We start from the raw sequence: 57,671 nt of genomic DNA on the forward strand, positions 1-57,671 counted from the left end.
TGATCATATTAAAGAAGATGTTGTTTTTTGAAGTGAGAGGAGAATGCTCATAATCCTTACTCATACGTCTAAAATTGGAGAGCCAAGCAAAGGTTCTCTCAACAATCCAACGTTTGGGAATAACCTGAAATCCTGTATCAACTATTTTCTTGGTAATCGTCAATAAACATCCAGTTTCCAATAAGCAGAGGTTTTGCAATTTACCTGTGTATCCTTGATCAGCAAAAAACTTATGTAATGTTGGAGCTTTGCATTTGGCTTGAACAAAAAGATTTGGTGCACCATCACGATCCTGAATGCTTGCACTTTGTACTTCAGCAGCAATTACAAGACCTACAGTATCTACAACGATGTGGCGCTTTCTACCCTTTACTTTCTTGCCAGCATCATATCCTCTGGATCCCCTTTTTGAGTAGTTTTTACTGATTGGCTATCTATTATTCCCACTGATGGAGTTTCATTCTTACCAATTATCTCTCTTACTTTTTTAACTAGAAAATCATGAATCTCTTGCCATATTCCACTTTTTTTCAATCGCGAATTACAACTATACACTGTTTTCCATGGTGGAAAATCTTTAGGCAGTTGTCTCCATTGACATCCTGTTCTCATCATATAGCGGATTGCGTTAATAATTGTTCTAATACTATGTTTTCTTGGTCTGCCGGTCTTTTTAGGTTCAAAATATAGCTCTATTATCTTCCATTCTTTGTCACTTATATCGCTTGGATACATTTAAAATATATCTTATAACACACTTCTTAACTCCTTTCTACTTAGTTTGAAGACAGGCTCTTAGGCTAGCTATAGAACGTTCCCTACTAGCTTATTCATGAATTGACGTAGTATTGATATATCGCTCATTTTAGTAGCTGGATTTTCTGTATATTCTGATTGATTTTGTTGTCTTTTTGCTGCTAGGTCTTCAGAATCATTTCCTAAATTCTGTTGATCATTTTCAATAGGGTTCTTCGAAGCTTGATTCTGCTCTGTTGTTGAATTAGAGCGATTTTTGTCGTTAAATGTGTCCTGTGCTTTGTTGGTTGATTTTTCAAAAAGTTTCTTAATACCACTAAATCCTAAAGTTAAAGTAAGACATATAACTCCAGCAGTAGCTATGATAGGAATGGCTGCTCCAATTGCCATTTGACCCTGAAAGAAAGCAAATGTTACCATTGCAATAACAGTAATTGTTATCGTGATTGCTAACAGTTCGCGGGTTCTTTTTGCTGGATCTATGAATCCTGCTACAGCAGATGCTGTTTTTTCTATAAAAGAACCTGCTTTTTCAATGCCAGACTGACATTTTTTTGAAGCAGTTTTACAGTGGTATTTTTCCTCAAGCTTCTCTTTTAGTTCTTTAGCTTTCTCCTGTGCTTTCTGTGGAGTCCCTGAATAATCTTTTAGATCTCGTAAAGTTAAATAGTACTTTTTAGTATGGAATTTTGGATCTTTCAGCTCCAGAGAACAGGGATCAGCGCCTATTTCTAGCAGCATTGTACAAAATTTTGTTGTATTGTCATAAGCAGTTGCTGTATCAAAAATTGTTCCTTGCGATAGGTATTTGATACTTCTTTTTTCTGCTTTTTTCTTTAATGCCAATTCTAGGGGTGTGTTCTCTTCTCCATTAGGTGCATTCACAGCCTCTCTTAATTGATCTTCAGATATTTCTCTTTCTTTTACTAAACCTAAAATCAATTCCAAACATGCAACTTTTTGTCTTCCTTTGAATGAAGCAATATAGTGAAGAGCATTTTTTCCATCTTTATCTTGCACAGTAATATCTGCACCATTTTTTAGCAATAGTTCTAGGGTTCCATACCTTTTAGTTTTTTCAAATTTTCTATCTGTACATGATCGATCCTCATTCTTTTCTTTTATATGCTGAAGCAACTGATGAAGAGGTGTTTGTTCTTCCTTGTTAGTAGTATTTACAGCATTACTAAATCTATCTTTATCTGAAATCAACTTCAAACATGCAACTTTTTGTTCTCCTTTGAATGAAGCAATATAGTGCAGAACATTTTTTTCATCTTTATCTTGCACAGTAATATCTGCACCGTTTTGTAGTAATAGCTCTAGGGTTTTATATCTCTTAGTTTTCTCAAATTTCTTAAGTGATCGGTTCTCACTCTTCTCTTGTATGCGCTGGAGTACCTGGTGGAGCGGTGTTTGTCCTTCTTTTTTATCATTTACAGCTTTTATAAATTGTTCTTTTTGGCTTGCTTCTAGCAAAAGTTTAAGTTTTTGTTTTGTTTCAAGTTTAACAATCAAGTGTAAAGCATTATTACCATCTGTGTCTTTAAGGCTAATATCTGCCCCTTTTTGCAATAACTCTTCAAAACGTTCTTTATCATTATCTTTAATTGCTAAATGTAATTGATAATTATCATTACTATCTGGAGTATTTATGGTACGTGGTATAATTTCTTTAATTTTTGCTTCTGTATTGATTTTTATTTCTGGCTTTAATTTAGATTTCTTTCCTTGCTCTGCTAATTTTTCTAAGAAATTACGATAGTATGTCTTTTGCTCTTCTTTTAAGTTTTGTAATTCTTTTGTAGATAATCCTAAATTATCAGAGCTGGCTCCATGCTCTAACAATTTTGTAAGAAACTTAAGTGTGTTATCGTTACTTCGAATTGTATGAGACTCATGTTTTTCTTTTGTTATCTTGTTAATTAGTCCCACCTGAAGAGCGTCCTGATTTTCACTATTAATGAGTTGTGCTAAATCTTTCTCGGTGACCGTTTTTATTAGGGTACCCAGAAACTTGCATTTCTGTTTCTTTTCGAGCGATGCAATGAGGTGTAAAATATTATTTCCTCCTTTTTCATCTTTTATGCTGCTAATATCCGTGCAATCTTTGAGATATTTTTTAAATTTCCTGTTATTTCCATTTTTGATCGCTTTTAGTAATAGAGCATTGCTATTTGTTATTTCGTTGCTTTTCTCTACTTCTTGATCTTCATTTACTGTATTAGGGTTACTGATTGAATGTTTCTCATAATCATCACCAGCATCTCTACTGTAGTCACTTTCAATTCCACTGTCTTCACTATTTCTACGATCATTTTGGTTGTGGGTAAAACAATATTTGCTATTATAAGTAATTTCTGAAATTACTTGTCCTATTTCCTCTTTTTCTATAGGGTCTAGTCCTTTCGATATTTTTCTATTCAATACCGGAAGAAAGCACTGGACATAGTGCCTATAATATTTTTCTTGTTCTCTAAGTGATTCTTCTAATTTAGTTAATACTTCAGGACTAGCACCTTCCTTGAATAACCTTTTACACTTCTTGAGGGTTCCATCTCGACTTCTTGGTTTTTCACGCTTATGCTCTTCTTTTTTTACCTTTCTCTCTATAATGCCATACAATTGCTCGTCTTTTCTATCCTGCTCTCGCTTTTCATTTTTATCTATGTATTCATCTAATTTTTTTGCATTAGTAGCTAGTGCACTTAGATCTGTACTCATACTAAAACCTCAATATTAAAAGCTATTTAAGTTGTCAGCACTAAACTAACAACCAAGAAGTTTGACTTTTAATTTGAGCTAAACGTTGTATATGTGATCGAAATATAGGTGGAAAGGCAGAAAATTAATTTCTGTAAGAAAGTTTGCCGTCATAGTTAAACCTCACTTGAACAGTTGTCTACTATTTTAACCATTTTGTCTTAAAAAATAATAAATATAGCTAAACTGCAAAACGTGCTATTGGCTAAAATAGGATAAGAAATTATAGCTGCAAATTGATGTTTTTACAGACTTGGTTTTTCTTTTAGTTTTTTAAGTCTTTCTTTATTTAGTATGGAGCTTATCTCTTCTACACTTTTATCAATATCATCATTGATTATTACATAATCATATTTATCACGTTTGCTTATCTCTTTTTGAGCTTCGGCTAATCTGCGCTCTATTTCGTTTGCATCATCACTATTACGCTTTTGCAAACGCAACCTAAGCTCTTCCATTGAAGGGGGAAGTATAAAAACACTCACAACTTTTTTTCTCATGAGCTTGAATAAGTGAAATGCTCCTTGCCAATCTATGCTTAGTAAAACGCTTATTCCACTGCTTAAGTTTTGCTCTATAAAATCTCTTGGTATACCATAAAAATTCTCAAAAACTTTGGCGTATTCAAGCATCTGACCAGCTTCGCATAACTCGTGAAATTTTTCTTCGGTAACGAAAAAATAGTCTTTTCCATTTATTTCGCCAGAGCGAGGCTTGCGCGTAGTCGTAGAAACAGACCTAACTAAATTAGTTGATCGCTCAAGTAATTTTTCTGATATAGTAGTTTTTCCAGCTCCAGAAGGAGAGGATAGAACCAATAATACGCCCTCACTTTTTACGGTCATTTTTCTTTGCATTTTTTAACATGGCACTTTTTGGATCAGAGTTTAAAAAGCTAGAACCTTTTAAATTAGAATTTGATAAGTTGGTGCCAATGAGAGAAGAGTTATCAAAGACAGTATAGCGCAAATCGGTTTTTTCAAGATTTGCCTTATTCAAATTAACGTTTACAAACTTTGCTCTACTCAATGTTGAATTAGAAAAATCAGCATTTTCTAAATTCATATTCTTAAATTCAAAGTAAGAATAATTTACATTAAATTTTTCACCCTGTGATATTTTCTCTTGCAAATCTCCAATTGAAGTTATAGCATTTTCTAACCCTGCAAGTTTTTTCTGCCCTTGATTGTCAATCAAAATTGAATTATCAAACTTGCAATCTGTTAAATGAGCATCAGCAACTGAACTTTTATATATGCTTGAAGAGTGAAAAGACATATCACTAATTGTTGAATTGCTCAAATTGCTAAGAAAAAAGCTAGTTTTCCTAAAGGCATTAGCGTGAAGCAAAGAAGATCTGAAATCGCTTTCAATAAAATTTGAATTAGTTACTTTTAAATTGGACCAGCTCGAATTATCAGCTAATAAATTAAAGAATGTTGAATTTTCTATTTCACTGGAATCAATATTATGGTGAAAAAGTGTACTGTTATAAACTTGAGAGTCTTGGATTTTTATCTTATACATTGAAGTTGTAGAAAGGTCTGAATCTTCTATCTTCGCAGAGGTGAATAGTGAATGGTCAAAAAATGAGCCATTCATGTTAGAATTCGCAACTTTAGTATTATGAAACTTTCCGTGACGAATGTCAGCATTAGAGACATTAACTTGATGCAGTTCACTAAAACTAAAATCAATATTGGATAAATCAGCATCCTGAAGACTTGCTCCAGAAACATATACATGTTTTATCTTGGAACCATTTAGTATAGATTGAACAAAACTTGAATTATCGTCATTCACATAGGAAATTTGTGTGTTGCTTAAATTAGCTTCGTCGAAGTTACTGTTAATTATGATAGAAGAATTAAGGCAGGCATCAGAAAAATTGCTACCTGTAAAGTCTGATTCTTTTAACTCTGCACCATATATGTTAGCATTTTTTAATGAAGAAAATTGTATCTTTAATTTATATGCATCCAATCCAAAGAAACTTGCATTATCAAGGTTATTTTTCTGCATAACAGTATCGTTTATTTCACTATCATTAAAATTTACGTAGCTAACATTCGAGTTTGATAAGTTGGAGAGATTCATTTTCACATTCGAGAAATTAGTATGCAAACCAATTACGTTGTGCATACTTACTTTTTTGAGATCGGAACTGATAAAATCAGTATAACTAACATTAGACTGATCAAATACGATATCTGTTAAGTTTGCAGAAACAAATTTTGTAAAACTCAAATTTGTACCTTTTATTTTAATGCCATGTAAATTAGCATTGGAGAAATTAGCACCACGTAAATCAACATCAATGAAAGACACATCGGATAAATCAGTATTAGAAAAATCAGCACCAATCAGACTTACTCCATCAAAAACAGATCCACTTAGGTACAATTGGCTAAAATTAGCTCCATTTAAGTTAGAGCCAAAACCTTTCTTAAAATCTTCTGGCACGCCATTTTTGTGGCACTGCACCAAAAATTCAGCAAAGTCTTTTTTGCTGTAAGATACATATTTTACATCATGCAGAGCGTTTAAAAAATCACTAATCTGATTTTTTTCATCATTTGTTTCGTTTCCATAACATAAATGACCAACTAAAATTAATATCAAAAATCTAATCATCTTGCTTATCGCACTGCGACTCATTGTTTTCTTTCGTTTTCACAGCCCAATCGTACATTGCTGAGCTTTCTTTATTGTCTATTTTTCTATCCTCCAAAAGGTGTGGCATCATTTCGGCAATCGCATTTATTATATTGATCTGCTTTTTTTCGATTGCTATATCAATTGGGGATTGAAAATTATTATTAACTACTCTAAGATCAGCGCCTTGTAATAAGAGAAAGCGCACTATGTCTACCTCACCTTGTTTAACTGAATAAATGAGAGGAGTATCACCCAATTTATTTCTAAACCTTAGTATCTCTTGAGTTGTTAATCCAATTTTTTCTAGCTTACTCATTATTCCTCTTAAGCAAGGTAAGTTATTTTTCTTAATACAGTAAAAAAATTGCTTACTGTAATCATCAATAAATACAGTTGTAGGAAGATGCTCATTAAGGCTATCATATTGTCGTTTATATATTGACTTGCTTTGTATATCTTTACGACCCCATTCTTTTATTGGTTCTCTGTTTAGCTTTGTCCATTTTTGTAAATTTTTCTTTTCACTTTGCTCTTCTTCATCTTTTTTAGTTATAGGTTTTACTCTATTGCGGTACTTAGAATTATTGTTTGTTTCTTTCACTTTTTTTTCTTCGAACTGATTCTCTACTTTTTCTTTTTTTCCCTCTAATAATTGACTCGCATCACTTTTTGAAAGTTCATTATCTTTTATATCAATCTTCTGATCAGCTTGTAGATTTTTTTGCGGGTCAGTTGTATTCTCATTTAAATCAGCACTTAAAGGCAAAGGCTCTGGTTTCAAATCTTTATTCACTTCTTTATTGGCCACATTTGGTAAATTTCGAGCAAATTCGCCTGTACTTTCTTCTAGCTGGTCATTTGGCAAATCTTTATCAATCCTTTCACCTTCACTTTGTGTTTGTTTAGCATCGACGTTGCTTTTCAACTCATCTTTTTGATTTGTGCTATCTTGCTTCCTTACACCTACATTTTCGTTTTTATGAACTGATTCAATTTTCTTTTCTTCAAATTGCTCTACAGCAAATAGGCTCAGTGATCCAAATACAACAACTAATAATACAAAGTATAAAATACTCTTCATAAATATTCCAAGCATAAGCTTAATTAAGATGATACTATAATCAAATGATTAATCTACAGTAAAAAATGCCTTAGGATTTTATTTATAAAAAACCAACAGATTTTTTGCATTACTTTTTCTGGGTAAGGTCAATTGTTTCTTAAACCTCTCCCCTAAACGAATACACTGTAGAAGGAGGAGTTTCTTCTCCCCAGAAAGCTACACATTAAACCTAAAGTGCATTATATCACCATCTTGTACGATATAATCTCTGCCTTCAAAGCGAATTTTTCCTGCGTCTTTGCAAGCTGATTCACTTCCATACTTTATGTAGTCTGCAAAGCTTATAGTTTCTGCTTTTATGAAGCCTTTCTCAAAATCAGTGTGGATTACACCTGCTGCCTTATCAGCTGTTGATCCTATTTTTACTGGCCATGCCCGTGCTTCTTTGGGGCCCACAGTAAAGAAAGTTATCATACTCAGCACTTCATACATAATACGCGCTACTCCATCAAGGCCTGATTCTTGTAAGCCAAATTCTGACAAGAAACTCTGTTTTTCCTCTTCACTATCAAGATTTGCAATATCTGCTTCAAGTTTTGCTGAAATGCAATAAAATTTGCTTTTATTTTCCTCCGCCATTCTCTCTACCTTTTGAGATAATTCATTGCCAGTTATAACATTTGTATCTTCAACATTGCAAACGTACATAACGGGCTTTGTTGTCAGCAATTGAAGTGACTTCATTTCAGCTTCGTCCATGTTTTCCAAACTTCTTGCAGGTTTACCGAGTTTTAAAGTAGCTAATACCTCTTGCATTAATTCAAGTTGTCTCTTTAGCTCTTTATCACCTTGTTTTGCTTTCTTTTCCAATTGAGGAAGCCTTTTTTCTATGCTGTCAATATCAGCTAGAATTAACTCCATTTCCACCACTTCAGCATCTGATATTGGATCTATTTCATTGTGTACATGGTTAATATCATCATTTATAAAGCACCTGAGCAGATGCACGATGGCATCAACTTCTCTGATATGGCTTAAAAATTTATTGCCGAGTCCTTCACCTTTGCTTGCGCCCTTTACAAGACCTGCAATATCCACAACTTCTAATTGATTATAAATTATCTTCTCTGAACCGGCAATTGCTGCGATTTGTTTCAAACGCTGATCTTTTATCGAAATCTTGCCTATATTTGGCTCGATTGTGCAAAAAGGATAATTTGCAGCTTCGGCTGCACTTGACTCTGTAAGTGCATTAAATAAAGTTGATTTTCCTATGTTTGGTAACCCAACTATACCACAGTTAAAGCTCATATTTGCTATTTAAAGCCATAATTATTGCACAATTTAATAATTTCTGCTATACTTAATTAGTTACTTATTGACAGTTTTGTTGGTATAGTAATATATAGCTTAAATTAAGGTAAAAACTATGCTTCAATCTAGGGAACGGAAATTACCAATTAATAGCCAAGTAGTTAAGTATAATACTGCGGGCGATGGCAATTGTTTTTTTCATGCTGTGTTTGGTGATAATAGCTCTGGTCCATATAAAGCTGAAAGAGCGCAAGATATGAGAATGGAATGGCACAAATTTTTAAGTCAATTTACATCTTTAGATGATGTAAGTATGCCAGCTCCTTTAAGAGCTCAGCTAGAAAAGGTTTTTAATATGTTTTTAAACAAGCCAGGGGATTTAACTGGTAAGTCTGATAGAATAAAGGAGTTGGTTGAGCAAACAAATAGGAAAATTAAAAATGCTGAAGGTAATGTGAAGAGGTTAGTAAGTAAAGCTGTTAGCAAATTTAATATATCGCATGATCAAGCTATGCGTGATTTAAGAGAATATGCAGAGGCCCTTGGTGAAAATGAGTACGATGTCCAATATAACAGTGAATTTATTACACGCTCATTTCTTGATAAACCTGAACTCTATCAAGCCTATCTAGGAGCAATAGAAAATAAAAGGTATTTTCCTTTCATTGAAGAAGTTCAGATATTAGCTTCTTTAGCTAATATTGAAATTAATGTCCATTGTGAAGTTAGCGGTAGAGAGAAGCAACAAAAGTTTGAGCCAGATCCACAAATGATAAATAATGATGATCAGTTAAATCAGGTATTTAATCGTGAGAGTTATAAATTAAATGACGAGTTATGGGGTAGTAAAGAGCGAGAAACAATATATCTTGGAGGGAATCATTACTCTAGAGCTGAAATTGTAACTCAAGAATTAATAAGGCAGCAGCAAGAAGACTTTCTATTAGCAAAAAAACTGCAGCTAGATGAGATCTTGGAATATTGTAACCTTTCAAAGGATATCTCTGAGAGAGCAGAGGTTGAAAAGAGATTTGATGAGTTATTGGCAGAAAATGCTAATGGAAAAATTTGTGATGTTGTAGAGCAGTGCGTTAGTGATATAAAGCAGCGCATAGAGCGCTCTGAAGAGCAAAACCCTTCAAGTTTACTAAGTTCAAGATGTGGTACGGGATCGATGGCAGAACAACCATTTCATCAGCAGCAACCAATACTTGCACAGTAAATTTTCATAGCCCTGTATATTTTTATATAGGGCTTTTGCAAGCATTTCATATAATATGCACTTGCAGTACGTACTAACCTAAATGCAAGTTGACCATGAAACTAGTTTAATCATCGATGCCATAGAGAAATTTGGTGGTAAGGCTAGGCTTGTCGGCGGGTGTGTGAGAGACTCAATTTTGCAGCGTGATGTCCATGATATTGATCTCGCTACCAATTTGCTTCCTGATCAGGTGATGAAAGCGCTAAAACTCCGTAATATAAAAACTATTCCAACTGGCTTAAAACATGGGACTATAACTGCGGTTCTAAATCAAAGATCTTTTGAGATCACAACACTAAGGCATGATGTGAAATGTGATGGCAGGCATGCGAAAGTAGAATTTACTAATAATTGGCAAGCTGATGCTTCAAGGCGTGACTTTACATTTAACGCTCTATATGCAGATAAGCATGGCCATATATATGATTACTTTGGTGGTATAGAGGACTTAAAGGTGCGAAGGTTAAACTTTATAGGCAACGCTGAAGATAGAATTAAAGAGGATTATCTACGTATTTTAAGAGCATTTCGTTTTCATGCAAAAATATGTGTCGGAGATTTGAGTGATGAAATACTAAGCGTATGCAAAAAGCATTCGCATATGATTCAAAACCTCTCTGGAGAGAGAATAAGAGATGAAATACTTAAATTGCTGGAGTGCAATGATCCTTTTCCAACACTTAAGAGCATGCAAGAATCTGATGTTTTGCAAAAGATTATCCCAAAAGAAGTAAAATGCGAAATTCTGTCTTCGTCACTTCTTTTCGGCACTGATGCACTAGTAAAATTAGCGTTACTCCTTAGGACCACCAAAAATGACAGGCTAAGTCTTGGAGAATATGTAAGTAAGTTTCTACGTCTTTCAAACAAGCAAAAGAAAAAGCTGTTATTTTTATTATCCAACGATATCAAAACAGAACTCTCAGAAAAAGAGCAAAAAAAATACATATCTTTATTTGGTAGAGAATTATATTGTGATTTAGTAAAAATTTGTGGTGTTGAGTCTGGAGAAAATGTTGATAAATACATTTCTTTTGCTAACACATTCAATATTCCAAAATTTCCTTTATCTGGCGATGATTTAATAAGTATAGGTCACCAGCCAGGAAAAAGTTTAGGTAGGAGCTTGGAGTTGCTAAAACAACATTGGGAAGACAGCTCCTACACTTTAACAAAAGAGGAGCTGGTGCTTTATGCTAAGGGTCTACTTTAGGCTACTCTCTGAACGTGAATTATGGATTAAAGGAGAATAGAAGAGGCAAGAAAACAGGGTAAACTCAGCAGTGATAAAAAAATAGATGAGGTTACCCATGGAAGATATAACAAAACTGTTTTGTTTGGTCGATGATTTTTGCAGAGATATAGAGAAAAATTTTGCAGATAAACTACTGCCAAATGGTAAAAACCCCACAAGAACAACGGAAATTGAGCACTCCGAAATCATGACAATAATCCTGCTATATCAACAATCTCCGTGTAAAACTTTCTATCTACATTACCTAACGTTGCTCTACAAATCAGAGTTTCCAAAGTTACCTTCATATACCAGGTTTGTTGCTCTAAAGCCTAGGGTTTTGTGGCATTTAGCAATGTTGTTGCATTGGCTTTGTGGACAGTCAGAAAACACTGGAATTTCATATATAGACACAACTCCCATTGCAGTTTGTCATGCAAAAAGAATATCCAAAAACAAAGTTTTTGCTGGAATTGCAAAATTAAGCAAGAGCACTTACGGCTGGTTTTTTGGTTTCAAATTACATATGGTAATCAATGAAAATGTTGAAATTCATGCACTTACGCTAACAAAAGGCAATGTTGATGATAGGATACCTGTGCCAAATCTGACGGAAAAATTAATCGGTCTTTTGTTTGGTGACAAAGGTTATATTGCAAAAGAGCTTTTTCAGAAGCTGTTTGACCGAGGTTTGAAACTTGTTACCAAGGTGAAAAAAGGTATGAAAAATACATTGATTTCGCTAAATGAGAAGATTTTACTGAGAAAAAGGTCTATCATTGAGACTGTTTTTGGTTACCTAAAAAATAGACTAGAAATTGAACACACTCGCCATAGATCCCCTGTTAATTTTTTGGTTCATATCTTTTCTACTCTCATTTCCTATTCCATCAAATCCACAAAGCCTTCTATTTCCTATACTTTCTTCCTTCCTTAATCCAGAATTCGCGTTTTTAGATTTATGGGTAATAGTAAGCATGATAAGGGGGCTGGCGGAGTTTGTAAAGCAATTTTTTAGCCCTGTCTCCTTGCTATAATGTTCATATCGATAGAAAAGCAAAAGAATAGAATGAAATATCAAGTGATATCCTCTATAATTAAATTTTTTGAATGAAGAGATGACGATTCGTGTAGGAATTAATGGTCTGGGTAGAATAGGCAGAGGCGTATTGCGTGCTATTTTCGAAATAGAAGAATATAGCAAACAAATAGAAGTTGTAGCTGTGAATGGATTGCTCAGTGCAAAGCAGCATGCACATTTGATTAAATATGATTCTGTTCATGGCAAATTCAGTGGTGATATTGACTTTAATGAGTCTCAAAATTGGCTATCTATAAATGGCAGAAAATTTTCTTTATATAGAGAACGGAGCCCTGAAAATATTCCTTGGAATGTTGATGTAATACTTGAATGTACTGGTGCATTTAACAAGCGTGAAGAAGCAATAAGGCACAATGCAGAGAAAGTGATTGTCTCTGCTCCAGTTCCAGATGCTGATGTAACTATAGTTTATGGTGTGAATAATGATATGCTCAAAAAAGAGCATAAAGTAATATCAGCAGGTTCTTGCACTACAAATTGCCTTGCTCCGATTGTGAAAGTCCTACACTCTAATCTAGGTATAAAAAGTGGCTTTATGACTACTATACACGCCTATACGAATGATCAAAATGTTCTTGATGGCAATCATAGAGACTTATGCAGAGCAAGGGCTTGCGGATTATCTATGGTGCCAACTACAACCGGGGCAGCAAAAACAATTGGTTCTATAATTCCTGAATTAAAGGGAAAGCTAGATGGCACTGCCGTCAGAGTTCCAGTTAGCAATGTTTCTATGGTTGATTTTAAATTTACGACTGATAAGAAAGCGACCGTTAAAGAAATAAATGAAATGTTTAAGGATGCAGCAAGCAATGTGCTTTCTGTATGCACGGAACCTTTAGTTTCAATAGACTTTGTGCATAACCCTTATAGCGCAATTGTGGATTCAACTGGCACATATGTTACAGGCGACATCTGTAGAGTTGCAGCGTGGTATGACAATGAGTGGGCTTTTTCGCTGAGAATGTTAGACATAGCATTATTGAGCCATAGTAAAGTATGAATGGAAACCCAAACAAATATGCTTCATTTTGTGAGCACTTTGCGGAACTCAGAAAAAGAGTTATCTTTTGCTTTCTATTTTTTTGCGTTGCTTTTGGTTTTTGTTACTACTTTAAGGAAAATATATACCGTTTTTTACTTGCACCTTTAATAGAAGCAACAAAAGATAGCGAAGGTTTTTCTTTAATTTACACAGACTTAACAGAGGCATTTTTTGTGTATCTTAGAGTTGCAATGATGAGTGCACTTTTGCTCTCTTTTCCTGTGTTTGCATGGCAATTCTATATGTTCTTAGCACCTGGGTTATATAAAAGTGAAAGGGCAGTGTTGTTGCCATACTTAATTGCAACCCCGGTTTTATTTGTAATGGGAGCTACTGTAGTCTATTACTATATATTTCCTTTAGCCTGGAAGTTTTTTATCAACTTCGAACACAGTGGTAAATCCTTCGATATACCGATAGAGTTTATGCCATCAGTTAGCGAATATTTAGACCTCGTTCTCCAATTTATGTTTGCATTTGGCACTGCATTTCAAATTCCAGTAATACTCACATTGATGGTGAGGGTAGGGTTACTCACTACACAAAGTTTGTCAAATAAACGCAGAATCGCGATAGTGGTAATTTTTATTATCGCTGCAATCTTAACTCCACCTGATGTATTAAGCCAAGTAGGGCTTGCAATACCTATGCTGATTCTATATGAATTGTCCATTTTGATATGTAGGTATATTGAGAAGAAGGCAAAGGTTTGAATAAATATGTATTTGTAACGTTCTTTTTCGAGCAAGAGCACCTTTTTCTTGCTTAAGCGTGTGTGATCATTACTAATAAGACTTTGTGTATTTGACTCTTTACATAAAATATAGAATAATTAAACTTAAGTTTTTATGGAGGTAGCTATATGTCAGGTTTAACAAAGGAACAACGGGTATTATATAATCAATTACAGAACGCAATTGGGGATTTTGTCGAGAGTTTTGCCAAAGGTTTTAATGATAAAATGAAATAGAAACATGAGATAGAAACTAAACAAGTAACTAATAAAGCAATAGGAATTGGTATCACTTGTGGTGTTATAGCTGCATTGGCAGTCGGTGTTGGATGTGGTGTTGCCGGTGCTCAATTATCAATATTGGCTATAGCTGGTATAGCTGTAGCTGCTGCGCTGGCAGTTGGACTTGTTGCTGGTGGTATTACATATGCAGTATAAAACCTAGTGGTAGACTAGAAGAAGCTCACGCACAAGAACAAGAAGAAAAAGAAAAGGTACCTGCTTAGAGCCTGTCTTCAAACTCAAGAATGAGCTAATTTGTGAAGCATAATAGTGATCATATTAAAGAAGATGTTGTTTTTTGAAGTGAGAGGAGAATGCTCATAATCCTTACTCATACGTCTAAAATTGGAGAGCCAAGCAAAGGTTCTCTCAACAATCCAACGTTTGGGAATAACCTGAAATCCTGTATCAACTATTTTCTTGGTAATCGTCAATAAACATCCAGTTTCCAATAAGCAGAGGTTTTGCAATTTACCTGTGTATCCTTGATCAGCAAAAAACTTATGTAATGTTGGAGCTTTGCATTTGGCTTGAACAAAAAGATTTAGTGCACCATCAAGATCCTGAATGCTTGCACTTTGTACTTCAGCAGCAATTACAAGACCTACAGTATCTACAACGATGTGGCGCTTTCTACCCTTTACTTTCTTGCCAGCATCATATCCTCTGGATCCCCTTTTTGAGTAGTTTTTACTGATTGGCTATCTATTATTCCCACTGATGGAGTTTCATTCTTACCAATTATCTCTCTTACTTTTTTAACTAGAAAATCATGAATCTCTTGCCATATTCCACTTTTTTTCAATCGCTAATTACAACTATACACTGTTTTCCATGGTGGAAAATCTTTAGGCAGTTGTCTCCATTGACATCCTGTTCTCATCATATAGCGGATTGCGTTAATAATTGTTCTAATACTATGTTTTCTTGGTCTGCCGGTCTTTTTAGGTTCAAAATATAGCTCTATTATCTTCCATTCTTTGTCACTTATATCGCTTGGGTACATTTAAAATATATCTTATAACACACTTCTTAACTCCTTTCTACTTAGTTTGAAGACAGGCTCTTAGAAATTCGCCATATAGTTAAGTTAAAAACAGTAGAAGGAAGAAGCCTTCTTCCTTGTCTTTTACCGAAATACCAATTTTCTTATTTAAGCATATATTGAGGTTATTCACGGCATTGTGAATAACTTGGTTGATAACCCAGTGGAATACATGGTTTACGCGTTATGAGTACTTTGGAGATCTATAATAAGTATGATCTCCAAATACTAATATATAATACTTAAAGAGATACTTTAACACTTTCTCTTAAGTACTAATCTGGAGGTTCGACAAGTTGCTGTTTAAAAGGTTAGGAAGTAGTTTTATTAGCATTGAAAATTACATAATGTATATTATGGAAAATAAAATCACATAATACAGCAAACTATAGCTAACCCAAGAAAGGTTTTCCTACGTCATACCGCCGCGGTATCTCTCAGCCGCTAACAAGTAGCGGGATGACGAGCTTATCGTCATCCCGCCGCGAACCGTCATACCGCGATTCATTCGCGGTATCTCGGCATAGATTCCGCTACTAGTAGCGGAATGACGAATTTGTCGTTTTTCAAATTGTCGGTAAGTCTAAGTCAGTTTAGCTATATAAACATAGTATAAAAAGAGCTATTTTAGCAAAATTTTAAACAAATAAAATTCATTAGCTTCACAATTGGCGCTTTATGAGAAAAGTACACTTGATATACAGATTTAAAATACAAGTTAACGAATTATTATGATTTTTACCAAGATAATAATATAGTAAGGTTTAGTAGTAAGGTATCAAAATGGAAAAATACACCAACGCATGGTTTCATAAGAAGAATGACCCAAATCATCACGATTGTGCAAATGATAGCACTTGCGGGCAATCTATAACGGATTTTAGGATTGGTAATTCTGATATTTTCTTCTATGATAGTAATGGAACAGCGATTGCGCAGATACCTAAGTTGCCTAACGGAAACTCTATTACATACCGTAATAATTTATATAAAACTGCACAATCAAAAAACTTTGGTGAGAGTACAAAATACGTAGGATTACAAGATGTGCTGCCTAATCAATTTAATTTTGAACACGGAAAGTTGAATTGCGTAATACATTATGACAATGTATCGCAACAAGAGCAGGAGCAAATGAAGCTCGATATTAAAAATGCTTATGAAGCATATAAAGCAAAGTTTTGTATTGCTAGTAATATTCAAGTTACTGTGCATACCTATATTTTTAATAATGGAGATGATTATAGGAGCTATGGCACTTCGGTTCCTGGGTTTTCACGGAGTCAATCTTCGCTCAATATTTCTGGTGGGATGACGAACGGAGAAAGCGTATTGCTCTATAAAAATGTTTATACGGACAACGTTTTAGCCCATGAATTCGGTCATGTGTTTCAATTTAAGCTTTCCGAAGCAAAAGTAAGAAAATTGGACTTTGTAAATGGTCAGCTGATGGCAAATGCAATTGGACTTGAGGTAGAAGAAAAAAATTATAAAGCTATTTGCAAGCAGATGGGTGTAGATGAATATAAAGACCGTGGATCGATGTTTCAATTTAAATATAGGGATACAACTGGTCGTATATACCGTCAGGACCTTTCAGAAGAAGAGAAATTTCAAATTATACAACGTGTCAAGAATTCTGGACTAGATGAATATGAAGATCGTGGATGGATGTTTAGTTTTAAATACGAAGGTACAACTTATAGTATATACCGCAAGGACCTTTCAGAAGAAGAAAAATTTCAATTTATTCAAGATATAAAGAACTCTCATGAATCGCTCGTTAGTGAATGTGATGGATTGGGGAATGAGAATACAGCTTTATCGATTTACGTTGATGAAAATAAGGAGATAAGTCGAATGTATTTTCAAAACTCCGACAAAAATATATTCAAACAGCTAGATAAGACGCTTATAAGCAGAAGTAAGTCTAAAGAAGAGGCAAATGAAAACCGCACGAATCCAGAACCAGAAGAAGAACAAAAAGGCAATGAATACACAGAGTTTACAGGAGTGTTGCAATTTAAGTACAAAGGGACCAATTATGATATACAACACAAAGGTTATCTTTCAGCAGAAAAAGAAAAACTTCAATTTATCAAAGACATTAAGAACTCTCATGAATCGCTCATTAGTGAATGTGATGGATTAAATGAGGGGCCATTAAGTCAGAATGCAACTGTAGTAATTTTTGTTGATGAAAATAAGGAGATAAGTCAAATGTATTTTCATAATCCAGACAAGAATATATCCGAATGGTTAGATAAGACACTTATAAGCAGAAGTAAATCTGAAGTGGATGTGGATGAAATAGAGCAACCCAGTAATTTCTTATCCAATATTTTTCCAGCAATTAAATCCGTTATTGATTCTATCTTATCATTCTTTTCATGGTTATTTGGGTCTAAAGAGGAAGAACAATCCGATGACAATCTTTCTTTGCTTAAACCTGATGTTAATCACGATGCTGACGAAAACTACGTAGGCAATTACTCACTATGTAATCATGATCATCACCAACATGATGACCTAATATAGTAAAATAACGAACTTTTATCCCCTACCCTTCTAACGCGAATTCTGGATTAAGGAAGGAAGAAAGTATAGGAAATAGAAGGCTTTGTGGATTTGATGGAATAGGAAATGAGAGTAGAAAAGATATGAACCAAAAAATTAACAGGGGATCTATGGCGAGTGTGTTCAATTTCTAGTCTATTTTTTAGGTAACCAAAAACAGTCTCCTTTTTTCACGTTGGTAACAAGTTTCAAACCTCGGTCAAACAGCTTCTGAAAAAGCTCTTTTGCAATATAACCTTTGTCACCAAACAAAAGGCCGATTAATTTTTCCGTCAGATTTGGCACAGGTATCCTATCATCAACATTGCCTTTTGTTAGCGTAAGTGCATGAATTTCAACATTTTCATTGATTACCATATGTAATTTGAAACCAAAAAACCAGCCGTAAGTGCTCTTGCTTAATTTTGCAATTCCAGCAAAAACTTTGTTTTTGGATATTCTTTTTGCATGACAAACTGCAATGGGAGTTGTGTCTATATATGAAATTCCAGTGTTTTCTGACTGTCCACAAAGCCAATGCAACAACATTGCTAAATGCCACAAAACCCTAGGCTTTAGAGCAACAAACCTGGTATATGAAGGTAACTTTGGAAACTCTGATTTGTAGAGCAACGTTAGGTAATGTAGATAGAAAGTTTTACACGGAGATTGTTGATATAGCAGGATTATTGTCATGATTTCGGAGTGCTCAATTTCCGTTGTTCTTGTGGGGTTTTTACCATTTGGCAGTAGTTTATCTGCAAAATTTTTCTCTATATCTCTGCAAAAATCATCGACCAAACAAAACAGTTTTGTTATATCTTCCATGGGTAACCTCATCTATTTTTTTATCACTGCTGAGTTTACCCTGTTTTCTTGCCTTTTCTATTCTCCTTTAATCCAGAATTCACGTTTCTAGTTGTATTTATAACTTTGCAGATATGGTAGGCGATAAAGGGCACTTAAACAACTAGATAAAAAACTAGGTGGATCATTCGGAAATTCTTGCATTTTTTGTCTATAATTTTGTAAAGAAATAACTTTTACTTTATCATAATCAAGTTTCCAGAAAGAGAGTGGTATTGCTTAAATAATTAGATAAAAAACCAGGTGGATCATTCCGAAATTCTTGCATTTTTGTCCATAATTTTGTTAAACAACTTCCCTTTTGGTCATGTCGAACCAAATTTCTTTTTCACACCACCTTTTAAGCCACCGATGACAGCTTCGTTAGTTTTTGTCATAATGCGATCAAACACTCCCAATAACCTCTTTAATAGGTTTGGAGTTAGCGAAGAGATAAGATCAACAGATACGTTATTGTTTTTGTCATCACCACTTGCTTTATAGTCTATTGAAACGATTCCCCTACTTTTCCCGCCAGTAAGAAGTTTCCCAATTATAGGAATTTTTAACAAAGATTTATTAATTGAATATGCTGGTATTACCTGTCCTTCAACTTGGAATTTATAATTTCTAACGTCAAGCTTACCGCTAGTGCTAATGCCTAATTCCGCCCCTTCAAGCCAAGATTCTTCAATTTCGACAGAGCCATCTTTGTATGAGAAAGGTACATTACATTTATAAAAGTATACACCTTCATCCTTTATAGCATTTACAATACCAGGAAGCGAAGACATCGATAATAAAGTAGTGAGTAGTGGAGCATCTTTGATATAAAAATTACTAATAGATAACATGCCATAATGTTCTTCATTTTCTCTTTGAGGAGATAGATAAAGAGAAAGTTTACCATTTTTGACTGATTTACTAATACCTAAGGAACACGAAAGTATACCTGCATTATCCGCATATATTTCGAGCCCTATTCCACTGTATTCCGCTAGTATGTTGCTGCTATCTTCTAGAAACTGTCCTGTAAATTGACTTCCATTGCAATTACCTTTGGTACAGGTTACATTCAGCTTAGCATTTTTGATAACGACGCCTTCTTTCATAATTACATTGTCAACATTCATACTAATTTCTATATCTTTGTTTAATCCATTATTGTTTTTGCCAAGCAAGCCTAAAATATCACTCAAATTGATTTTCTCACCATAAATAGTTATGGCATTTTTTTCCTTACCTGATTCAATTTCTATACTAAAATCATTATCAGGCAATTTAAAACTACTAGAATTTAAATATAAATTTCCATTTCCTACTCTTCCGCTGAATTTTATATCTAGGTCATTTCCTATAACATCTAATTTGTCTATTAACAATTCATCGGCACCTTTTAATTTTACAGAGAACAAAACTTTATTGTGATCTTCAAAACGATTTTTCCACCCAAAATAACTTGAACGTGATTCAAGCTCTGATAAATCCATATTACCATTAACATGTCCCGTCTTATCTTGATTTATCACCGATTCTATATTTGTATTGACATAGCCACCTATATTTTCATCAAAATCAAGTATTTGAGCGGGTAAATCTCCAGTCAAATTCCAGGCAAAACTTTCATTCCTATTGCTACTTTTCAGGTCAAATAATAGCTGTGTGTTATTCACCATACCACTACCATTTAAATCTATAAAGTCACTGCCAAAACTAAGCTTAATGTCATATTTACCAAGACTTGCATTATAGACGGCCAAATTGTCAATTTCAGAATGAAAATTTGCTGAGAAGTCTACTTTTTTGTCATCAGCATTTAGATTAAAAATGCGAAAATTAAATACAGATTTTGCCATTCCACTTACTTTATCCCTTTCAACCTTCACCACATCATCCAGCTTAAATCTTATAGGCTCATATAAACCATACGCATCACTTACAGCTTGGCCATTAATGGTTAGAACTGAATTTTCCTTATTGAGAGATTTCATTTCAATATCACCACCATTAATAGTGAAATTCTGAAACTTAGCGCTATTTACAGTAATCTCAAGATCGTTATTCTTGATGATCAAATCACCCTTTAGTTCCTTTACTTGCTCAAAATCTTCATCAAATTTTACGCTACCATTTTCTATATCAGCAACAATTACAATGTCTGACAGATCGTCATCAACCAAATTGTTAATTTTGCCATTGAAACTTACAATGGTATTTAAAACATCCCCATTAATATTATCACAATACCAGCTTCTAAATTTACTATTCACTACACCATCTGGTACATAAGTACATAAATCCTTTGCAGCAAACTTGCTAATATTAATTCTAAGCAAAGCATGACTTGTACTAAAGTTCATCTTGCCTATTAAAGAGAGATACGTGTCATTTAACTTAAAATGGAAGTTTTTTACACTAATAATTCCATCACTATATGTTAAATTTATATTTACATTAGTTAAGGCCAAATTTTTGTTCAAATAATTTTCTGTATTCAATACGTATATATTTCCATCTACAATTTCATCCTTTTTATTAATTTTCACTGAGAAGCTTCCTTTGAATCCTATATTTTTGTCCAAATTGTAGCTTTTAACTAATGTAGAAAACTCGCTCAATAGTCCCAATTTTAGATTATAAAATGTCCCGTATACATTTAGCAAATTGTTGCGATTTTTTATTGTAATTGATAAATCATCCAAAAATCCCTTTCCATCTTTTGTATTCACATGAATATCTAAAACATTAAAATCTTCCCCCTTCCCTATATATAATTTATCAATAAAAAATTCATCTTCTGTGCTTTTATCAATAGCGATGTTAGTAAATTCAATTTTTGAATCCGCATTTAAGTCAAAAAAAAATTCCCTTATTGTTTTTAATAGATTTTTTGCACTGCTTTCTGTCATCTTGAAATTCTTTCCTGTCATTCCAGCACTCGTCCTTGTCATCCAAGTAGCTTGACTACTTGTTTCTTTTTTTCTAGATTCCAGCGTCACGCGCTGGAATGACACCGAAGGAAGGCGGTTACTATTTAAACAATGATTATCCAAAAGGTCTAATGAGTTTTGCGGATTAACATTAGTTTCTTCTCTCTTGATACATACATGCACATTATCAGCTGAAACCTGAGAGAGATTTGTGCTAGCTTTAAATAAGGAACTTAACTTAAAATGTACAAAAAGCTCAGGAACTTTTATAGTAAAATTAGGGTTTGCTATTGCCAAATCTGTAATGACTAAATACGGATCTTTGCCATCTTTCTGCCAAACAACTGAGGTATTCTCCATATTAACGCTTGAGCCAACAAATACTTTTGATATTTTATGTTTAACATAAAAATTAATATAATTAATATTGATTTCTAAAGGCTTTAAAAAAATAAAGAAGCACAATATGAACAATAAAGCTACGGAAAATAATATAGTAATTTTTTTAAGCATCGATTATTGCTTTTCTTGCTAAAATATCAGCCTCCTCATTATATTTATTGCCACTGTGTGCTTTAACCCACTTCCAATCAATTTCGTGTTGTGAAGCAACGTTGTCTAGCTCTTTCCACAATTCCATACTTTTTACTGATTTTTTATTACTTGTTTTCCAGCCATTCATTTTCCACTTATTTATCCACTCTGTTATGCCATGCTTAATATAAAGACTATCCGTATATAAATTAATATTACAAGAAAATTTCAATACTTTTAGCCCATTGATCACCGCTGTTAACTCCATTTTATTGTTTGTGGTATTTTCTTCTCTACCATAAATGTCTTTTCTATAATCTTGAAATAATATGATAGCTGCCCATCCTCCCGCTCCAGGATTACCAGAACACGCCCCATCCGTGTATATTGTCACTTCCTTTTTGCTCATCTTTAACTGTAATGAATTAATTAAAGTATATAGTTGCTTTTATGAAAGCACAATTTCTAAAGGTAGTTTAAGCTGCACCTTTAAATTTTATTATAGAAACAAAAAAAAGTGTGACAACGAGCATTACCAAAAGGAAAAGTAAAAAATAGTTTTTATGCTTCTGCCGTTCTTTCATAACTAAAATAAATCAATAGAACAAAAAATAATACTGGCGAATAGGGAAAATAGATAAGAAATTGAATAAGAAAACATTTGTTTCTGTGAGTTGTGGTTCTTGAATCTGAGAATTGATATAGCGTACCAAATAAAGATGCAACCTGCAAAAATTGCCATGCTTAGATAAAGTAAAGCCTTTTTCAAAAATAGAGCTGGAAGCAAGCTGGTTAATACCAGCAACACACTATAAATTAATATATATTTTCTTGTTTTTTCCGGACCATAAACAATATTGAACATAGGAATCGATGCTCTTGCATAGTCTTCAGACTTATTTAAAGATAGGGCCCAAAAGTGTGGTGGAGTCCACATAAAAATTACTAAAAATAAAATGAAACTTTCCCAACTGACAGAATTAGTCACAGCTGCCCAGCCAATCATTGGAGGAAAAGCACCTGCTGCACCACCGATAACGATATTCTGTGGAGTACGCCTTTTTAGCCAAATTGTATATACGAAAACGTAAAATAATATGCTAACTGCAAGCAAAGCAGCAGAAATATAGTTTACTGTTATTGCCATGATAAATACTGACAATATTCCAAGAGTTATACCAAATTCAAGCGCACTTTCTGCAAGAATTCTTCCTGAGGGTATAGGGCGGTTTTTTGTCCTTTCCATGAGCAGATCTATGTCTCTGTCATACCACATATTTATAGCACCTGCAGATCCTGAGCCAAGAGCAACACATATAAGAGATATTAGTGCTAGAAAAGGGTGCATACTACCTGGTGCAGTAACCATACCAGCAACTGCAGTAAATACCACAAGATACATTATCCTTGGCTTCAGCAAACGCCAAAAATCCAGTATTGTCGATTCAACATTTAGCAAAACACTTGTGTACATTCTATTTTACCACTGGTGGCTTTTCGAAAGTATGAAAAGGTGGTGGTGAAGATACCGTCCATTCCAAGGTGTCACCTTCCCAAGGATTATCTCCAGCTTTTTTGCCCCATTTAAAGAGATGTATAACTATAAACACAAAAAACATAACTGAAACAAAGGACATATATGAACCAATTGAGGATATATAATTCCAAGGGATAAACGCATCAGGATAATCAGGTATACGCCTTGGCATACCAGCTAATCCTAAGAAATGTTGAGGTAAAAAAGTGGTATTGGTACTAATAAAAGTAAGCCAAAAGTGGATTTGACCTAAGCGCTCATTATATTGTTTACCCGACATTTTACCAATCCAATAATAAAAGCCAGCAAAAGCTCCAAATAATGCAGCAAGTGACATGACATAATGGAAGTGAGCAACAACATAGTAGGTATCATGCAGAAGCTTATCTATTCCACCATTAGAAAGAATTATTCCCGTTATGCCACCGCCAACAAACATGAAAATAAAACCTAGTGCAAATAGCATAGGGGTCTTAAACTCAATTGCTCCACCCCACATAGTTGCAATCCAGCTAAAGACTTTTACACCAGTTATAACACCGATAAAAATTGTGGTAGTGCTAAAAAATGCAGCAGCGTCAGCACTAAGCCCAACAGTGAACATATGATGAGCCCAAACCATAAAGCCAAATACTGCTATACCTATCATAGCATAAACCATCCCTATGTAACCAAATACAGGTCTGTGAGAAAAAGTTGATACAACCTGACTTATGATGCCAAATACAGGAAAAATAATTACGTAAACTTCTGGATGACCAAAAAACCAAAATAGATGTTGAAATAACACAGGATCTCCGCCACCGGCAGGATCAAAAAAGGAAGTACCAACATTGCGATCAGTAAGAAGCATAGTTATAGCACCGGCAAGCACTGGTAAGGCAACAATCAACATAAATGCTGTTAGCAAGACAGACCAAACAAACAGTGGCATCTTAGTTAATGACATTCCTTTTGTGCGCATGTTAAATATAGTAACTATAAAGTTGATCGCCCCAACAATTGACGACATACCAGCAACATGAAGTGCAAGTATAGCAATGTCAACTCCTGCACTTGGATGGGACATTACCTGTGATAAAGGTGGATATAAAGTCCAACCCGTACCTGGACCTTCACCAATAAACACTGAGAGAATGAGCAAAATAAAAGATGACACTAATAACCAAAAACTTAAATTATTCATACGAGGAAATGCCATGTCGGGTGCACCGATCATAAGGGGTACAAACCAATTACCAAATCCTCCCATTAAGGCTGGCATTATCATAAAAAATACCATTATCAACGCATGCCCTGTAACCATTACGTTATATAATTGATAATTATTGTTAAGTATATTAATGTGCATTAGCTGAGTGCGAATAATCACCGATAATAATCCACCAATAATTCCAGCTAATATGGAAAAAATAATGTACAGTGTCCCTATGTCTTTATGATTAGTGGAAAACAACCAACGCTTTATGCCCTTTGGTACGTCACTCATATCTATACTCCAAATTTAACTCACTAATTTTCTATTTTCAATCCACTTATTAAAATCTTCTTTTCTTACTGCTTCAACAACAATTGGCATAAATCCATGGCCTTGACCACACAATTCGTAGCACTGCCCGTAATAAACACCAGGCTTTTTGATATTAAACCACGCCTCATTCAGCCTACCTGGTATCGCATCAATTTTTACACCGAAAGCCGGTACTCCCCAGCTGTGTATCACATCTCCTGCTGTAACTTGTAAACGAACGTTAGTATTAATGGGTAAAACGACGTTGTTATCAACAGAGAATAGCTTTAAATCTCCTTCGATAAAGTCTTCTTTTCCCTTAATATAACTATCAAATGACACACCTTGATATTCTGGATATTGGTAACTCCAATACCATTGATGGCCAATAACTTTCAGTGTTATATCAGCTTTCGGTATTTCTTCCTGTAGCTTCAGTAATTTAGCGTTTTCAAAGGCTAATATACCAACAATAATCGTTGGTATAACAAACCAAATAATTTCTAAAAGGACATTGTGGTTAGTTTGGCTTACGTTTGCCACTTTGCTTTTACGAAAGCGAAATACTACATAAGCAAGCAGCGCCCACACAAAAAGCATTATTGCAACCATCACAACCATTACAAACGAATGTGACCTAACTACAGCCTCCATTACTTCAGTTGCAGGAGCAGGAAATCCAAATTGCCAGGAAGTAGGAGCAGAGGCAACAGATATATTTGAGTAAAATATTATCAATAGTGCAAATAACTTCACCATATCTTTTGTTTGTTTGCTATAAAACTAAATGATATACTGTATAATAGTATATATAAACTTACTATGCAAATAGAGATTAGTGATGGTTAATAATTTTTTAGTATTCAACAAGTATAATAGTACAATACTAATTTGAGGAAAAAAGCATTTACATAAATCTATTGTAAGTAATAATATTTTAAATTAAGTATTTACTTTAAGTAAATTCTATAATAAGTTTAATAGTGTCTGTTACTGCTAATAACCCTCTAGCCTCACACCTAAAAGCAGTAACAGACACTATTAAACTTTATGACAAGTTTATAATCTGTAAGATCAAAATCTTACAAGTTTCTTTATTTTATTATACATTGCAGTTTGTTAATTAACTTTTAATGCCTATGGTAGCATTTACAGCTTGGACCAAAGGTTTACGCATTATAGAAAATAATTATAAAAAAACACACTATATTTGTATACCATACAAACTTTTTTCATTCTGCATAGCTGAGTTACTAGATTCTGTAAACGAAATCTTTAGAGCCTGTCTTCAAACTCAAGAATGAGCTAATTTGTGAAGCATAATAGTGATCATATTAAAGAAGATGTTGTTTTTTGAAGTGAGAGGAGAATGCTCATAATCCTTACTCATACGTCTAAAATTGGAGAGCCAAGCAAAGGTTCTCTCAACAATCCAACGTTTGGGAATAACCTGAAATCCTGTATCAACTATTTTCTTGGTAATCGTCAATAAACATCCAGTTTCCAATAAGCAGAGGTTTTGCAATTTACCTGTGTATCCTTGATCAGCAAAAAACTTATGTAATGTTGGAGCTTTGCATTTGGCTTGAACAAAAAGATTTAGTGCACCATCACGATCCTGAATGCTTGCACTTTGTACTTCAGCAGCAATTACAAGACCTACAGTATCTACAACGATGTGGCGCTTTCTACCCTTTACTTTCTTGCCAGCATCATATCCTCTGGATCCCCTTTTTGAGTAGTTTTTACTGATTGGCTATCTATTATTCCCACTGATGGAGTTTCATTCTTACCAATTATCTCTCTTACTTTTTTAACTAGAAAATCATGAATCTCTTGCCATATTCCACTTTTTTTCAATCGCTAATTACAACTATACACTGTTTTCCATGGTGGAAAATCTTTAGGCAGTTGTCTCCATTGACATCCTGTTCTCATCATATAGCGGATTGCGTTAATAATTGTTCTAATACTATGTTTTCTTGGTCTACCGGTCTTTTTAGGTTCAAAATATAGCTCTATTATCTTCCATTCTTTGTCACTTATATCGCTTGGGTACATTTAAAATATATCTTATAACACACTTCTTAACTCCTTTCTACTTAGTTTGAAGACAGGCTCTAAGACACAAAGCCTAATGGAAAAAACTGCGAACGCCAGTGAAAAACATAGCAATTTTATTTTCATTTGCAGCTTTTATCACATCTTGATCTTTCAGCGAGCCACCAGGCTGAATTATAGCTGTAATTCCATGTTTTGCACTTTCTACTATGCTATCTGGGAATGGAAAAAATGCATCTGAAGCAAGCACTGCACCTTTACATTTTTCACCTGCTTTTTTTACTGCAATGTTCACACTATCTATTCTGCTTGTTTGCCCTGCACCGATGCCAATAGCACAACCATCTTTTGCTATAACTATTGCGTTGGATTTCACATGTTTACATATTTTCCAGGCAAAAATAAGATCTTCCTTTTCTTTTTCTGTTGTAGTGCATTCTGTTACTTGTTCTGCTTTTATTGTGTGGTCATTATTTTCTTGCACCAAAAACCCACCAACAACATTTTTAGTTTGGTATTTCACATTTTGTTGAAAAGATTTATGAATAATCACTCTTAAATTTTTCTTTCTTTGCAAAATTTTTAGTGCTTCATTGCTGACTGAAGGTGCTATCACTACTTCCAAAAATATCTCGTTTAATTTTTCTGCTAGCTTTAAATCTATCTCCCGATTTAAAGCTACTATACCACCAAAACTGCTTACTTCATCACACGATAGGGCCTTTTCATATGCCTCCAAAGCATTATCACCAACAGCAGTGCCACATGGGTTATTGTGCTTTATTATCACTGCTGCAGGCTCTTTAAACTCAGAAATTATGTTAAGTGCGGACTCTATATCTACTATATTATTATAACTCAACTCTTTCCCATGTATTTTTTCTAGCGGATATTTGGTAAATTGATTACTATAAAATGCAGCTTTTTGATGGGGATTTTCACCATACCTGAGTTCTTGTACTTTATGTCCATATAGTGCAAAAAACTCTGGCAACTCATTATTTTTACTCTGGGATAAAAACCAACTGTGAATATTAGAATCATAGTGTGCAGTGAGAGCAAATGCTTTGGTTGCTAAATGTTTTCTATATTCCAATGTTGTTTCATTGTTATTTTTTATCATCTCAGCTTTTAGTGCTTCATAGTCTTGAATGCTAGAAATAACTGAAGTAAAACAAAAGTTTTTTGCTGCGGCTCTAATTAACGCCACTCCGCCGATATCAATTTGTTCTATAATTTGATCTTCATTTGAGCCGCTACTTACTGTCTCCCAAAATGGGTATAGGTTAGTTATAAGCAGGTCTATTGGCTCAACACTTAGATTTTGCATTTCCGTTTTGTGCTTTTCTCTATTGCAAAGTATTCCTCCATGAATTTTAGGGTGTAAAGTTTTTACTCTACCACCCAGTATCTCTGGAAATTGTGTGTAATCTGAGACCTCTTGTGTTTTTATTCCGGCATCAGATAGTGCTTTATAAGTATTTCCTGTTGAGAGAATTTCTATTTGTTGCTGCATTAAAAACGATGCAAGATCAATTATATTCGTTTTGTCGTATACTGATATTAAAGCTCTTTTTATTTTCATTTTTGTACAGAAAGTTTTTTAAGATTATATCTAAGAAAAGGAAATTTAGCTATTACATTTCTACACTAATTTAAAGCAGTCTATTCTATAAATTTTTTTACCATGCTTGATTTCAAGCCACGAATAAAATCTTCAATACTGCAAGGATTTCTCCCTTCCATTTGTACAACTTTAGGAATTAAAGTGCCACCTTTTAAACTTATGTGCATATTATCGTTAACAATCTTACCTTGTTCTGAAGCGAGAGCTTCAAAGTCAGCATCAAGTATCCTAATACGTTTATTCTCTATCTTGATGAACGCTTTTGGGTAAAACGCTTTAACCTTTCTATAAGCAACCTCACAAGCATCACTTGCATAAATTTTATAGTCTTCCACTTTGTCAGCGTAACATGAATCATTATCGTTCTGTTTTAAGGGAACCTGTTTTTCAATTTCGTTTAGCACTTTCAGCAGTAAATCACTGCCTAATTCAGACAATTTATCATGCAATGTCTTGTAGTTATCGTTCTTTTCGATAAGAAATTTTTCCTGTTTTAAAATAGGGCCGGAATCTAATCCTTCATCCAATTGCATAATGCTAACCCCGGTTTCTTGATCTCCTGCTAAAATTGTGTGCTGTATCGGAGCTGCACCACGCCACCTTGGTAGTAATGAAGGATGAATATTAATACAACCATATTTAGGAATATTCAAAATTTTTCTTGGAAGTATCAACCCATACGCAACAACAACTGCAACGTCTGGTTTGAAATTTCTAAATTTTTCTTGCTCTGCTAAAAACTTTAGAGAGATAGGAGTACATACCTCTATGTTACTTTCTTCAGCGATAACATGTACTGGAGATTTCGTTCGCTTCTGTCCACGTCCTGAAGGTTTTGGAGCCTTGGTGTATACTGCTACCACTTCGCTCTTTGATTTCAGTAACAAGCTCAGAGAATTAACAGCAAATCCTGGTGATCCCATGAAAATAATTCTCATGCTTTCAAGTGTTTTTGCTTTAAGAATTCTTCGCTAATTTACCACTTACAGCTTCTACTAATTTGGCAAAATCATCCTTATAATTAACGGCCATCTCAGCAAGAATTTTTCTATTTAAATCAATGCCGGCAAGTGTAAGACCATGCATAAACCTACCATAAGTAAGCCCATGCTCTCTTGCTGCTGCATTAATACGTATTATCCATAAGCTACGGAAATCACGTTTACGGGTTCTTCTGTCTCTGTAAGCATATTGCAGTGCTTTTTCAACTCTTTGTAATGCAATTCTATAACAGCTTTTTGCACGTCCTCTATAACCCTTTGCCAGTTTCAATATTTTTTTATGACGAGCGTGAGTAGTGACTCCACGTTTTACTCGAGCCATTTTATTTTACCTCCATTTTGTTAAATACCATAAGGCATATAAAGCTTAACTATACGCGAGTCAGATTTACCAAGAATCGTTGTACCGCGCTGATTACGAATATTAGATTTACTTCTCTTTACCATGCCATGCCTTTTGCCTGACTGAGTAGAAATGACTTTACCCTTAGCTGTAAGGTGAAAGCGCTTTTTAACAGAAGATTTGGTTTTTAATTTTATTCTCTTCATATTCCAAATAAATTTACAAACACTACTATTGAGTTCTTTAATAGTAATTAAGCATTAGTATAAATAATTTTATTAAAGAATCAAATTAAAATTGTATATTAAAGGAGTTTAAAAGTAATTACGCCCAATATGTGTGTTATACCTTCTTTATTCCCAAGTGGCAACAATACCTGCCTCATTTTAACACTTTCACTTTCTTCCTCTTCATTGATTGGGCATTTACTCTCTATTACAGCATCAAGTTTATCAATAACTGCATCTATTTTATATAGTCGCAAAAATGGTGCATCAATTGCATACTTATTATCAATGCGCGTCTTTTTCTCAAAACCATAGAATTCAACAGCCTTTTCTCCTGCATTTTCACAAATATAACCTTGATCCTTGACTTCAATGATAAAACAATGCTGCCATGACTCCATTATTTCTGCAGTGTCTATTTCGTGCCTTTCTGGCCAATCTCTGTCTGGTCCTTTTATGTCACTCCAGTGCTCAGTTACCACATTTGCTATTCTTTTTTCTTTGCCTACATAAATTTCCATTCCAATTTCCACATATAAAACACAGATATGAGGTGAATTTATCGTGAATATATTGATTTTTCCTTACCACAAGGTGCATATCACTAGAAGTTCTGAGATCTAGAGAGTGGTGGTATTGTAATTGATTTTATTTCCATTGCAGCTTATTATGCATGAATAATCTCAATAAAAATAATGAAGTTAAGTGAAATCAGAGAAAGATTTATAAAATTTTTTTTAAGTAATGACCACGAGCAGGTTTCTTCTTCTCCTTTGATTCCAGAACATGACCCAACGCTCATGTTCACAAATGCTGGTATGGTGCAGTTTAAAAATATTTTTACTGGTGCTCAAAAAACTGAAATGAAACGTGCTGTCTCAAGTCAAAAGTGCCTAAGAGCAGGCGGTAAACACAACGATCTTGAAAATGTTGGCTATACAACTCGGCATCACACATTTTTTGAAATGCTCGGAAATTTTAGCTTCGGTGATTACTTTAAGGAAACTGCGATAGAATTTGCGTGGAAATTTATCACTAACGAGTTATCTCTTGATAAAAACAGACTATCCATAACCGTCTACCATACTGATGATGAGGCGTACGAGATTTGGCGTAAGATAAGTGGCTTTTCAAGTGATAAAATCATGAGAATTACAACGGATGATAACTTTTGGAGTATGGGAAGCACTGGTCCATGCGGTCCATGTTCTGAAATTTTTTATGACCATGGGAGTCCTAATTTGCAAGACGACGATAGAATTGTTGAAATCTGGAATCTGGTATTCATGGAGTTTAACAAAGATGAAGAAGGTAATTTACACAAATTGCCGAAAAAATGCATCGATACTGGAATGGGTCTTGAGAGAATAGCTACTGTAATGCAAAATGTCCATGATAACTATGATATTGATCTATTTTCTGCTCTGATCAATAAATCTCAAGAGTACTGTGGAAGAACGGAAAATAAAATAGCGCATAAGATCGTAGCAGATCATCTTCGCGCGGCTGCATTTCTCATCGCAGAAGGAGTGCTTCCTGGAAATGAGGGCAGGAATTACGTATTACGCAGATTAATTAGGAGAGCCGCGCGTTATATCCACCTGCTTGGATATAATGATTCTCTACTCCATCGCATTTTTCCGGCGCTGATAGATAGCACGAGTTCGGCTTATATGGGAGATGTTTATCCTGAATTAGTCAGAGCCAAAAGCTTAATAGAAACGACGTTAAAATCAGAGGAAGAAAACTTTAAAGACACTTTGATGAAAGGTATCAATCTTCTGGAGAAATTCACTACAGATTTAAAATCGGGCGATACTTTACCTGGAGAATCAGCATTTAAGATATATGACACCTATGGGTTTCCTTTGGATATTACACTTGATGTTTTAAAAGAGAAAAAAATAAATTTTGACCAGAAGGGTTTTGATGATGCAATGGGAGAACAAAAAGAGAGAGCACGTGCTAAATGGGCTGGATCTGGTGAAAAATCTGTTGAGCAAGTATGGTTTGATTTGATCAATAAACTTGGCAAAACAAAATTTGTTGGTTATGAGTTCAATGAAGTAAGTGATGCGAAAATACTAGCTATAGTTTCCTCTAAAAATGAAGTAATTGATTCTGCAAAGGAGGGAGAAAAGATAACCATTATACTTGATAAAACACCTTTTTATGGCGAGTCAGGTGGACAGGTGGGGGATACTGGAAGTTTCATTGTCCCTTCTGTCATCCAAGTAGCAGACACTGGGATCCAGAAAGAAGAAAACACGTGGTCAAGCGCTGGAATGACGACAGATCGCATTGCTGGAAGTATGGTTATAGTGGAAAATACCAATAAGATTAATGACCTATGTTTGCACAGATGCATAGTTAAATTCGGCTCAATTTGTAAAGGTGATGTAGTTACAGCAAACATCGACAAGGAAAGAAGGCAAACCTTAAGAAGAAATCATTCGGCTACGCATCTTCTGCACTTTGCATTGAGGAAAATCTTGGGTGATCATGTCACTCAAAAAGGTTCCCTAGTTGCACCAGATAGACTGAGATTCGACTTCAGCCATAACACTCAAGTGACTCAAGATCAGTTATTCTGGGTAGAGGATATGGTAAACTCTCTAATCAGAGAAAATCTTTCTGCATCTACAAAAATTCAAAGCATGAATCAGGCAATAGACGAAGGAGCCATGGCGTTGTTTGGTGAAAAATATGGTGATCAGGTTAGAGTTGTAAATATTGGAGATTCGAAAGAGCTATGTGGTGGCACGCACGTTGAACATACTGGAGAAATCGGTTTATTTAAGGTAGTAACAGAAAGTTCTGTTGCTTTTGGAGTGAGGAGAATTGAAGCTTTAACTGGTCAGGAAGCAATCAATTATGTACGTGATAATGAAATTAACTTAAAAAAAGTTGCAGAATTCGTAAAAGTACCAGTAAGTGAAATAACAAGCAGATTAAGTGTTTTAAGTCAAGAACACAAAAAATCCGAAACCAAAATAAGAAACCTATATAAAAAGCTTGTGAGTGCAGAGAATATAAAAAGCACTGAAATAAATGGAATAAATTTTATAAGCCACACTTTCACTGATATTCCAGCAAATGTAATAAGAGAGTTTGTTTTGCAGCAACAAAAACCAAAAACGGTAATAGCTTTCACGGCAACAGAAAAAGATAAAACAGTCTTGATTATTAAAGTAAGTAAAGACTTAATCAATAAGATTAGCGCAAAAGAACTAATATCAATAGCAGTTGAAAAGAACTGTGGTGGGAATGCTGAACTTGCACAAACAGGCTGTGATAGCAATAAAATAGATGATGCCATTACAGCCATTTATAGCAAAATAACCGCTTCTAAGCACTCTACATCATACCGCCGCGGTATCTCTAGATCCCACTAACACCTTACTATTACCCACAAGTATAGAATGCATGAGCAAGTCTCCATCCTTCTGCTAAATCAAAGAGACGTTTCCATCCCTTCCACAAAGCTATAGGGCCTGGTTCTAAGTCATTTTTGCGAGCTAAAAACCCTCCTAACTTGGCCACCCACCTCATAATTTCTCTTATATAGCTAACCGAAGTAAGATTTCCCCGAGAGCTGAAAGACAAAATCAATAGCCGAATTAATATTGGGCCAAAAGCTTGGCAGCACTTTTCTTAACGTGAATTCTGGATTAAAGGAGAATAGAAGAGGCAAGAAAACAGGGTAAACTCAGCAGTGATAAAAAAATAGATGAGGTTACCCATGGAAGATATAACAAAACTGTTTTGTTTGGTCGATGATTTTTGCAGAGATATAGAGAAAAATTTTGCAGATAAACTACTGCCAAATGGTAAAAACCCCACAAGAACAACGGAAATTGAGCACTCCGAAATCATGACAATAATCCTGCTATATCAACAATCTCCGTGTAAAACTTTCTATCTACATTACCTAACGTTGCTCTACAAATCAGAGTTTCCAAAGTTACCTTCATATACCAGGTTTGTTGCTCTAAAGCCTAGGGTTTTGTGGCATTTAGCAATGTTGTTGCATTGGCTTTGTGGACAGTCAGAAAACACTGGAATTTCATATATAGACACAACTCCCATTGCAGTTTGTCATGCAAAAAGAATATCCAAAAACAAAGTTTTTGCTGGAATTGCAAAATTAAGCAAGAGCACTTACGGCTGGTTTTTTGGTTTCAAATTACATATGGTAATCAATGAAAATGTTGAAATTCATGCACTTACGCTAACAAAAGGCAATGTTGATGATAGGATACCTGTGCCAAATCTGACGGAAAAATTAATCGGTCTTTTGTTTGGTGACAAAGGTTATATTGCAAAAGAGCTTTTTCAGAAGCTGTTTGACCGAGGTTTGAAACTTGTTACCAAGGTGAAAAAAGGTATGAAAAATACATTGATTTCGCTAAATGAGAAGATTTTACTGAGAAAAAGGTCTATCATTGAGACTGTTTTTGGTTACCTAAAAAATAGACTAGAAATTGAACACACTCGCCATAGATCCCCTGTTAATTTTTTGGTTCATATCTTTTCTACTCTCATTTCCTATTCCATCAAATCCACAAAGCCTTCTATTTCCTATACTTTCTTCCTTCCTTAATCCAGAATTCGCGTTTTTAGATTTATGGGTAATAGTAAGGTGTCATCCCAGTGCGTGACACTGGGATCTAGCCTTTATTATGCAGTCACTTGGTTGAAATTAAGTCTTCTGGATCCCAGTGTCAGTTACTTTCATGACATCATCATAAAGTAAAATGAGATCCCAGTGTCAAGCACTGGAATGACATCATAGGGGCTACTTTCATGACATCATTCTTTTTCCTGGATCCCAGTGTCTGGGCACTGGGATGACAAAAAAGGGGCTACTCGGATGACAAAAAAAAGGATGCTACTGGAATGACAGGAGAATGGGCTACTTGGATCCTAGAGGGAAGCGTTCGTGCAATTATTGTGCATGAATTTAAATGGCACAACTTATGACAATTATCTTCGCACCAAAACGTTTGTGAGACTCAGTGTTTAGATTTACTTCGCCTATTCAGCTAATTTTTATTACAATTACAACAAAATAATTTTGGCTTTGATGAAAACTGTATATGTATGTCAATCCTGTGGTTACAGCACTGGTAGGTGGGTAGGAAAGTGCATTGCATGTGACAATTGGGATACAGTTGTTGAAGAAATAGCAGTAAAAACGGGCAAAAGAAGTATATCTGCGCCAATTTTAATAAAGACGTTATCGGGTAGCGAAATTATCACTCCAAGTCGTTTTCTAACAGGAGTAGAAGAATTAGATAGAGTTTTTGGTGGGGGTATCGTTCAAGGTGCTAGCATTCTAATTGGAGGCGAACCTGGTATTGGAAAATCCACCCTTTTGCTTAGAATTGCAGCTAATGTTGTGCAACTTTCCTCTTTTGAATGTCTTTATGTATCCGGCGAGGAATCTTTAGAGCAGGTGAGCCTCAGAGCAAAGCGTCTTAAGATAAATGAACCTAAAATTAAGCTTTTATCTACAGTGTCTTTAACTGATGTAGTAGCAACAATAAAGGAAAATAAAAGTATTAAATTCTTAGTAATTGACTCTATACAAACAATGTATGATAGCAGAATTACATCGGCACCAGGCACTGTAACCCAGGTTCGTACTTGCGCTCATGAATTAACCATTCTTGCGAAACAATATGGTATTTCTCTTTTAATAGTTGGTCATATAACTAAGGATGGACAAATAGCTGGACCTAAAACTTTGGAGCATATAGTAGATACGGTATTATATTTTGAAGGTGAAAATAGTAATCAATATCGCATTTTACGCACTATTAAAAATAGATTTGGTCCTGCAAATGAAATTGGTGTTTTTGAGATGTCTGAAGCAGGACTTGTGCCTGTTGATAATCCATCATCATTGTTTCTGATGGCCCATGACAGAGAAGTAGTTGGCAGCGCCGTATTTGCAGGAATTGAAGGTTCAAGACCAATTTTAATGGAAGTTCAAGCGTTGATAGCAGGGACTAATATGGCAACCCCAAGAAGGGCAGTAGTTGGGTGGGATATTAATCGATTGGCTATGATCATCGCGGTGCTAAATGCTCGCTGTAAAATGTTTTTGCATGATAAAGAAGTGTACCTAAACATCGCTGGAGGATTGAAAATACAGGAACCATCGGCTGATCTTGCTGTTGCTGCTTCCCTTATTTCAAGTGTAGTAAATTTACCGCTGCCAACTTCTTCAATAATCTGCGGTGAAGTTGCACTTTCTGGAGAAATTAGGAATGTCTCGCATGCTGATCTTAGACTAAAAGAAGCACAAAAGTTAGGATTCAAAAAAGCAATTATGCCTAAAAATGGTAATTACTCTTCTCATGATATTGAGATAATTAAGCTTGGTCACGTAAGGGAATTAAGAGAAGTCTTTAATTACAATTAAATAACGCTTCAGCAAACTCTTTACTAGTAAACTCCTTTAAGTCCTCTATACTTTCACCAATTCCTATAGCATGTAACTTTACCTTATAAGCTTCTGCAAGTCCAATTACTACTCCGCCCTTAGCAGTGCCATCTAACTTTGTTACGATTAGCCCGGTAACATTGACCATCTTACTAAATGCCTCTAATTGGCTATAAGCATTTTGGCCGGTAGTTGCGTCAAGAACTAAAATAACATCATGAGGGGCAGTGTCATCCAATTTCTTTATCGTTCTATATATTTTTGATAACTCCTCCATAAGGTTCACATTATTTTGCAGCCTTCCTGCTGTGTCAATTAGAACAACATCAACGTTATCTTTCATAGCTTGACTTACAGCTCTATATGCCACACTCGCAGAATCGCTACCGTACTCTCCAGTAACGATAGAACAACCAGAGCGTTCTGCCCAAATGTTTAATTGTTCACTAGCAGCAGCTCTAAATGTATCGCATGCAACAAGCATAACGGACTTTCCCATCTCCTTATATTTATATGCGAGCTTACCTATAGTTGTGGTTTTACCATTACCATTTACTCCACATACCATTATTATGTGTGGTTTTCTGTTTAAAACTAACGGTTGCACGACAGGGTTTAATATAGCTTCTATTTCGTTCATTAACTGCTGTGTGATGATATTATGCTCAACTTCCTTGTCAAATTTGATGCTTGCGAGCCTATCGATAATCAACTTAGAAGTTTTATGACCAATATCCATGCTAATTAGCAATTCTTCTAGCTCATCTAAAAGCGACTGATCTAATTTTTTTTTGCCAGAAAAAATACTTTTCACCCCGTCGCTAAAGCGAGAAGAAGTTTTTAACAAGCCTTTATAAAGGTTACTAAACAAACTCAAGGGAATACTCCTTTTTAAATTATAAACTTAATTACAATATAGAGAATGACACGCACTACGTGTATTTGTAAAGTAAAATGCACTCACTTTGCGGGTATTTTGTGAGTAAAATATACCGTTTGCTAGTGTATTTTACTTTAGTTTTTAACCTAAATATGTTATAATATAGAACAGTGGTTTATAGGTAATTTTATGAGTTATAATGAAAAAATTTTAGATCATTACGAAAATCCAAGGAATGTTGGTTCTCTGGATAAAAATGATCCAAATGTTGGTACTGGTTTAGTTGGTGCACCATCGTGCGGTGATGTAATGAAATTGCAGATAAAGGTCAATGACAAAGGTGTTATTGAAGATGCAAAATTTAAAACTTTTGGTTGTGGTTCTGCCATTGCTTCAAGTTCCTTGTTAACAGAGATGATAAAAGGAAAAGCTATTGAAGATGTAACACAGATAAAGAATACTCAAATAGTGGAAGAGTTGTCTTTACCTCCAGTGAAGATACACTGTTCGGTGCTTGCTGAAGATGCTATAAAGGCTGCTATTCATGACTATCAAAACAAACAAAGTAAAGGTGGACATTGAGAACTAAAGCATGAGTGAATATCAAGGAGTAAATGCTATAAAGAAAGATAAAAAACTTATCACTATAACTGCAAATGCAGTGGAGAGGATAAGGTATTTATTGGACCAAAAGAAGCATACTAACCTTGAGAAATCAGAAGAAGCAATAGGAATAAGAGTGCTAATTAAACAAAAAGGATGTTCTGGTTTAAAATATGATATTGAATATGCGTATGATACTCGTCCTTTAGAGTCGATAATTGAGGAAAACTGTAGTGATGGCCAAAAAGTTAAAGTGTTGATCGATCCAAAATCTGTCATGTTTATTCTTGGCTCTGAAATGGATTATGTAGAAGAAAAATTTTCATCGGGTTTTGTTTTCAAAAATCCTAATGAGAAAGGAAAATGTGGTTGTGGAGAGAGTTTTCATGTCTAGCAGCTATTTTACATTGTTTGAAATTGAACCAACTTTCAATATCAGCTTTGATGAGTTAGAGAAAAAATATATTGAGCTAAGCAGGACTGATATAAACGAAGGACAATCTAAAAATATAATTAATATTAACAAAGCTTATCAGGTGCTAAAGTCACCTCTAAAACGTGCCGAGCATTTGTTGAATCTTTTTGGTGTGGAAAGCCCAAAGGATCATCCAAATTCTGAAATATTAAATGAATCAATGGAAATAAGAGAATATTTGCTGGACTGCGATGATCTACAATTTGCAAGTAGGATGGTTGATGAAAAAATAAAAGATTGCGTTAAAAACCTAATTAACACTTTTGCTGTAAAGAATTTTGATGGAGCTGCTACACAAGTCTTAAGATTGAAATATTTATATAAGTCATTTGAGGAGGTGAAAAAGAATGCAACCAATTCAAATTTCTGAACCAAATTCAAGTGAAGTAGTTTTTGGTATAGATCTTGGCACTACTAACTCTTTAATTGCTATGGTAAATAAAGCTGGCAACGTGGAGATATTTAAAGATGAGCAGGGAAGAGAGCTACTGCCTTCTGTTATTTCGTATGAAAATAATACATTGAAAACTGGCTGTGACGTCGGTCAAAATGCAATCTACTCAATAAAGCGTTTAATGGGTGAAAGTGTTGAAGAATTAAATAAAGAAGGCCTCAATTTTGAAATAGATAACGAAAGTGAAAAAGTTATTAGAGTAAAATGCTCAGAGGAAAAGTATCTTACTCCTGTTGAGATTTCTGCTGAGATATTAAAAGCTTTATGCGAGAGGGTAAAAAAATCCACAGGGATAAAAGTGAAAAAAGCAGTAATTACTGTGCCAGCTTACTTTGACGATTCAGCACGTAACGCAACTAAATATGCAGCAAAATTAGCTGGCATAGAAGTTCTTCGCCTCGTTAACGAGCCAACCTCTGCAGCGCTTTCTTACTCCATTGAAAAGAACAATAACAGTGGAATATATGCAGTTTATGACCTTGGTGGAGGAACATTTGATATTTCAATATTGAAATTACATCAAGGAGTGTTTCAAGTCCTTGCGGTTGGTGGTGATACCAAACTCGGCGGTGATGATTTTGATCACCTACTAAGTTCAATTGTACTTGATAAGTATAGAGAAGAAGTAGGTTTAAACAAGGAGTCGACAACACACCTTAATGTCATTCCAACATATAACGCTGGAACCTGCAATATCCGTACCGCGAAAGAATACTTAAGTGAAAATGCATCAGGCACTTTTGGCTTTAACATTAACGGCAAGCCATTTGAATGTGAAATAACTAGAGAGAAGTTCGAACAGGCAATAAGTCCTTTAGTTAATAAGACTATCAATATAGTCACTCGTACTATAAGCGACATAGATCTTAAAATTGATGATATAAAAGGAGTAATTTTAGTTGGTGGTGCAACTAGAACACCATTGGTTCAAAATTCACTAGTCAAACTCTTTGGAAATAAAGTACTAAGTGACGCAGATCCAGATAAAGCAGTGGTCATTGGAGCAGCTTTGCAGGCTCATTCTGTTCTCCTTGATGTTTTACCTTTATCACTTGGCATAGAAACTATGGGAGGCATAGTTGAAAAAATCATACCAAGAAATACACCACTGCCAGTTTCAGAAACAAAAGAGTTTACAACTTATGTTGATGGGCAAACAGCAATGAAAATTCACGTTTGTCAGGGAGAACGTGAAATGATAGAGGATAACAAATCTCTAGCGCAGTTTGAACTAAAAGGTATACCGCCACTGCCTGCAGGTTCTGCAAGAATTGAAATAGAATTTACAGTTAACGTTGACGGGATCTTGACTGTTACTGCAAGAGAAAAAGCTACTGGAATTGAGCAGACAGTTGAAGTAAATTCAAATTTTGGCTTGAGTGAAGCTGATGTTCAAAATATGGTTAACCAGTCAATAAACGGCTTTGATGAAGATATGAAGGCTCGTTCCCTTGCAGAGGCTAAAATTAACGGTAACAAGTTCATACATCTAGTTGAAAATGTTTCCACTGATCAAAAGTTGAAAAACCTATTACAAAACGCAAAAAAAGCTTTACAAGGCAATGACTTGAATGAAATTAACAACGCTATCGCCGAGTTAGAAAATTCTTCTTTAGAGTTGTGTGAATTAACAAATAGGTAGAAAAAGCTTACACAACCTTGTGCAATACTCTATTTAATCTCAGAGCAACAGGTAGTCTGAAATTAAATGGTAACCAATCGACCTTTCCTAATTTAAATGATAAACCAACTATGCTTACACGCCCAATGATATTTTCCATTGGTACAAAACCAACTTCAGGAAACCTGCTATCCAAAGAATTATTTCTATTGTCTCCCATAACAAAAAATTGATCGTTAGGCACATAATAAACTGGAGTATTATATGATAGCTTATTAGAGACGTTATCTATCAAAATCTCATGTTCCTTGCCACTTAAAAGCGTTTCTATATATCTTGGTATGTTACGATTTGACTCATAATCAAAAAAACTTTCAATTTGCCTTCGCTCTACTTTCTGATCATTTAGGTATAATTCTCCCTCTATCATTTGCACTTTGTCACCTGGTGTTCCTATTACTCGCTTAACAAACCTGATGCTGTCATTTCTCGTGGGTTTGAAAACTACTATGTCGCCACGCTTTGGAGGGGTATAAAAAATCCTGCCGCTGAAAATATTAGGGGAAAATGGAAATGAGTGTTTACTGTAACCGTATGAATATTTACTAGTAAAAATGTAATCCCCTTCAAGCAGAGTGCTTTTCATCGAACCAGAAGGGATATGAAATGGCTCAAATAAAAAACTTCGTATTGATAGCGCAATCAACAGTAAAAAAAACAATGAAGATAAAAATCTTCCCGTTCTTATCACCCAGTTTTTGCTTAGTTCTTCCAACTTTTCCAACTTTGTTTTTCTTATAGATTAAGCTTATTATAATACATAAATTAAAAAATGGTAATATGAAATTTTACTTGTGAATGTTATTCCTCTATTCAAAACAATTTTGAAAAGGCGGTTCATTTCTTTCAACGGTGTCATCCAAGTAGCGTGACACATAACTGTACGAACATTGCAATTTGCAGGTGGCAGATGAAAGTAGCTGACACTGGTTCCTGCAATCTCATCGAAAACGTTGTAACCACTTTCTATGCTAATTTGCTTGTAAGCAACCTGGATCCCAGTGTCGGCTACTTGGATGACACCATTATAGAGTGAACCAGTGTCAGCTACTTTCATGACACCATCTGGATGCAAATTTCCTTAAACGTTCGTAAACTTAAAACTTTACTTTAGGTCAAACTGCTGTATAGTGGCTTTATAGCTTTAGTTTTACAATGAATATACCTAGTATAGAAAATTGTGATCTTCACAATAAAACCGTCTTACTCAGAGTTGACTTCAATGTTCCTATAAAAGATGGAGAAATTCGTGACGTCACTCGTATTTTGAGAGAATTGCCTACTATTGAGTATTTAGTGAATGCAAGTGCAAAGATTATTATTATATCGCATTTCGGACGCCCAAAGGCCAGAGACAATAATCTGTCGCTAAAAAATGTAATTGACACTTTATCGCAGTTACTAAATAAAAAAGTGAAATTCATTGATGATTGCGTTGGTGAAAAAGTGCAAAAAGCAGTGAGTGCTATGGATGCAAGAGATATAATATTACTAGAGAATCTAAGATTTTATAAAGAGGAAGAGCAGAGTGACTCAAATTTTGCCAAACAACTAGCATCTCTAGCGGATATATATGTAAATGATGCATTTTCTTGCTCTCACAGAGCTCACGCTTCTATTTCACGCATTACAGAGTTTTTACCTTCCTACGCGGGATTTTGCTTACAAGATGAGCTAAAGTATCTTGAAAAAGCTGTATCGTTTAAAGCTAAACCTATTACTGCGATAGTTGGGGGAGCCAAAATGTCAACTAAGATAAAAATGCTTATAAAGCTAACAGAAAAGGTTGATCACCTAGTTCTCGGAGGTGCAATTGCTAATAATTTTTTGTTATTTAGCAAAGTAAATATAGGAAAATCTTTCTTTCAAAATGGTGTTGACGACCTTCTACATAATATTGTTGAAACAGCAAATAAAAACAATTGCAAAATAGTTGTGCCAGAAGACGTTCTGGTTGCAGTAAACTCTGATTACAGCACTAGTATTTCAAGAAGAACTGAGTCCATTTTGGACGGTGATATAATTTTGGATATCGGACCACAAACTTTGAGTACAATAAGCAGTATAATAGCAAGCAGTAAGACTCTGCTGTGGAATGGACCTATTGGTGTTTTTGAACATTCAGCTTTTGCAAGTGGTACAATAGGGGTAATGAAAGTCGTAAGTGACTTAACGCACAAAGGAAAGTTAACCAGCATAATAGGGGGAGGTGATAGTCTATCTGCAGTAAGCGCTGCAGGCCTTACCGATAAGGATTTTACATGTGTTTCCACTGGTGGAGGAGCGTTTTTAAGTTGGCTGGGTGGTGATGAAATGCCAGGAGTTGCTGCTCTGCAAAAATGATTAGATTAAAACTTTTTTAAATTGTTTCTTATAGGCTAGCTTTTTTGTGAACGTGATTATGTCGAAGACAGTTAAACTAGTTTTATGTTTAATAATACCAATAATAGGATTGATTTTTTATATTAAGGGTCATTATTTTCACACCGGCTATGTAGAAGAAAATGTTAAGGTCAATTTTGAACCATTTTTCAGTTCACAACCAGGTTATATACCACCGTTTCCAGAATTAACTGACTTCGATGGAGGAGTGTTGAAAGTTTGTGGAGATTGGGGAGCACATCCAGATAAAGAAGATTTCAAAATTTTACTTAGTTGTCCGCAGCATCAAGAAGTAGTGAAAGGAATATATGATAAGCTTGATCATCAAGTGATTACGCCAGATGCAGATTTGGAGTTATTTAAAGATGAACTGGCTAACATTTGGTTTACAAATAGTGGAAGTGAAAAAGAAACTATAGGGTTTGGACATATTTTTTGTGGTTAGCCAAACGATAAATTAGGTGGTATGCATTTTGTAGGTAGATATGTTGAAGCTCAAGAAGATAAATGGGCAGGTGCAATTTGGAATGATAAGTCCCTATGCAATAAATCAGATATTAAGCTACCAGTTTATACATTTGGAATGAAATATTTGGGTAAGGATGGGGAAGTGAAAGTTAAATGCCCAAATGGATACGCATATAACCTTCATGCCGATGATATTTTAATTTCTGCAACTAAGGCGTTCAAGGAATTAGGAAAAGATGGAATGTGCCTATATGAAATGGAAGATGACAATTATCAATCAGTGTTTGTAAGAAAGAATGATGCTATACTCACGTTCTATCCCGACTTAACACCAAAATGTGATGATAAGAGTACTAATTGTAGCTGCAATAAATCTTAATTTCAAAACCAATAGGGTGAACAAATGATAAAAATGTTATAGCCAATTTATGCTGACCCAAGCGGGAGTGTTAAATAAACCATACGCGTCAAGTTAAGAAAATAAAGGTATGAAGAAGATAGGATAAGAAGATATAAGTTCTCTCGGATATATTTTAGTGAGAGAACTAATGATGAATAAAATAACTTGCTTATCAAATTACCTAAACAAATTTTTCAATGAAAGAGCAAATGAAGTATCAATTGAAACAGGATTTATAAAAAGGAAGAGAAAATTGAGTGGTTCATCATTCATAAAAGCTATAATTTTGGGTAATATAGGAGTTGCAAACTGCAGCATAGATACAATGTGCCAATTATTAAACGAAGCATCTGTAATAATAACAAAACAGAGTCTAGATTTGAGGTTTACTGAAGAGGCAGTGGAATTTATGAAAAGGATGTATAATGAATCTATGGCTTTATTTAAAAATACCCTGCAAATTGATTGTAGAATCTTGCAGCAATTTAAAAGCGTTAAGTTATTGGATAGTAGCTATATTAGCCTGCCTAACAGTATGGAGAATATGTATAAAGGATATGGTACCAGCTACAGCGGCTATGAAAGTAATACCAAGTCCGGGATAAAGTTGCAATTAGTTTTCGACTACTTAAATCAGACATTTGATCAATTAAATATAACGGAGGGAATAAGGTCAGATCAAGGGTATAGGAAACATTTGAGTAATATATCAAGTAACGATTTGCTAATATCTGATCTTGGTTATTTTGTGCCAAGTTCTTTTAAACAGATTAAGGAAATAGGAGCTTATTTTATTAGTCGTTATAAATCTGATACCAATATATATGATATAGAAACAAATCAAAAAATGGAGTTACTGGAATGTTTAGAGGGTAAGCTATTTTTAGAAACTGAGGTATTATTGGGAAAAGAAGCAAAGATTAGAGTAAGAATTATATGTCAAAAGCTAACTGAAGAACAGTCTATAGCCAGGAGAAGGAAGGCTAATAGATTAGCAAAATCACATGGATATACATCTTCCAAAAGGAATCAAAAGTTATTGAATTGGTCAATATTTATAACTAATGTTCCAAAAAGTAAAATTAGTGCTGAACAAGTATTAACAATTTACCGAGTAAGATGGCAAATTGAATTATTATTTAAATTATATAAGAGCCATATAGGACTTGATAAACTAAAAGGAAAACCATATAGGGTATTATGTGAATTATATGCTAAATTGTGTGCAATTCTTATATTTCATGGAATAGTTGGTTGTACAGAACTAAAAAAGGGCACAGAACTTAGTTTAACAAAGGCATTTATTGAGCTTAAAAGGCGAGTTAGAGAGCTATTCTTAACATTAAATTGTGTAGTCAGTAAAGTACAAATTTTCCTCAAAAAACTCATCTCAACCTGGTCAAAATTCTCCTTAAAAGACAAATATAGAAAAACAAGAATATCAACTTTGAGTGCACTAAATTTGCTCATTTTTCCTTAATTTGACGCGTATGGTTGTAGATACTGTAGGTCTTGTAATTGCTGCTGAAGTACAAAGTGCAAGCATTCAGGATCGTGATGGTGCACCAAATCTTTTTGTTCAAGCCAAATGCAAAGCTCCAACATTACATAAGTTTTTTGCTGATCAAGGATACACAGGTAAATTGCAAAACCTCTGCTTATTGGAAACTGGATGTTTATTGACGATTACCAAGAAAATAGTTGATACAGGATTTCAGGTTATTCCCAAACGTTGGATTGTTGAGAGAACCTTTGCTTGGCTCTCCAATTTTAGACGTATGAGTAAGGATTATGAGCATTCTCCTCTCACTTCAAAAAACAACATCTTTTTTAATATGATCACTATTATGCTTCACAAATTAGCTCATTCTTGAGTTTGAAGACAGGCTCTAACAGTGAACGGTTACAAATAAACTATTTTGATAGTTAATGGGGTCTAGTTTTGACGTATGGACTATCCAAAGAAAAGGGTGGTATCATAACCTCAAAAATTTTTATGCTTTCTTCATTCAGAAATTCATACTTACCCTGCATTATTCCTGAAGGTGCATTTAAGTATGTTCCACTTGTGTATTTAAATACCTCTCCAGATTTTATCACAGGTTGTTCTCCGATAACACCAACTCCGGCAATTTCATTTATTTTTCCCTTATAATCTATTATTTGCCAATGACGACTTAATAATTGAATAGTTGATTGGCTTTTGTTTTTTATCTTAACGTTATACATCCATACATAGCAATTTTCATAAGGAATGGATTGCTCTTCAATATAAATTGGTAAAACTGTAACTTCAACAAAGTTGGTAGTTAGTGTGTACTCTATCATTATAGAATATTCATGATAAAAAGATAGTATTTTAATTATATACTTTTTTCATAGATTTTTCAAGTATACTTTAATTAGGAAATATCAATTTATAGTATGAAAGAACCAGATGCGCTTAGCAAAAAAGTAATAGGAATAATAGGTGGTGGACAATTAGGTAAAATGACTGCTATCGCTGCAACAAAACTTGGACAAAAAACACATGTTTTTGCCAGTGCTAAGGACGATCCGGCTTGCTCTGTTGCTGATGATTTCACAATAGCAGATTTCTCTGATAAGAAAGCGCTTGAATCTTTTGCACAGAGTGTGGATTTGGTCACTATTGAGTCTGAAAATATTCCATGTAGTGCAATTGATATCGATGTAAATTTTTATCCGGGTAAAAAAGCGTTACACATTGCGCAAAATAGGCTTAGAGAGAAAGATTTCATTAGAAGCTTGAGTATAAAAACTGCTGAATACAAAAGTATACAAAATTATAATGAGCTATTAGAAAGCAGTAGAGCTTTTGGCTACCCAATAAGGCTGAAAACAACAGAAATGGGTTACGATGGAAAAGGGCAATATGTGCTTGAGAATGATTCTGAAGTGAAGCAATTTGCTTCCTTTGATTGGAATACAGAGTACATTCTTGAAGCAAGTGTTAATTTACTGAAAGAGGTTTCAATAGTCGTTGCAAGAGATAAAAACGGTAAAGTAGCTTTTTTTCCTATAGCAGAAAATTACCACGTTGATGGAATACTTGATACTTCAACAGTGCCAGCTAAAATAGATAGCAAATTAACTCAAGAGGTACAACGAGCTGCAAAGAAAATAGCAAATGCGCTTGATGTAATAGGAATTCTGGCTATTGAATTTTTTGTTACTAAAGATAACGAGTTGTTAGTTAATGAACTAGCTCCAAGACCTCACAATTCTTGCCACTGGAGCTTGGATGCATGTAACGTTAGTCAATTTGAACAGCTGGTTAGGATAATATGCGGGCTACCTATGCAGGAAGTAGTATTACGCTTTCCTTGTATGACGAAAAATATAATAGGTAACGATATATATGATTCTCATAAGTATTTGAGCAACGAAAAAGCTAGTTTAACCATATATGGGAAAAAAGAGGTTAGAGATAAGCGTAAAATGGGACATGTCAATATAGATTTAAGTTAATAGTTTTTCTACGTCATACCGCCACAACTGTACGAACATTGTGATATGATGAGATGTTACATAGTAAACGGTGTCACTCTAGCACGTATTTGTACGAACATTGTTATTTGAGCACACCAGGAAGGATGTCATTCAAGTAGCCCCTTTCTCGTCATCCCAGTGTCAAGCACTGCCTTTGTGTTTGTACGAACATTGAGGTATAAGAGTCAAGAAAAAAGATATCATCCCAGTGCCCAGACACTGGGATGGATCTGTTGCAAGGTGATGTTTTACTCGCTTCCTTTGCCAGTTCTTTTACATATTTTTCTGCTTTCTCAATAATCTCATACTTTATGGCAAGATCATTATCTGGATCAACAGAGCCGTTCTTTACTGGAAGATCTCTCACATGTCCAAAGGATGCAGCTACTTTGAACTCTTTTGCATCTCTACGGCACACCCCTACAAATTTCCTCTGATGTAAAATTAGCAACTCCTGTATTAGGACAAAAGCCAACGGCTCCTCTATTAACGTGAATTCTGGATTAAAGGAGAATAGAAAAGGCAAGAAAACAGGGTAAACTCAGCAGTGATAAAAAAATAGATGAGGTTACCCATGGAAGATATAACAAAACTGTTTTGTTTGGTCGATGATTTTTGCAGAGATATAGAGAAAAATTTTGCAGATAAACTACTGCCAAATGGTAAAAACCCCACAAGAACAACGGAAATTGAGCACTCCGAAATCATGACAATAATCCTGCTATATCAACAATCTCCGTGTAAAACTTTCTATCTACATTACCTAACGTTGCTCTACAAATCAGAGTTTCCAAAGTTACCTTCATATACCAGGTTTGTTGCTCTAAAGCCTAGGGTTTTGTGGCATTTAGCAATGTTGTTGCATTGGCTTTGTGGACAGTCAGAAAACACTGGAATTTCATATATAGACACAACTCCCATTGCAGTTTGTCATGCAAAAAGAATATCCAAAAACAAAGTTTTTGCTGGAATTGCAAAATTAAGCAAGAGCACTTACGGCTGGTTTTTTGGTTTCAAATTACATATGGTAATCAATGAAAATGTTGAAATTCATGCACTTACGCTAACAAAAGGCAATGTTGATGATAGGATACCTGTGCCAAATCTGACGGAAAAATTAATCGGTCTTTTGTTTGGTGACAAAGGTTATATTGCAAAAGAGCTTTTTCAGAAGCTGTTTGACCGAGGTTTGAAACTTGTTACCAACGTGAAAAAAGGAGACTGTTTTTGGTTACCTAAAAAATAGACTAGAAATTGAACACACTCGCCATAGATCCCCTGTTAATTTTTTGGTTCATATCTTTTCTACTCTCATTTCCTATTCCATCAAATCCACAAAGCCTTCTATTTCCTATACTTTCTTCCTTCCTTAATCCAGAATTCGCGTTCAAAGAGGTAACTGAAAAATTGGAGGGCATAGATAAAGAACAAATGAAGAGATATCTTATAGAGAATACCATATTTCCAAAAATTGGAGAAAGATTAAATGATGAACAAGTTGTGAATTCAAAGTTTGATGTAGAAAGTGTGCAAAAGTATAGTGGAAAAAATTCAGGTCATTCTCAAATAAATTGTTATTAATTTAACAATATATATTACTAAAAACCTAAACAATACAACCATTTCCAGCGCCCAAAACCAGCAAGTGTGAGAACAAGTTTTTTTGGAATCTTATGGTCTACCATGTAATACTTGTCCCATAATTCTTCTTTTGATGGTATCTCTTTTTCACATTTTATCATATCATCACACTCTGGGACCATACATTTATAAATAATTCATATTTATAAAATATAGATCTAAAGTACTGTATCTAGAAGTAGCTAAAAATGCGTTTTAATTTCAAACTAGGTGATATGTTTCTTCAGAACAAAGATCTATTTGCATCTGTTGTAATAAATGAAGAAGTAAGAATCAATTTGCCCTATACATTTTATGCTTTTGATGACTCTGGTTTTCTTATATATAACTTGTCATTTGTCCCGCAAAAATGGAAAGTAATCCCACTTAGAGGGTTAAAAATAAAGCTAGATGGTGATCAACTAGTTTTAGTTGATGATTCTCTAGAATATTACAATTACAATAGAAAATGGATCAGTGATTTGTATAAAGGGTCTAGTACTATAATAAGCACCAACATTTCTACTAGAGATTTCATGCCTAGTGAATTTACTTCTATCGATTGCCAGAATTATTTTACCCAAAATGTCTATATAGATCAAAAAGATATAATAAGTAGTAAAAACATAAAGCTTATTATGCGAGATCTTGAATATTATAATTGTACACTTTCAATACGTCCTGGAAACAGGATATTTCCAAAAAGAATCTCAACTGAGGAATATGTAGGTTATATAAGAGCTGAAATATTTGATTGCGATGATAATAGAATCGGCATGCTAAATAGTGTTGCTACAACATTTGATGCTGTAAATAAAAATCTCAAATTTTTCCCTACTTTTGGAACGGAAATGTTGACAGACGTCTATTTTACAACAGAAAAGTTAGGCGATAACTATGTTGGCTGCATATCAGATAAAAATGACAAATGTAAAAATTTTTATGATTTTAAACCTGAGTTTAAAGAATATAACTATGACCACAACTCAGGCTTATATCCTTATTACTATAATTTAGAAAATTTTGGTAACTTTTTGGAGGCTAATGTGATTAGTGTTAGAGAATTTATGGACTTACAACAAAAGATTAAAACTTTAGAAAACGGTTTTGAAGCATCAAGGTACGGGTTGACTAAATATGTAAAAGGCTCTCCTGGATTACCAGGTATTCCTGGTCCTCGAGGGCTACAAGGACAAAAAGGTGATAGTGGTGTTCCAGGTATTGGCCCAAAAGGTGAGCCAGGCATTCCTGGTCCTCAAGGGCCACAAGGACAAAAAGGTGAGAGAGGTTATCTAGGTCCAAAAGGACAGAGAGGTGAAATTGGAGAACCAGGATTAAATGGATTACCAGGCATTCCTGGTCCTCAAGGGCCACAAGGACAAAAAGGTGAGAGAGGTTATCTAGGTCCAAAAGGTGAAACAGGAAAAACAGGATTAATAGGTTTTCCTGGTCCAAAGGGTGATCAAGGAATACCAGGATTAAGTATAGTGGGCATGAAAGGTGAACCTGGAAAAACAGGGTTAAAAGGTGAAAAAGGAGATGTAGGCGTGGGTCTTCAGGGTCATAAAGGTGACAAAGGTGAGCAAGGTCCTGCAGGTTTACAAGGCAAACAAGGGAACCTAGGACCTAAAGGACTACAAGGACCAAGAGGTTGGAAAGGAGAAAAAGGTGAGCGTGGTGTGGATGGATTACAAGGAGAAACTGGCCCTAAAGGTAATCAAGGAGATACAGGTCTGGTAGGTCCTAAAGGCGATATAGGTGGAAAAGGAGATGTTGGATTGCCTGGAGCGAAAGGTGAGACAGGTAATAGTGGTCCAGTGGGTACTGAAGGAGACAAAGGTGAACAAGGTATTCAAGGTTTGCAAGGATTAAAAGGTGAGCGTGGTGTGGATGGATTACAAGGAGAAACTGGCCCTAAAGGTAATCAAGGAGATACAGGTCTGGTAGGTCCTAAAGGCGATATAGGTGGAAAAGGAGATGTTGGATTGCCTGGAGCGAAAGGTGAGACAGGTAATAGTGGTCCAGTGGGTACTGAAGGAGACAAAGGTGAACAAGGTATTCAAGGTTTGCAAGGATTAAAAGGTGAGCGTGGTGTGGATGGATTACAAGGAGAAACTGGCCCTAAAGGTAATCAAGGAGATACAGGTCTGGTAGGTCCTAAAGGCGATATAGGTGGAAAAGGAGATGTTGGATTGCCTGGAGCGAAAGGTGAGACAGGTAATAGTGGTCCAGTGGGTACTAAAGGAGACAAAGGTGAACAAGGTATTCAAGGTTTGCAAGGATTAAAAGGTGAGCGTGGTGTGGATGGATTACAAGGAGAAACTGGCCCTAAAGGTAATCAAGGAGATACAGGTCTGGTAGGTCCTAAAGGCGATATAGGTGGAAAAGGAGATGTTGGATTGCCTGGAGCGAAAGGTGAGACAGGTAATAGTGGTCCAGTGGGTACTAAAGGAGACAAAGGTGAACAAGGTATTCAAAGCCCAAGAGGCTTCAACGGTACACAAGGTATTCCGGGTTCACAAGGATTAAAAGGTGATCAAGGGAATACTGGAATTCCTGGTCCTAAAGGGGATAGGGGTAAAATGGGATTACCAGGACCAAAAGGAGAAATTGGCCCTCAAGGTCCAAAGGGAGAAGATGGAATAGGATCTGAATTGGTCGATAAGTTTTTGCTTGAGATCAATAAAACAAAAATTGAAATTCAGGTTGCTCAAAAAGCAGCAGAGGTAGCTAAAAATGCTTCTGAAAAATCTGCTAAAGAAGCTCAAGAGGCTGAAAATAAGACTATAGAATTACATAGTGAAGTAGTAAAGTTGAAAAACATAACTGAAATTATAAAAAAGGATGCCGAAAAATTTGCAAGCAATGCACAGGTATTCAAGGCCAATACTGAAGCCCTTTATAATCAAATAAAAGATATCTTTTGTAAGCCAGAATTGAGAGATCAAGTTTGTGCTGTTCCTAGAAAGAAAAGGGAAATTGGAAAATCAAATAATCTACCAGTGAAAAGCGGAGCAAGCAGGTCAACTTCATTTATATCAAAAGTAATAAATTACTTTTATCCTTTTGTAGTAGAAGATGAGTATAAAGTAAAGAATAAAATACAGGAGCTTAATCAAGTGGCAAAAATAGTAAATGCAGCAGATATTGTGGTAAGATTTGAAAAGGTATTAAGAGAAACAGCTTTAAAATGTGGAATTGCAAATAAAAGCTTAAATTTTGATCCATTAAAACTAGAGAAAAAGATTCTAAGTAAGGTATTATTTAATGATGAAAATCTTAATGAGTTATCTAAACTCTTGCGTTCAGCTGCAGCAGAAGCTTGTCCACACTATAAACAAACAGATAAATTTTTGGATACTTTTGAAGATAGTATGAAAAGGGAATTAAAAAACAATAAACAACAAATAGGTTGTATTAATACTGAGAAAATAGCAACAGAAAATGAAATGCCAAGAAGTTTTATTAGTGATATAGCGCCTCCGAGGAGCTTAAGTGCTATTAATCATAATATTGTTGGCTATTTAGGGTAACAAAAGTTGTTAGAGTAATTTTGAATGGAGATATTATGGCAAAATATGAATTCATTATAGATAAAGATAACCAGGATAAAACTGCTATTCCATATTATAGATTATTTTTGGATAATAATGATTATGTTATTCATTCACATCTTGGTAGGGTAAAAATACCGAATTTTGATGGCTTAAAATTAAGGTGGAACAGTGGAAAAAAAACAATAGTTTTATATCAAAATGAATCACCTCTGAAATTAGATGGTGATCGGGACTTTATTATAGGTCAAGACGATATTATAGGTGATAAAGATCGTATCATTTCAATTCTTCAGAGTACAGAGCAAGGGATAGATATTATACTGCACGAGATATCTGGTAATAATTCATTTGGTATGAGTTTATTATCCCCTTATAAGCCTAATCAGACTTCTGAGGAGCTTGGGCTATTAAAATTTGTCGATTATAATGACAAAAATGATCAATCATTACAATACCTCAAAAAAGGAGCAGGCAAACTTAATATTAGAATAGTAGATAATCAAATCGATATATCACAATCTGAATTAGACAAAAGTTCAAAAGATTCTCCACAATCAACTAATTATTCAGAAACAGATGATCAAGATAAAAACACAGAAAAGAAAAATCAGGAAGATATTGATGCAAAGACTAAAGCTGTAGATTACATTAGCACATCTAAAGAGTATAATGCACCTACGCAAACAGAAGAACAGACAAGCACTTCTGAAAGTTTTTTTAGCATGCTTATGCATACTATTCCATTGTTTATAATATTTTTCAGTAGTCTTTTCTCATGTTTGTTTTGGTTTATTGGAGAAAAGACTGATGAACCTCAACAACAGGATTGTGATCAATTGTTTAGCAAAGATGACAGTAATAACGATGATCAGATCGATCCGTATCTTTTTTAATATATTCTTTAATTTCAGAATATATTTTATTAAAAAGTCAATAATCTTGCTATTTCCAACAACGGAACAATCTGTTGTGAGAACTGTTCGTTTTGGAGTGGATTGGTCTACCGCCGGATTCGTGTGAACTTTTATTTATAACAACTTTGCTATACCCTAAAACCACCTATATTATGCTACTTCCACCATATTTACATACGAACTAACTTGTTTGGCTTTGTTGCAATAACTTTGCACTTTTATTTTTATAAACCTATTTTTACACAACGCGTTCTCACAAATATACGTACTATTTTTATATTTTTGAAAAAAGTAAATAATTCAACTTTTCATGGCGCTAAATGAGATGTCTGTTTAAAAACATTCTGTCCATAAAAAACACTTTTCTACTATGACTGGCAGTTTGTTTCATACGTCCAAAAACTATTCAGGCAAATTTACATTACTGAACGGATATTTTAGGAAAAACCTGCTCCACTACCTTTACCCATTCCTACACTTATACCTTGACTGACGTCTATATCACTAAGCGAAGTACCCTGATTCAATAAACTTCTTATACCTGCCTCAATTACTCCAACACTTACTTTTCCTTCTTTTATTATTTGCTCTCTATTAATCTTTATTTCCTCTATTATTGCATTAATTACCTGTTCTGGAGATCCACTTGTACAACCTACAGCTGCTTCTACAATTTTGTCTTCACTTTCCTCATTTACTGCACTTTGTAGTTCTTCATCAAGACCTGCTAATTTACTAGCACAAACCTTAATTGCTATCCTCTCTAAGCTTTTTTCTTCTAATGCCTGCTCTAGCTGTTTTACTCTTTGAGCCACTTGTTCTGCCCTTTGAGCCTCTTGTTCTGCCCTTTGAGCCACTTGTTCTGCCCTTTGTTCTGCCTCTTGCCTTGCCTGCACATCCTGCTCAATCCTTTCCTGCAACTCTCTTAATTTTTGTTCCCTCTCTTTCCTCTCTGCTGCTATTCTTTCTTCTTCTCTTTCCATTAACGTCTTCCTTTCCTTAAATTTCTCTTCCAACAACTTTGCTCCACGCTCCAACTTAAATAAAACTTTTCCTAGTTCTTTTGTTCTGCTCTCTCTTCCCTGATTTGATAACTCTACCCTCTTATCTCTCTTTAACTTGCCTGCTAACTCATTGCAACTATCTGATGCAGACTTTAACAACTCTTGATATGAAAGCTTTTCTATATTCTGCTTCCCTTCCTCACTAATTCCATTCTTCTCCATAGAGCATTCGTTTATACCCTTTCCACCTGTAACGTTGAAAAACTTAAAATAGATATTCATTAAATTACAATACTCTAATATTGGCTCTATAAACACTCTATCCGCCTTTCCTTCCAATAATCTTTGATTTCCTGCTAATATTTCATACTGTTCTTTACTCTCTTTCAACAACATATCTACATCGTTTTTCACTACCTCTAATTCCTTCTCTCTTACACAATTTCTACTTAGCTCCTCTAGATTCTTTATCCACTTTTCTTGATATAAATTTCTGTATCTTTTATAACTTTCATCAAATCCCTTTCTCACATCATTTATTACATTTCCATCTTTTGGCAGTTTGCTCAATACTTCCAAACAACTTCTTACACTACTTAAATACTCATTTCTTCCCCTCATTAATATTTCACCTTCCCAAAAAGCTATGCTACTTAATTCACTTTTTGCCACTTTGTTCCCTACTTTTAAAGCATCACGATCTATTACATTTTTTATTGGTGCATCCTCAAACAACCTATACACAACACGGTTTTCAACCATGCTTTTATCCTTCGTAATATAATCGTGTATATTCCTTAGTGCCTGAGTCACATTGTTAATTAAAATCTGTTCACTATTTTTATTAACTTCTTGTTCTTGCTTGTCTGGATGGTAAACTTTCGATAGCTTCAATATCTCTCTAACTTGCTCATTAAAGTATTTATTATGATCTTCCATAGTTTTTGTTCCATCTCTTACAGCTCCTAAACTCCTGTCTAAATATAGCAGCAACCACTCCATTTTAAATGACTCAAGTCCTCTTTTAACCGTAACAGTAGTTTCATCCCCTACGCTGAAGATTCTCCTTATTAAGTTACTTGACCTTGCTTCCAGCTTATCTGCAATTTCTTCATTTTTGACTGTAGAAAAAATAATTGAACCTACACCACTTGCAGCTTTACTCAGGCCATCACTAATCGCACTGTAGGCTTCTTGAGATTTATTTTTAGCTTTTTTAAATCCATCCTTAACAGGTTTTGGAATAGAAATGTTAGGCATTTTTCCCTCCATTAATTCTTGATAATTATAAATATAACCATACTTTGCAATATAAAGTTGGTGTAGTTTTACATTCGTAAACAGCGAATACATCACTCGTGCAATAAATGAATTATCACTATAGCTTAAAGCCCTTTCTACTTTCTCCTCAGTTACTTCAATATCTTTTACCTTCTTACCCCACGGCCACCACCAATACTTTGGTACTTCATCAAGTCCTTCCAGTAATCTAAGGCAACATTCTTGACTTGCTACTCCGCCAGTATCTTTTCTTTTCGTCTTCTGATAATCAATAGCAACTGTAATTAGCACCCCAAATAATATTACCCCAAGAGTTGCCGCTGCAGTAAACATTGCTCTACGTGTCGATGCAAATGAAATTACTGCAACAACGGGAGTAATACTGTAAGTTATAATCAATCCATTTTTTGCATAATCTGGCTGCTTATTTTCTCTTACTCTGTACAGATAATCTAACAAAGTAGGACCAAACTCCCACCCAAATATTCGATACTTTCTATGGTTTGATAAAAACTTAACAACATCTTTTTGCCACTCAGGTAAATTAGATGCATACTTCATCAATTTCTCCCCATTCCTGCATTTACACCATGACTTACGTTTACATCACTTAGTGAAGTACCCTGATTTGAGAAACTTCTTATACCTGCTTCAATTACTCCAACACTTACTTTCCCTTCTCTTATTATTTGCTCTCTATTAATCTTTATTTCCTCTATTATTGCATCAATTACCTCTTCTGGAGACCTTATCCTACAACCTATCGCTGCTTTTACAATTTTGTCCTCACTTTCTTCATCTATTGCACTTTGTAGTTCTTCATCAAATCTTGCTAACTTTTTCACACAACTCTTTATTACTTTGCTCTCTAAATCTTTTTGCTCCAATGCTTGCTTAAGCTGTTCTGCCCTTTGAGCTTCCTGTTCTGCCCTTCGTTTTGCTTGTTTTGCTTCCTCTTCTTTTTTTATTGTTTCCGCTTTCAGCTGCTTAAATTCCTCATCTTGCCTTTGAAAGGCTGTCTTCTTTACTTGAAACCTCTTATCTAACAACTCCTCTAAGCTCCTCAACATAAATACTACTACATTCCCCATCTCTTCCTTACTTGGCACTTCACTTGCCTCAGAACCCTTATAAGACCTTTTTACTTCTTCACTTAATTCATTATCATCATTCTTAACATATGCGTTTACCATGGCTCTTGTATGGATTAGTAATCCTCTGTAGGATAACCTATTCTCCTTTATATTATCTTTATAGGATAACCCTTTCTCCTCTTCTTTGCTTTTTTCTTCCAAAACTTCTTTGCTCTCTTTACTTTCTTTTAATATGGAACTTATCTTATCAAGAGCATCTGAGTTAGAGCGCCAACCACGCAAACTATAACAACCCTTTTTATCCTCAAGCAACTTAGTGGCAAACTCATAGTATGCTTCCATTAAAGTAAAGTAATCTAATATAGGTAGTACAAAGTTCTCGTCTGGATTCACACCATAAGATTTTATCACTAGCATTTCATATTGTTCTTCGCTCTCTTTTAGCAACTTTTCTACTCCTTCCTTT

The 57,671-nt window shown here is 34.8% G+C and carries 53 protein-coding genes and 4 pseudogenes (2 of these 57 running past the window's edge); 24 read left to right on the top strand and 33 right to left on the bottom strand.

Annotated features, from left to right (window positions below):
* The 7 genes from ACFELZ_RS06140 to ychF all read right to left on the bottom strand — a co-directional run.
* Positions 1-427 carry the 5' portion of a transposase gene (locus ACFELZ_RS06140; protein ID WP_375316683.1) on the bottom strand. The gene continues 32 nt to the left of window position 1, outside the view, so 427 of the gene's 459 nt are visible here — the first part of the coding sequence; the start codon lies at positions 425-427; its stop codon lies off the left edge, out of view.
* Positions 370-735 carry a transposase gene (locus ACFELZ_RS06145; protein ID WP_375315821.1) on the bottom strand — a complete coding sequence of 122 codons (366 nt, stop codon included), beginning with the start codon at positions 733-735 and terminating at the stop codon, positions 370-372. Before ACFELZ_RS06145 ends, ACFELZ_RS06140 begins: the two co-directional genes overlap by 58 nt.
* Before the next feature lie 69 nt (positions 736-804).
* A complete protein-coding gene (locus ACFELZ_RS06150; protein ID WP_375315929.1) occupies positions 805-3,480 on the bottom strand; it encodes an ankyrin repeat domain-containing protein in 2,676 nt (891 codons plus the stop codon).
* 284 nt (positions 3,481-3,764) lie between these two features.
* Positions 3,765-4,364, bottom strand: coding sequence for a guanylate kinase (gmk, locus tag ACFELZ_RS06155; protein ID WP_375316684.1), 600 nt, complete (start codon positions 4,362-4,364; stop codon positions 3,765-3,767).
* Positions 4,348-6,153 (bottom strand): pentapeptide repeat-containing protein, encoded by a 1,806-nt coding sequence (locus tag ACFELZ_RS06160; protein WP_375316685.1) that lies wholly within the window; start codon positions 6,151-6,153, stop codon positions 4,348-4,350. Before ACFELZ_RS06160 ends, gmk begins: the two co-directional genes overlap by 17 nt.
* A complete protein-coding gene (locus tag ACFELZ_RS06165) occupies positions 6,146-7,273 on the bottom strand; it encodes an ankyrin repeat domain-containing protein (RefSeq protein ID WP_375315930.1) in 1,128 nt (375 codons plus the stop codon). The genes ACFELZ_RS06160 and ACFELZ_RS06165 overlap by 8 nt, the downstream gene beginning before the upstream one ends.
* A 183-nt stretch (positions 7,274-7,456) precedes the next feature.
* Positions 7,457-8,551 carry a redox-regulated ATPase YchF gene (gene ychF, locus ACFELZ_RS06170; protein ID WP_375315931.1) on the bottom strand — a complete coding sequence of 365 codons (1,095 nt, stop codon included), beginning with the start codon at positions 8,549-8,551 and terminating at the stop codon, positions 7,457-7,459.
* A gap of 118 nt (positions 8,552-8,669) precedes the next feature.
* On the opposite strand from ychF, the gene ACFELZ_RS06175 reads away from it, so the two are divergent.
* The 6 genes from ACFELZ_RS06175 (at position 8,670) to ACFELZ_RS06200 (ending at position 14,370) form a co-directional block, all read left to right on the top strand.
* Entirely contained in the window at positions 8,670-9,776 is a 1,107-nt protein-coding gene (locus tag ACFELZ_RS06175; RefSeq protein ID WP_375315932.1) for a hypothetical protein, read from the top strand.
* An 82-nt stretch (positions 9,777-9,858) separates the two neighbouring features.
* Complete coding sequence (locus ACFELZ_RS06180) at positions 9,859-11,031, top strand: CCA tRNA nucleotidyltransferase (RefSeq protein WP_375315933.1); 1,173 nt, start codon at positions 9,859-9,861, stop codon at positions 11,029-11,031.
* Positions 11,032-11,128: 97 nt separating this feature from the next.
* Positions 11,129-11,989, top strand: coding sequence for an IS982 family transposase (locus ACFELZ_RS06185; protein ID WP_375315786.1), 861 nt, complete (start codon positions 11,129-11,131; stop codon positions 11,987-11,989).
* Between the two features lie 181 nt (positions 11,990-12,170).
* Positions 12,171-13,157: a type I glyceraldehyde-3-phosphate dehydrogenase gene (gene gap / locus ACFELZ_RS06190; protein WP_375316686.1), complete on the top strand. Its 987-nt coding sequence runs from the start codon at positions 12,171-12,173 to the stop codon at positions 13,155-13,157.
* Entirely contained in the window at positions 13,154-13,912 is a 759-nt protein-coding gene (tatC, locus tag ACFELZ_RS06195; RefSeq protein ID WP_375315934.1) for a twin-arginine translocase subunit TatC, read from the top strand. Before gap ends, tatC begins: the two co-directional genes overlap by 4 nt.
* A gap of 332 nt (positions 13,913-14,244) precedes the next feature.
* Entirely contained in the window at positions 14,245-14,370 is a 126-nt protein-coding gene (locus tag ACFELZ_RS06200) for a hypothetical protein (RefSeq protein WP_375315935.1), read from the top strand.
* Between the two features lie 83 nt (positions 14,371-14,453).
* Here ACFELZ_RS06200 and ACFELZ_RS06205 read toward each other — a convergent pair whose 3' ends face one another.
* From ACFELZ_RS06205 to ACFELZ_RS06215, 3 genes are read right to left on the bottom strand one after another with little or no spacing between them, the layout of a single operon-like run.
* Positions 14,454-14,912, bottom strand: a complete 459-nt coding sequence (locus tag ACFELZ_RS06205; protein WP_375316627.1) for a transposase — start codon at positions 14,910-14,912, stop codon at positions 14,454-14,456.
* The gene (locus ACFELZ_RS06210; protein ID WP_375315781.1) at positions 14,855-15,019 is read right to left on the bottom strand and encodes a hypothetical protein; all 165 of its coding nucleotides are present in this window, start codon (positions 15,017-15,019) and stop codon (positions 14,855-14,857) included. Before ACFELZ_RS06210 ends, ACFELZ_RS06205 begins: the two co-directional genes overlap by 58 nt.
* A gap of 3 nt (positions 15,020-15,022) precedes the next feature.
* Positions 15,023-15,220 carry a transposase gene (locus ACFELZ_RS06215; RefSeq protein ID WP_375315805.1) on the bottom strand — a complete coding sequence of 66 codons (198 nt, stop codon included), beginning with the start codon at positions 15,218-15,220 and terminating at the stop codon, positions 15,023-15,025.
* Between the two features lie 822 nt (positions 15,221-16,042).
* On the opposite strand from ACFELZ_RS06215, the gene ACFELZ_RS06220 reads away from it, so the two are divergent.
* Positions 16,043-17,797: a hypothetical protein gene (locus tag ACFELZ_RS06220; RefSeq protein ID WP_375315936.1), complete on the top strand. Its 1,755-nt coding sequence runs from the start codon at positions 16,043-16,045 to the stop codon at positions 17,795-17,797.
* Positions 17,798-17,844: 47 nt separating this feature from the next.
* Here the strand turns inward: ACFELZ_RS06220 and ACFELZ_RS06225 are convergent.
* The 14 genes and pseudogenes from ACFELZ_RS06225 to ACFELZ_RS06290 all read right to left on the bottom strand — a co-directional run bounded on the left by ACFELZ_RS06225 (position 17,845) and on the right by ACFELZ_RS06290 (position 30,952).
* Positions 17,845-18,643: pseudogene (locus tag ACFELZ_RS06225) on the bottom strand (IS982 family transposase).
* Positions 18,644-18,987: 344 nt separating this feature from the next.
* Positions 18,988-22,104, bottom strand: a complete 3,117-nt coding sequence (locus ACFELZ_RS06230) for an AsmA-like C-terminal domain-containing protein (RefSeq protein WP_375315937.1) — start codon at positions 22,102-22,104, stop codon at positions 18,988-18,990.
* The gene (gene rnhA / locus ACFELZ_RS06235; RefSeq protein ID WP_375315938.1) at positions 22,097-22,534 is read right to left on the bottom strand and encodes a ribonuclease HI; all 438 of its coding nucleotides are present in this window, start codon (positions 22,532-22,534) and stop codon (positions 22,097-22,099) included. Before rnhA ends, ACFELZ_RS06230 begins: the two co-directional genes overlap by 8 nt.
* Before the next feature lie 177 nt (positions 22,535-22,711).
* Entirely contained in the window at positions 22,712-23,599 is an 888-nt protein-coding gene (locus tag ACFELZ_RS06240; RefSeq protein ID WP_375315939.1) for a heme o synthase, read from the bottom strand.
* Between the two features lies 1 nt (position 23,600).
* Positions 23,601-25,151, bottom strand: coding sequence for a cytochrome c oxidase subunit I (gene ctaD / locus ACFELZ_RS06245; RefSeq protein ID WP_375315940.1), 1,551 nt, complete (start codon positions 25,149-25,151; stop codon positions 23,601-23,603).
* A gap of 15 nt (positions 25,152-25,166) precedes the next feature.
* Positions 25,167-25,931, bottom strand: coding sequence for a cytochrome c oxidase subunit II (gene coxB, locus ACFELZ_RS06250; protein ID WP_375315941.1), 765 nt, complete (start codon positions 25,929-25,931; stop codon positions 25,167-25,169).
* Positions 25,932-26,466: 535 nt separating this feature from the next.
* On the bottom strand, positions 26,467-26,925 hold the full coding sequence (locus tag ACFELZ_RS06255) for a transposase (RefSeq protein ID WP_375316623.1): 459 nt from the start codon (positions 26,923-26,925) through the stop codon (positions 26,467-26,469).
* On the bottom strand, positions 26,868-27,032 hold the full coding sequence (locus tag ACFELZ_RS06260) for a hypothetical protein (RefSeq protein ID WP_375315781.1): 165 nt from the start codon (positions 27,030-27,032) through the stop codon (positions 26,868-26,870). The genes ACFELZ_RS06255 and ACFELZ_RS06260 overlap by 58 nt, the downstream gene beginning before the upstream one ends.
* A gap of 3 nt (positions 27,033-27,035) precedes the next feature.
* A complete protein-coding gene (locus ACFELZ_RS06265; RefSeq protein ID WP_375315805.1) occupies positions 27,036-27,233 on the bottom strand; it encodes a transposase in 198 nt (65 codons plus the stop codon).
* Positions 27,234-27,306: 73 nt separating this feature from the next.
* The gene (purH, locus tag ACFELZ_RS06270; protein WP_375315942.1) at positions 27,307-28,818 is read right to left on the bottom strand and encodes a bifunctional phosphoribosylaminoimidazolecarboxamide formyltransferase/IMP cyclohydrolase; all 1,512 of its coding nucleotides are present in this window, start codon (positions 28,816-28,818) and stop codon (positions 27,307-27,309) included.
* Positions 28,819-28,898: 80 nt separating this feature from the next.
* Entirely contained in the window at positions 28,899-29,798 is a 900-nt protein-coding gene (fmt, locus tag ACFELZ_RS06275; protein ID WP_375315943.1) for a methionyl-tRNA formyltransferase, read from the bottom strand.
* A 19-nt stretch (positions 29,799-29,817) separates the two neighbouring features.
* Positions 29,818-30,183 (bottom strand): 50S ribosomal protein L20, encoded by a 366-nt coding sequence (rplT, locus tag ACFELZ_RS06280; protein ID WP_341820877.1) that lies wholly within the window; start codon positions 30,181-30,183, stop codon positions 29,818-29,820.
* Between the two features lie 20 nt (positions 30,184-30,203).
* A complete protein-coding gene (rpmI, locus tag ACFELZ_RS06285; RefSeq protein ID WP_064125368.1) occupies positions 30,204-30,410 on the bottom strand; it encodes a 50S ribosomal protein L35 in 207 nt (68 codons plus the stop codon).
* A 98-nt stretch (positions 30,411-30,508) separates the two neighbouring features.
* The gene (locus ACFELZ_RS06290; protein WP_253309455.1) at positions 30,509-30,952 is read right to left on the bottom strand and encodes a PAS domain-containing protein; all 444 of its coding nucleotides are present in this window, start codon (positions 30,950-30,952) and stop codon (positions 30,509-30,511) included.
* A 174-nt stretch (positions 30,953-31,126) separates the two neighbouring features.
* Here ACFELZ_RS06290 and alaS point away from each other — a divergent pair, with 174 nt between their 5' ends.
* Entirely contained in the window at positions 31,127-33,826 is a 2,700-nt protein-coding gene (alaS, locus tag ACFELZ_RS06295; protein WP_375315944.1) for an alanine--tRNA ligase, read from the top strand.
* A 10-nt stretch (positions 33,827-33,836) separates the two neighbouring features.
* Here alaS and ACFELZ_RS06300 read toward each other — a convergent pair.
* Positions 33,837-33,977 (bottom strand): annotated as a pseudogene (locus ACFELZ_RS06300) (IS4 family transposase); the annotation flags it as partial.
* A gap of 22 nt (positions 33,978-33,999) precedes the next feature.
* Positions 34,000-34,125 carry a hypothetical protein gene (locus ACFELZ_RS06305; protein ID WP_375315945.1) on the bottom strand — a complete coding sequence of 42 codons (126 nt, stop codon included), beginning with the start codon at positions 34,123-34,125 and terminating at the stop codon, positions 34,000-34,002.
* 48 nt (positions 34,126-34,173) lie between these two features.
* Between ACFELZ_RS06305 and ACFELZ_RS06310 the strand changes: the two genes are divergently transcribed.
* Positions 34,174-35,034 (top strand): IS982 family transposase, encoded by an 861-nt coding sequence (locus tag ACFELZ_RS06310; RefSeq protein ID WP_375315786.1) that lies wholly within the window; start codon positions 34,174-34,176, stop codon positions 35,032-35,034.
* A gap of 483 nt (positions 35,035-35,517) precedes the next feature.
* Entirely contained in the window at positions 35,518-36,861 is a 1,344-nt protein-coding gene (gene radA / locus ACFELZ_RS06320) for a DNA repair protein RadA (protein WP_375316688.1), read from the top strand.
* Here radA and ftsY read toward each other — a convergent pair.
* On the bottom strand, positions 36,848-37,759 hold the full coding sequence (ftsY, locus tag ACFELZ_RS06325) for a signal recognition particle-docking protein FtsY (protein ID WP_375315946.1): 912 nt from the start codon (positions 37,757-37,759) through the stop codon (positions 36,848-36,850). The genes radA and ftsY overlap by 14 nt on opposite strands.
* Positions 37,760-37,951: 192 nt before the next feature.
* Here ftsY and iscU point away from each other — a divergent pair, with 192 nt between their 5' ends.
* Genes iscU through hscA form a run of 4 tightly spaced genes read left to right on the top strand, consistent with a single transcriptional unit; the run spans position 37,952 to position 40,936 of the window.
* A complete protein-coding gene (iscU, locus tag ACFELZ_RS06330) occupies positions 37,952-38,344 on the top strand; it encodes a Fe-S cluster assembly scaffold IscU (protein ID WP_375315947.1) in 393 nt (130 codons plus the stop codon).
* Positions 38,345-38,354: 10 nt separating this feature from the next.
* The gene (locus tag ACFELZ_RS06335; RefSeq protein WP_375315948.1) at positions 38,355-38,759 is read left to right on the top strand and encodes a HesB/IscA family protein; all 405 of its coding nucleotides are present in this window, start codon (positions 38,355-38,357) and stop codon (positions 38,757-38,759) included.
* On the top strand, positions 38,752-39,210 hold the full coding sequence (locus ACFELZ_RS06340) for an iron-sulfur cluster co-chaperone HscB C-terminal domain-containing protein (RefSeq protein ID WP_253309542.1): 459 nt from the start codon (positions 38,752-38,754) through the stop codon (positions 39,208-39,210). Before ACFELZ_RS06335 ends, ACFELZ_RS06340 begins: the two co-directional genes overlap by 8 nt.
* Positions 39,188-40,936, top strand: a complete 1,749-nt coding sequence (gene hscA / locus ACFELZ_RS06345) for a Fe-S protein assembly chaperone HscA (RefSeq protein WP_375315949.1) — start codon at positions 39,188-39,190, stop codon at positions 40,934-40,936. Before ACFELZ_RS06340 ends, hscA begins: the two co-directional genes overlap by 23 nt.
* A gap of 7 nt (positions 40,937-40,943) precedes the next feature.
* On the opposite strand, the gene lepB is transcribed toward hscA, so the two are convergent.
* Both lepB and ACFELZ_RS06355 read right to left on the bottom strand, forming a co-directional pair.
* Positions 40,944-41,690, bottom strand: a complete 747-nt coding sequence (lepB, locus tag ACFELZ_RS06350; RefSeq protein ID WP_375315950.1) for a signal peptidase I — start codon at positions 41,688-41,690, stop codon at positions 40,944-40,946.
* 36 nt (positions 41,691-41,726) lie between these two features.
* A complete protein-coding gene (locus ACFELZ_RS06355; RefSeq protein WP_375315951.1) occupies positions 41,727-42,050 on the bottom strand; it encodes a hypothetical protein in 324 nt (107 codons plus the stop codon).
* 80 nt (positions 42,051-42,130) lie between these two features.
* Between ACFELZ_RS06355 and ACFELZ_RS06360 the strand changes: the two genes are divergently transcribed.
* From ACFELZ_RS06360 to ACFELZ_RS06380, 5 genes are all read left to right on the top strand, one after another.
* A complete protein-coding gene (locus ACFELZ_RS06360; RefSeq protein WP_375315952.1) occupies positions 42,131-43,318 on the top strand; it encodes a phosphoglycerate kinase in 1,188 nt (395 codons plus the stop codon).
* Between the two features lie 58 nt (positions 43,319-43,376).
* Positions 43,377-43,802 (top strand): hypothetical protein, encoded by a 426-nt coding sequence (locus ACFELZ_RS06365; RefSeq protein ID WP_375315953.1) that lies wholly within the window; start codon positions 43,377-43,379, stop codon positions 43,800-43,802.
* Between the two features lie 21 nt (positions 43,803-43,823).
* Positions 43,824-44,204, top strand: a complete 381-nt coding sequence (locus ACFELZ_RS06370; protein WP_375315954.1) for an EndoU domain-containing protein — start codon at positions 43,824-43,826, stop codon at positions 44,202-44,204.
* A 172-nt stretch (positions 44,205-44,376) separates the two neighbouring features.
* Positions 44,377-45,705 carry an IS4 family transposase gene (locus ACFELZ_RS06375; RefSeq protein WP_375315862.1) on the top strand — a complete coding sequence of 443 codons (1,329 nt, stop codon included), beginning with the start codon at positions 44,377-44,379 and terminating at the stop codon, positions 45,703-45,705.
* A gap of 10 nt (positions 45,706-45,715) precedes the next feature.
* On the top strand, positions 45,716-46,099 hold the full coding sequence (locus ACFELZ_RS06380) for a transposase (RefSeq protein WP_375316665.1): 384 nt from the start codon (positions 45,716-45,718) through the stop codon (positions 46,097-46,099).
* Between the two features lie 52 nt (positions 46,100-46,151).
* Here ACFELZ_RS06380 and apaG read toward each other — a convergent pair whose 3' ends face one another.
* Positions 46,152-46,553, bottom strand: coding sequence for a Co2+/Mg2+ efflux protein ApaG (gene apaG / locus ACFELZ_RS06385; RefSeq protein ID WP_265033283.1), 402 nt, complete (start codon positions 46,551-46,553; stop codon positions 46,152-46,154).
* 96 nt (positions 46,554-46,649) lie between these two features.
* On the opposite strand from apaG, the gene ACFELZ_RS06390 reads away from it, so the two are divergent.
* A complete protein-coding gene (locus ACFELZ_RS06390) occupies positions 46,650-47,714 on the top strand; it encodes a 5-(carboxyamino)imidazole ribonucleotide synthase (protein ID WP_375315955.1) in 1,065 nt (354 codons plus the stop codon).
* Between the two features lie 262 nt (positions 47,715-47,976).
* Here ACFELZ_RS06390 and ACFELZ_RS06395 read toward each other — a convergent pair.
* A pseudogene (locus ACFELZ_RS06395) lies at positions 47,977-48,195 on the bottom strand (hypothetical protein); the annotation flags it as partial.
* Between the two features lie 114 nt (positions 48,196-48,309).
* Here ACFELZ_RS06395 and ACFELZ_RS06400 point away from each other — a divergent pair.
* The 4 genes and pseudogenes from ACFELZ_RS06400 to ACFELZ_RS06415 all read left to right on the top strand — a co-directional run bounded on the left by ACFELZ_RS06400 (position 48,310) and on the right by ACFELZ_RS06415 (position 53,805).
* Positions 48,310-49,108, top strand: a pseudogene (locus ACFELZ_RS06400) (IS982 family transposase).
* Between the two features lie 34 nt (positions 49,109-49,142).
* Entirely contained in the window at positions 49,143-49,316 is a 174-nt protein-coding gene (locus ACFELZ_RS06405; protein ID WP_375315956.1) for a hypothetical protein, read from the top strand.
* A 248-nt stretch (positions 49,317-49,564) separates the two neighbouring features.
* A complete protein-coding gene (locus ACFELZ_RS06410) occupies positions 49,565-52,888 on the top strand; it encodes a hypothetical protein (RefSeq protein ID WP_375315957.1) in 3,324 nt (1,107 codons plus the stop codon).
* 20 nt (positions 52,889-52,908) lie between these two features.
* The gene (locus tag ACFELZ_RS06415; RefSeq protein ID WP_375315958.1) at positions 52,909-53,805 is read left to right on the top strand and encodes a hypothetical protein; all 897 of its coding nucleotides are present in this window, start codon (positions 52,909-52,911) and stop codon (positions 53,803-53,805) included.
* Positions 53,806-54,263: 458 nt separating this feature from the next.
* On the opposite strand, the gene ACFELZ_RS06420 is transcribed toward ACFELZ_RS06415, so the two are convergent.
* Positions 54,264-56,672 (bottom strand): hypothetical protein, encoded by a 2,409-nt coding sequence (locus ACFELZ_RS06420; protein ID WP_375315959.1) that lies wholly within the window; start codon positions 56,670-56,672, stop codon positions 54,264-54,266.
* Positions 56,672-57,671: the 3' portion of a hypothetical protein gene (locus tag ACFELZ_RS06425; RefSeq protein WP_375315960.1), read on the bottom strand. 1,448 nt of this gene lie beyond the right edge of the window; only the last 1,000 of its 2,448 coding nucleotides appear in the window; its start codon lies beyond the right edge, outside the window; its stop codon occupies positions 56,672-56,674. The genes ACFELZ_RS06420 and ACFELZ_RS06425 overlap by 1 nt, the downstream gene beginning before the upstream one ends.

Source organism: Wolbachia endosymbiont (group A) of Colletes cunicularius (assembly GCF_964264715.1).
Lineage (GTDB): Bacteria > Pseudomonadota > Alphaproteobacteria > Rickettsiales > Anaplasmataceae > Wolbachia.

What these genes read in the sequence shown, in the direction of transcription:
- ACFELZ_RS06365 (WP_375315953.1), top strand. Translation starts at nt 43,377, where the DNA reads ATGTCGAAGACAGTTAAACTAGTTTTATGTTTAATAATACCAATAATA.
- ACFELZ_RS06215 (WP_375315805.1), bottom strand. Translation starts at nt 15,220, where the DNA reads ATGTACCCAAGCGATATAAGTGACAAAGAATGGAAGATAATAGAGCTA.
- ACFELZ_RS06340 (WP_253309542.1), top strand. Translation starts at nt 38,752, where the DNA reads ATGTCTAGCAGCTATTTTACATTGTTTGAAATTGAACCAACTTTCAAT.
- ACFELZ_RS06230 (WP_375315937.1), bottom strand. Translation starts at nt 22,104, where the DNA reads ATGCTTAAAAAAATTACTATATTATTTTCCGTAGCTTTATTGTTCATA.
- gap (WP_375316686.1), top strand. Translation starts at nt 12,171, where the DNA reads ATGACGATTCGTGTAGGAATTAATGGTCTGGGTAGAATAGGCAGAGGC.
- ACFELZ_RS06390 (WP_375315955.1), top strand. Translation starts at nt 46,650, where the DNA reads ATGAAAGAACCAGATGCGCTTAGCAAAAAAGTAATAGGAATAATAGGT.
- rpmI (WP_064125368.1), bottom strand. Translation starts at nt 30,410, where the DNA reads ATGAAGAGAATAAAATTAAAAACCAAATCTTCTGTTAAAAAGCGCTTT.
- ACFELZ_RS06145 (WP_375315821.1), bottom strand. Translation starts at nt 735, where the DNA reads ATGTATCCAAGCGATATAAGTGACAAAGAATGGAAGATAATAGAGCTA.
- coxB (WP_375315941.1), bottom strand. Translation starts at nt 25,931, where the DNA reads ATGGTGAAGTTATTTGCACTATTGATAATATTTTACTCAAATATATCT.
- ACFELZ_RS06360 (WP_375315952.1), top strand. Translation starts at nt 42,131, where the DNA reads ATGAATATACCTAGTATAGAAAATTGTGATCTTCACAATAAAACCGTC.
- ACFELZ_RS06175 (WP_375315932.1), top strand. Translation starts at nt 8,670, where the DNA reads ATGCTTCAATCTAGGGAACGGAAATTACCAATTAATAGCCAAGTAGTT.
- rnhA (WP_375315938.1), bottom strand. Translation starts at nt 22,534, where the DNA reads ATGAGCAAAAAGGAAGTGACAATATACACGGATGGGGCGTGTTCTGGT.
- ACFELZ_RS06410 (WP_375315957.1), top strand. Translation starts at nt 49,565, where the DNA reads ATGCGTTTTAATTTCAAACTAGGTGATATGTTTCTTCAGAACAAAGAT.
- ACFELZ_RS06370 (WP_375315954.1), top strand. Translation starts at nt 43,824, where the DNA reads ATGCATTTTGTAGGTAGATATGTTGAAGCTCAAGAAGATAAATGGGCA.
- ACFELZ_RS06310 (WP_375315786.1), top strand. Translation starts at nt 34,174, where the DNA reads ATGGAAGATATAACAAAACTGTTTTGTTTGGTCGATGATTTTTGCAGA.
- rplT (WP_341820877.1), bottom strand. Translation starts at nt 30,183, where the DNA reads ATGGCTCGAGTAAAACGTGGAGTCACTACTCACGCTCGTCATAAAAAA.
- ACFELZ_RS06290 (WP_253309455.1), bottom strand. Translation starts at nt 30,952, where the DNA reads ATGGAAATTTATGTAGGCAAAGAAAAAAGAATAGCAAATGTGGTAACT.
- ACFELZ_RS06180 (WP_375315933.1), top strand. Translation starts at nt 9,859, where the DNA reads ATGCAAGTTGACCATGAAACTAGTTTAATCATCGATGCCATAGAGAAA.
- apaG (WP_265033283.1), bottom strand. Translation starts at nt 46,553, where the DNA reads ATGATAGAGTACACACTAACTACCAACTTTGTTGAAGTTACAGTTTTA.
- iscU (WP_375315947.1), top strand. Translation starts at nt 37,952, where the DNA reads ATGAGTTATAATGAAAAAATTTTAGATCATTACGAAAATCCAAGGAAT.
- ACFELZ_RS06160 (WP_375316685.1), bottom strand. Translation starts at nt 6,153, where the DNA reads ATGATTAGATTTTTGATATTAATTTTAGTTGGTCATTTATGTTATGGA.
- gmk (WP_375316684.1), bottom strand. Translation starts at nt 4,364, where the DNA reads ATGACCGTAAAAAGTGAGGGCGTATTATTGGTTCTATCCTCTCCTTCT.
- radA (WP_375316688.1), top strand. Translation starts at nt 35,518, where the DNA reads ATGAAAACTGTATATGTATGTCAATCCTGTGGTTACAGCACTGGTAGG.
- ACFELZ_RS06220 (WP_375315936.1), top strand. Translation starts at nt 16,043, where the DNA reads ATGGAAAAATACACCAACGCATGGTTTCATAAGAAGAATGACCCAAAT.
- ACFELZ_RS06165 (WP_375315930.1), bottom strand. Translation starts at nt 7,273, where the DNA reads ATGCTTGGAATATTTATGAAGAGTATTTTATACTTTGTATTATTAGTT.
- purH (WP_375315942.1), bottom strand. Translation starts at nt 28,818, where the DNA reads ATGAAAATAAAAAGAGCTTTAATATCAGTATACGACAAAACGAATATA.
- ACFELZ_RS06375 (WP_375315862.1), top strand. Translation starts at nt 44,377, where the DNA reads ATGAATAAAATAACTTGCTTATCAAATTACCTAAACAAATTTTTCAAT.
- ctaD (WP_375315940.1), bottom strand. Translation starts at nt 25,151, where the DNA reads ATGAGTGACGTACCAAAGGGCATAAAGCGTTGGTTGTTTTCCACTAAT.
- hscA (WP_375315949.1), top strand. Translation starts at nt 39,188, where the DNA reads ATGCAACCAATTCAAATTTCTGAACCAAATTCAAGTGAAGTAGTTTTT.
- ACFELZ_RS06335 (WP_375315948.1), top strand. Translation starts at nt 38,355, where the DNA reads ATGAGTGAATATCAAGGAGTAAATGCTATAAAGAAAGATAAAAAACTT.
- alaS (WP_375315944.1), top strand. Translation starts at nt 31,127, where the DNA reads ATGAAGTTAAGTGAAATCAGAGAAAGATTTATAAAATTTTTTTTAAGT.
- ACFELZ_RS06240 (WP_375315939.1), bottom strand. Translation starts at nt 23,599, where the DNA reads ATGTACACAAGTGTTTTGCTAAATGTTGAATCGACAATACTGGATTTT.
- ychF (WP_375315931.1), bottom strand. Translation starts at nt 8,551, where the DNA reads ATGAGCTTTAACTGTGGTATAGTTGGGTTACCAAACATAGGAAAATCA.
- fmt (WP_375315943.1), bottom strand. Translation starts at nt 29,798, where the DNA reads ATGAGAATTATTTTCATGGGATCACCAGGATTTGCTGTTAATTCTCTG.
- tatC (WP_375315934.1), top strand. Translation starts at nt 13,154, where the DNA reads ATGAATGGAAACCCAAACAAATATGCTTCATTTTGTGAGCACTTTGCG.
- ACFELZ_RS06420 (WP_375315959.1), bottom strand. Translation starts at nt 56,672, where the DNA reads ATGAAGTATGCATCTAATTTACCTGAGTGGCAAAAAGATGTTGTTAAG.
- ACFELZ_RS06265 (WP_375315805.1), bottom strand. Translation starts at nt 27,233, where the DNA reads ATGTACCCAAGCGATATAAGTGACAAAGAATGGAAGATAATAGAGCTA.
- ACFELZ_RS06185 (WP_375315786.1), top strand. Translation starts at nt 11,129, where the DNA reads ATGGAAGATATAACAAAACTGTTTTGTTTGGTCGATGATTTTTGCAGA.
- ACFELZ_RS06150 (WP_375315929.1), bottom strand. Translation starts at nt 3,480, where the DNA reads ATGAGTACAGATCTAAGTGCACTAGCTACTAATGCAAAAAAATTAGAT.
- ACFELZ_RS06380 (WP_375316665.1), top strand. Translation starts at nt 45,716, where the DNA reads ATGGTTGTAGATACTGTAGGTCTTGTAATTGCTGCTGAAGTACAAAGT.